Here is a 57,402-nt window from a genome sequence, read left to right as displayed (position 1 = left end):
CGGCGAGCCCGTCCGCGGCGGTCTGCACGGCGTCGACGATCCGGCTCGCGGTGTCGTCGAGGTAGGGCGCGACGAACCGCGAGAGGTGCTCGGAGGCGCCGCGCGAGTCGGCCGGCCTGGCATCGCCCCGGTACTTGCCGGTCAGCACGCCGCGGCCCAGCGGCGAGGACGGCAGCAGGCCGACGCCGAGATCCAGCGCGGCGGGCAGCACCTCGCGCTCGACGCCGCGCTGCAGCAGCGAGTACTCCATCTGCGTACTGGCCAGGCGGGTCCGGGTGCCCGGCGCGGCGAGCTGCCACGTCGCCGCCTTCGCCAGCTGCCAGCCGCAGAAGTTGGAGACACCCGCGTACCGGGCGCGACCGCTGCTGACCGCCAGGTCCAGGGCCTGGAGGGTCTCCTCCAGCGGGGTGCCGGGGTCGAAGGCGTGCACGTGCCAGACGTCGACGTAGTCGGTGCCGAGGCGGGCGAGCGAGGCGTCCAGGGCGGAGAGCAGATGGCCGCGCGAGCCGTCGAAGCGGCGGTCCGGGTCGGGCACGCTGCCCGCCTTCGTGGAGATCACCAGGTCACGGCGCGGGACCAGCCCTTCCACGAGGCGGCCCAGCAGGTACTCGGCCTCCCCGTCGCCGTACACGTCCGCCGTGTCGACGAGGCTGCCGCCGGCCTCCCAGAATGTCTTCAAGAGGTCCGCGGCGTCGTGCTCGTCGGTGTCCCTGCCCCAGGTGAGCGTGCCGAGTCCGATACGGGACACACGAAGGCCGGTGCGGCCGAGATGCCTCTGCTCCATGAACGCCGAGATTACTGGCCGGAACCTGCGGCGTGGGGGCCTGTGGACAACGAGTTTCCACAGGTTAGGGTCTGCGCAACAGGACGACGTTACTGATCGGTAAGGGGAACGGCCATGCAGCTCGGGATCAACCTCGGCTACTGGGGCGCCGGAATGGACGCGGACAACCTGGAGGTCGCCAAGGAGGCCGACCGGCTCGGGTACGCCGTGTGCTGGGCCGCCGAGGCCTACGGGTCCGACGCGGCCACCGTGCTCAGCTGGGTCGCCGCCCACACCGAGCGGATCGACGTCGGCTCGGCCATCTTCCAGATCCCCGCGCGCCAGCCCGCGATGACCGCCATGACCGCCGCCACCCTGGACTCCCTGTCCGGGGGCCGTTTCCGCCTCGGCCTCGGCGTCTCCGGACCGCAGGTCTCCGAGGGCTGGTACGGCGTCAAGTTCGACAAGCCGCTGGCACGCACGCGTGAGTACGTCGAGATCGTGCGCAAGGCCATGAGCCGCGAGCGGCTGTCGTACGAGGGCGCGCACTGGACGCTGCCGCTGCCCGGCGGCCCGGGCAAGCCGATCAAGCTCACCGTGCATCCCACGCGCGAGCACATCCCGCTGTACATCGCCGCGATCGGCCCGAAGAACCTGGAGCAGACCGGCGAGATCGCCGACGGCGCCCTGCTGATCTTCCCCTCCGCCGCGCACCTGGAGGAGACGACCATCAAATACCTGCGCGCCGGGCGCGAGAAGGCCGGGAAGACCATGGACGGCTTCGACGTCCACCCGACCCTGCCGCTGGCCGTCGGTGAGGACAAGGACGTCACCGCGCTCGCCGACGCCTTCCGCCCCTACACCGCGCTGTACGTCGGCGGCATGGGCAGCGCCAAGCAGAACTTCTACAACCAGCTCGCCCAGCGCATGGGCTTCGAGGCGGCCGCCGCCGAGGTCCAGGAGAAGTACCTGGCCGGCGACAAGCAGGGCGCCGCGGCCGCCGTCCCGCACGAGCTGATCGACCAGACCACCCTCCTCGGCTCCGTCGACCGCATCGCGGACCGGATGAAGGAGTACGCGGCGGCCGGGGTGACCACCCTGAGCCTCAACCCGGCGGGCTTCACGCTGGAGGAGCGGCTCGCCTCGCTCCGCGCCGGCACCGAGGCCCTGGAGCGCGCCGGCCTGGCCTGACGCCCGGCCCGGGCACTCGCATCGTTCCGCGGCCGTGGTGGGGGCTCGGGGGTCTTCCCCGCCACGGCCGTCACGGGGAACAACGCGCCGCGGCACCCGCGGTTACGCCCTGGACGTGACCGGCCGGCTCCTCCTTTTGGCGCAGTTGTCCGGCACAGCTGTTGCGGCACCTCGAAGGCCGCACTTGACTCGTTCTTTGCGGAATGCTCCGAACCCGCGACATCTGCGACATCGGCGAGTCCTGCGGAGAGGTGCCCACGATGCTTTCGGCCAAGAGTCTGTTCCAGGAGATCCTCGACGACGACCGGTCCTTCGCGCTCTTCTGCTCCATCGCGGCCAGCGGCGAGTCGCAGGGCGGCTGGGAGAACGGCCGTATCGCGGCCCTCGTGCCGAAGAGCGAGCGTGCGCTCGCGCCCAAGATCACCCGGCACGGCGCCGACGAGGACAAGCACGGACGGATCTTCACCGCCCTGATGAGGAAGCGTGGCCTCGAACCCGTCCCGGTCCCGCCCGAGACCGACTACACGATGCTCCTGGAGCGCCACGGCATCGGCCTGGCCCACGACAAGCTCAAGGGCGACCGGCCGCTGACCGAGCAGGACATCGTCACCTACCTCGCCCACAGCAGGGTCACCGAACAGCGCGCCTCGGAACAGATGGAACTGCTGCGCCGGCACTTCGCCGACCACCCCGACATCGGCCGCGCCGTGCGGATGATCTCCGGTGACGAGGACAACCACCTCGCCTACTGCCACGAGGAGCTGCTGCGCCTCGCGTACGCCGGACACGGCCGCGCCATCCAGCGCATCCTGCGCGAGTGCGCGCTCGCCGAGATCCGCGTCTACCGCGACGTCAGTCTCGCCGTCTTGGACCACATGGGACGCATCCTGCACTGGCCGAGGGCCAAGTCCGCGCTGCTCGCCGCGGGCATCCACGCCGTGTACGCGTACGAGCGGATCGCCGGCTGGCGGCGCATGGTGAGCCTGCGCATGCCCCGGCGGCGCGACGCGCTCGGCGGACCGGCGACCACGGCCGCCGAATTCGCCTGAACCCGCGGGGGCCCGGCCCCGCTACAGCCAGCCCCGGCGCTTGAACAGCCCGTACAGCAGCACCTCCAGGACGGCCATCACCGCGATCACCGCCGGGTACGACCACAACCAGTGCAGCTCGGGCATGTGGTCGAAGTTCATGCCGTAGATCCCGGCGATCATCGTGGGGACCGCGGCCATGGCCGCCCACGCGGAGATCTTCCGCATGTCGTCGTTCTGCCGGACGCCCGTCTGCGCCAGATGGGCCGAGAGCACGTCCGAGACCAGCCGGTCCAGGCCCTCCACGGACTCGTTCACGCGCGTGAGGTGGTCGCTGACGTCCCGGAAGAACGGCTGCGCCTTCTCGTGCACGAAGGGCACCCGCCCGCCGGACAGGCCCCCGCCCGCGAGCCGGGCCAGCGGCTGCGCCAGCGGGCCCGTCGCCCGGCGGAACTCCATGACCTGCCGCTTGAACGCGTAGATGCGGGACGCGGTGTGCCGCGAGCCGCCCAGCGTCGGCGAGAACACCTCCGCCTCCAGCTCCTCCAGGTCGGTGCCGAGTTCGTCGGCGACCTCGACGTAGTGGTCGACCACGGCGTCGGCGATCGAGTACAGCACCGCCGTCGGACCGTGCCGGAGATTCTCGGGCTCCTCCTCCAGCCGGTGCCGGACATCGGCGAGCGGCGCCTCCTCGCCGTGACGCACGGTCACCACGAAGGAGTCGCCGACGAAGACCATGACCTCGCCGGCGGTGACGATGTCGCTCTTCGGCTCGTACCCCACCGGCTTGAGGACCACGAACAGCGAGTCGTCGTAGACCTCCAGCTTGGGCCGCTGATGCGCCTTCAGGGCGTCCTCGACGGCCAGCGGGTGCAGCCCGAACTCCTCCGTGACCTTGTCGAACTCGTCCTCCGTCGGCTCGTACAGGCCGATCCAGACGAAGTCGTAGGGTCCGCGACGGCACTGCGCGAGCGCGTCCGAGAGGTTTGAGGGCCCCTCCGTCCGGCGCCCGTCACGGTAGATGGCACAGTCGACGATCACGGAGCGTATTCCCCCTTCGTAGTACGGCGGGTGCACCCTGCCGGGCGCCTACCCTTGGCCGCATGCCCACGCTGATCCTTGTCAGGCACGGACGTTCCACCGCCAACACCGAGGGAGTGCTCGCCGGGTGGACACCCGGTGTCGCGCTCGACGAGCGCGGGGCGGCACAGGCCGCCGCGCTGCCCGGACGGCTCGAAGGGCTGCCGATCTCCGAGGTCGTCAGCAGCCCGCTGCAGCGCTGCCGGGAGACGATCGAGCCGCTCCTGCGCGCCCGGCCCGAGCTCACCGCGCACACCGAGGAACGGATCGGGGAGGCCCACTACGGCGACTGGTCCGGCCGCAAGCTCGCCGAGCTCAAGGACGAGCCGCTCATGGAGGTCGTGCAGGCGCACCCCTCGGCCGCAGCGTTCCCCGGCGGCGAATCGATGCGCGCGATGCAGTCCCGCGCCGCCGAAGCCGTACGAGAATGGAACGCGCGCGTGGAGCGCGACCACGGCGCCGACGCCGTGTACCTCATGTGCTCGCACGGCGACATCATCAAGTCGCTCGTCGCGGACGCACTCGGACTTCATCTCGACCTCTTCCAGAGGATCTCCGTTGAACCGTGTTCCATCACCGCCATCCGTTACACCCGCCTGAGGCCGTTTCTCGTACGCCTCGGCGACACCGGTGACTTCGCGTCGCTGGCGCCACGCGAAGAACCCCCGGCCGGAGACGCCACGGTCGGGGGCGGCGCGGGCGCACCGTGATCGTCGGGCGCAGTAGGGTGAAGCGGTCGCACTAGCGCCGTTGCCGATCTTCGACTCCAGGAGACAGGACGTGTCCCGTCAGGTGTTCCTCTACGACCCCCCGGACCGCTTCGTGGCCGGTACGGTCGGGCTTCCCGGACGCCGTACGTTCTTCCTCCAGGCCATCGCAGGCTCCCGGGTGACCAGCGTGGCCCTGGAGAAGACCCAGGTCGCCGCACTCGCCGAGCGCATGGACGAGCTGCTCGACGAAGTGGTGCGGCGCAGCGGCGGCAACGCCGCCGTCCCGGCCGTGGCACCTACCGAGATCTCCGACACCGACCCGCTGGACACCCCCGTCGAGGAGGAGTTCCGGGTCGGCACCATGGCCCTCGCCTGGGACGGCGAGGAGCAGCGCATGATCGTCGAGGCGCAGGCCCTCGTCGAACTCGACGCCGAGTCCGACGAGGACCTCGCCGAGGCCGAGGAGCGCCTGCTGCAGGACGAGGAGAACGGACCCCCGATGCTGCGGGTCCGGCTGACCGGCGCGCAGGCGAGAGCCTTCGCCAAGCGTGCCCTGGACGTCGTCAACGCCGGGCGGCCGCCGTGCCCGCTGTGCAGCCTCCCGCTCGACCCGGAAGGACACGTATGTCCGCGCCAGAACGGATACCGCCGCGGAGCGTGACCACGGTCGAGCTGCTCACCCGGGGTGAGCTCACGGTCCGCGGGCAGATCCGGGACGCCTCCAACGCCGTGCTGTACTGCTCCGTCGCCCACGAGGGCGAGGAGGTCCCCTGCGTCTACAAGCCGGTGCGCGGCGAACGCCCGCTGTGGGACTTCCCCGACGGCACCCTCGCCCAGCGCGAGGTCGCCGCGTACGAGGTCTCCGAGGCCACCGGCTGGGGGCTGGTGCCCCCCACCGTGCTGCGCGACGGGCCCTTCGGCGAGGGCATGTGCCAGGAGTGGATCGACGGCGAGCCGGACACCGATCTGCTCGCCCTCGTGGACGGCGAGGAACCCGAGGCCGGCTGGAAGGCCATCGGCTTCGCCCAGGTGGACGATGACCGCACGGCCCTCCTCGTGCACGCCGACGACGAGCGGCTGCGCCGGCTCGCCGTGCTGGACGCGGTCATCAACAACGCCGACCGCAAGGGCGGCCACCTGCTGCCCGGCGGAGGCGGCCGGCTCTACGGCATCGACCACGGAGTGACCTTCAACACCGAGAACAAGCTGCGCACCCTGCTGTGGGGCTGGGCGGGGGAGCCGCTGACCGAGGAGGCGGTGACGGTCCTGAAGGGGCTCAAGGAGTCGCTCGGCCCCGGCGCCGCGCTCGCCGAGCGGCTCGGCACGCTGATCACCCCCGCGGAACTCGACGCCACGCGCGCGCGTGTCGCCGTCCTGCTGGAGACGGGCAGACACCCCGAGCCGAGCGGGGAATGGCCGGCCATTCCCTGGCCGCCCGTCTAGGAGCAGACGGTTCGCTGCGGCGCAAGACGGCCTTACCGGCCATCCGGCCCGGTCCGGTTCGTATACGGAACATCCGTCCGGTTAGGCTCATGACATGCATGCCTGGCCCGCTTCCGAGGTCCCCGCCCTGCCTGGTCAGGGCCGCGACCTGAGGATCCACGACACCGCGACCGGCGGCCTCGTCACCCTCGACCCCGGTCCCGTCGCCCGTATCTACGTCTGCGGCATCACCCCGTACGACGCCACCCACATGGGGCACGCGGCGACCTACAACGCGTTCGACCTCGTTCAGCGCGTGTGGCTCGACACCAAGCGGCAGGTCCACTACGTCCAGAACGTCACCGACGTTGACGATCCGCTGCTGGAGCGCGCGCAGCGGGACGACGTCGACTGGGTGGCCCTCGCCGAGAAGGAGACCGCCCTCTTCCGCGAGGACATGACCGCCTTGCGGATGCTGCCGCCGCAGCACTACATCGGCGCGGTCGAGGCGATACCGGGCATCGTGCCGCTCGTGGAGCGGCTGCGGGAGGCGGGCGCCGCCTACGAACTCGAGGGCGACGTCTACTTCTCCGTCGAGTCGGACCCGAACTTCGGCAAGGTCTCCGGCCTGGACGCGGCCGCCATGCGGCTGCTGTCCGCCGAGCGCGGCGGCGACCCGGACCGTCCGGGCAAGAAGAACCCCCTCGACCCGATGCTGTGGATGGCCGCCCGCGAGGGCGAGCCCAGCTGGGACGGCGGCTCCCTCGGCCGCGGGCGCCCCGGCTGGCACATCGAGTGCGTCGCCATCGCCCTGGACCACCTCGGCATGACCTTCGACGTCCAGGGAGGCGGCTCCGACCTCGCCTTCCCGCACCACGAGATGGGCGCCTCCCACGCCCAGGTGCTCACCGGCGAGTTCCCGATGGCCAAGGCGTACGTCCACGCCGGCATGGTCGCCCTCGACGGCGAGAAGATGTCGAAGTCCAAGGGCAACCTGGTCTTCGTGTCGCAGTTGCGCCGCGACGGCGTCGACCCCGCCGCGATCCGGCTCTCCCTGCTGGCCCACCACTACCGCTCCGACTGGGAGTGGACCGACCAGGTGCTCCAGGACGCGGTGGACCGGCTCGGCCGGTGGCGCGCGGCAGTCTCCCGGCCCGACGGGCCGCCCGCCGAGGCCCTCGTCGAGGAGATCCGCGAGGCCCTCGCGAACGACCTGGACGCCCCGGCCGCGCTCGCCGCGGTCGACCGCTGGGCGGCGCTCCAGGACGAACAGGGCGGCACGGACATCGGCTCCCCCGGCGTGGTGTCCCGGGCCGTCGACGCGCTGCTGGGCGTGGCCCTGTAGGCAGTCGTACGAGAGGGGCGCCTCCCCCGCAGGGGAGGCGCCCCTCGTGCGCTGTGCGGGCCGCGTCAGATCCGCTGGATCCGTACGCTGCGCAGGATGTTCGGGGACTGCGTGTCCCAAACGCCGATCACCTGGTGACCGAGGGCGAAGGCCTCCTGGATCTGCTGGTGCAGCTGCGGAACGGGGTTGTTCAGGACCCGGAACTGACCGTTGATGCGCAGGTAGACCTGCTGCGGCTGGCCCTGCAGCGGCTGCGGGATGTCGACGAAGCCGTTCGCCACGCCGGAGGCGAGCGCCTGCGCCTGGACCTGCTGGACCACCGACTGCGCGAGCTGCGCCAGCTGCTGCTGGGTCTGCTGCTCCTGCTGCCGCGCCTGCTGGTCCTGCTGCTGCATCTGCTGCATGTGCTGGCCCTGTTGCTGTCCGAACGGCTGCTGTTGCTGCTGCCCGAGCTGCTCCAGCAGCTGGTGGAAGGGCGGCTGCTGGCCCAGCTGCTGCAGCTGCGGCATCATGCCGGCGCCCGGCCAGCCGGCGGACTGCTGCTGCCCGAACGGCTGTTGCTGTGCGAACGGCTGCTGCTGGCCGTAGCCCTGCTGCTGACCGAGGTTCTGCTGCTCGAAGTTCTGCTGCTCGTAGGGCGAGGTGCTGGGGAACGCCTGGCCGTGGCGGCCCTGCTGTTCCATGTGGCCCATCTGCGGGGTGATGCTCATACGGATGTCACCTTCCCTTGATGTGAGGCCTTGCCTTGCCGGACCGTCAGCCGGTGACCACCAGGCCGACGATCTCGTCGTCCGAGAACCACACCCGGACGTCGGGCCGTCCCCCCGCGAACGCGGCGTGCACCGCCTGGCGGATCTCGGGGGACGGACGATTGAGGTTGCGCCAGGCGCCGCCCACGAACAGGCGCAGCCTGGGCGGGAGTTCACGCGGGTAGGGCAGCAACTCGTCCCAGTACCGCTCGGCGCGGCCCGAGCCGATCGCCTGCGGCAGCAGATGGGTGACGGCCGCCCTGATGTCGGGCCGGCTGCCGATCCGCTGGGAGGCGGGGCGGCCCGGCGCGTCCTGCTGCGCGGAGCCGGTGGCCCGCAGCACCAGCCGGGCCCGCTCCGGGGACATCGGTGGCTGGCCGGCGGCCTTGAGCATGCCCTGCAGCGCGGCCAGCGCGCCGACCACCACCGGGGAGGCGGAGGAGGTCCCGGAGAACGTGTCCGTGTACCAGGCGATCTCCTCGGGTCCGCCCTGCAGATCGCCGGGCCGGTCCCAGGAGCCGCCGGTCGTCGTCACCTCGCGGCCCCAGCCCTGCGCGTCCAGCCGGGCGCCGTAGTTCGAGAACGCCAGCCGGGAGCGGTCCGGGCCGTGGTCGCGGCCGTGTGAGCCGGGCGGTGGCGCGCCCGCGCCGACGAGGACGGCGCAGGAGGACGGGTGGGAGGAGTTGAACGGGTTGCGCCACCACTCGGGGAATTCGTCCGGGCGGCGCTCGTAGAGAGCCTCGTCGAGCGACTCGCCGCCGTTGCCCGCCGCCTCGACGACGAGGACACCCTTGGCGGTGGCGTACCGGATGGCCGCGAAGTCGTCCGGCCACCATTCGAGGGCGATGTAGCCGCGCTGGTCGTCGCGCTCGGCGTACTCGAACCTCGGCCCCGGGCGGTGCAGTTCGACCAGGACCACGTCACCGGGGCCGAGCCGGTCGGCCGCCGCGTGGATCGCCGCCGCCGTGCCGATGCCCTGGAAGGAGGCGGCCGCGGTCACCGCGTCGGGCACGATGCCGTTCACCCCGAACTCGCCCCGGTCGCCGCCGATCACGCCGATGACCGCGGTGCCGTGGTTGCGCCACGCGAGGTCGGTCAGGGGAGTGCCGACCACGACGCCGGCCAGCTTGGCGGCCAGGTCCTCATGGCCCAACTGCCAAGCGCCCTCGACGTCGATGACCGTCACCCCCTGACCGGTCCCACCGGGGCGCTGCCAGGCCCAGTGGGCGTCTACCCCCTCGGGGGCGGGGCGCAGATAGCCCTGCCGGCCGCTGAAGTCCGGCGTGGCCGGGGCGCCTTCCTTCAACCGGCCGCTGTCGCCGGTGACGGTGGCCGGCACCGCGCCCGGTTTCACGTACGCCGTCTCGATCCCCGGCAGCGCCGCGATCCGTGAGCGCAGCTCCTGGGCGCGGCTCTCGCCGCCGCGCACCCGGTAGAACAGCGCGAGGTCGGGCACGTTCTGCTCACCCGGCGGGGCGGAGGACTGCTGGAGCCGTTCCTCGCTGCCGAACAGCGGCTCCAGCGTGAGCTGTTCGTCGCCGAGGAACATCTCGAGCGCGGAGAGGTCGGCGCCGGCCGCCGAGCGCACGCCCTCGGGCCGGGCACGCAGCCGGGCCTCGGGGCGGGCGACGACGATCAGTTCGTGCTCGGCTCCGTGATAGGTGAATCCCGCTCCGTCGGGGCCCGGCCCGGAGGCTCCCGGGCCCTGCGCCGGCTGTACCTGGTCGCTCATCGCTGCCGCTCCCTTCGGTCCGCGCGGGTGCGCCTTCGCTGCACAACCAAGCACTTCGACGGCGAGGCGTCCAGACCGTTTTCACCAACTTCGTTTGAAACAAGTTGAATTGGGTAACGTGTGCAATCCGTCCGGAAAATGATGTCACGCATCAATCCGGCCAAAGCTCACGGATGGTCCGGGGGAGCCGGAAACGGAGGAGGGGCGGTGCGCCCGGCGCACCGCCCCTCTCGGTCACTCCTCGGAGGAATCGTCGTCCTCCCCGCCGGGTTTCGGCGGAGTCGTCGGCGGTTTCGTGTGCCCGTCCCGCCGCCGCAGATACCGCTCGAACTCCCGGGCGATCGCCTCGCCGGACGCCTCCGGCAGCTCCGCGGTGTCCCGGGCCTCCTCCAGCGACTGCACGTACTCGGCGACCTCGCTGTCCTCCGCGGCCAACTGGTCCACTCCCACCTGCCAGGCGCGCGCGTCCTCGGGCAGCTCGCCCAGCGGGATGCGCACGTCGATCAGGTCCTCCAGCCGGTTCAGCAGCGCCAACGTCGCCTTGGGGTTGGGCGGCTGCGACACGTAGTGCGGCACGGCCGCCCACAGGCTGACCGCCGGCACGCCCGCGTGTGTGCAGGCCTCCTGGAGGACGCCGACGATGCCCGTGGGGCCCTCGTACTTGGTCTCCTCCAGGTCCATCCGCCGAGCCAGGTCGGCGTCGGACGTCGTTCCGCTGATCGGGACCGGCCGGGTGTGCGGGGTGTCGCCCAGCAGGGCGCCGAGGACGACGACCAGCTCCACGCCCAGCTCGTGCGCGAAGCCCAGCAGTTCGTTGCAGAACGAACGCCACCGCATCGACGGCTCGATGCCCCGCACCAGCACGAGGTCGCGCGGCTTGTCGCCGCCCACCCGCACCACCGACAACCTTGTCGTCGGCCATGTGATCTTGCGTACTCCCGCGTCCATCCACACCGTGGGGCGGTTCACCTGGAAGTCGTAGTAGTCCTCGGCGTCGAGCGCCGCGAACACCTCGCCCTTCCACTCCCTGTCCAGATGCGCGACCGCGGCGGAGGCGGCGTCACCGGCATCGTTCCAGCCCTCGAACGCGGCCACCATGACCGGGTCGATCAGCTCGGGAACCCCCTCGAGCTCGATCACCCAGTGCCTCCTTCCGACGTGCCCTCGCTTGACCCACCAACCTTACGGCGTTCCGCGGGGGCGCCCGCAGCCCCCTTGCACGGGGGAGTGAACGGATCACTGCCCCGTACGGACCCCCCGGACACCCAAGATCGCCACCCCGGGCCACTCCTCGGCGGCAGGCCGCTCACAGCGACGACCGCAGCCACTGCTCCACGCTCGCGATGTGCACCGTCGCCCAGGACCGCGCCGCCTCCGCGTCCCGGTCCCGCAGGGCCGACAGGATCGCCCGGTGCTCGCGCAGGGTGCGGCTGACGGCGTCCTCCTGGGTCAGACCGCGCCAGATCCGGGCCCGGGTGGTGGGGCCCGACAGGCCGTCCAGCAGGGAGCACAGCACCGAGTTGCCCGAGCTCTGCACGATGCCCCGGTGGAAGTCGAGGTCGCAGGCGACCAGTTCCTCCACCGACGGGGCGTCCCCGAGCCGGTCCAACTGGGCCGAGAGCGCGTCCAGTTGCTGCTCGCTGATCCGGGAGGCCGCCATCGCCGTCGCGGCCGGTTCCAGGATGCGGCGCACCGCCAGGAACTCCAGGACGGTGTCGTCGCGGTGGAAGTCCACGACGAAGCTCAGCGCCTCCAGCAGCAGTTGGGGGTCCAGGCTCGTCACATAGGTGCCGTCGCCCTGCCGCACGTCCAGGATCCGGATCAGCGACAGGGCGCGGACGGCCTCGCGCAGGGAGTTGCGGGACAGGCCCAGCTCGGAGGCGAGTTCGCTCTCCTTGGGCAGCCGGTCGCCCGGGCCCAGCGCCCCGGAGACGATCATGCCCTTGATCTTCTCGATCGCCTCGTCGGTGACTGCCATGACCGGCCTCCCTCTCGCCCCATCCCTGTCGCCGCACCCTGCCGAGACGTCGGATGTCCAGGCTCATTATGGTGCCGGACCGGACACCGGCCTCCAGATCGGCGATCAGGGCCCCGGGGCGCGTGGCCCGCACGCGAAAGGGGCGGCTCCGTCGGCAGGGAGCCGCCCCTCTCACCGGGTTCCGGCGCCCCGGGGAGAGGGCCCGTTCCCGTCCGTGCCGGCCCCCGGTCGGGTGGAGGGCCGGTGCGCGGTCACTTCCCGTCGAGCAGGTCCTGGACCTTGGCGCGCACCTCGTCCGTGGCCAGGCCCCGGATCGTCAGCGTCGTCCGGCGGCGCAGCACGTCGTCGGGCGTCTCTGCCCACTCGTTGTCCCGGGCGTAGACGACCTGCGCCCAGATCTCCGGGGCGTCCGGGTGGACCCGCCGGCCCAGCTCCGGGTTCTCGTTCGCCAGCCGCGCGATGTCGAAGGCCAGCGAACCGTAGTGCGTGGCCAGGTGCTTGGCGGTGTCGGCGGCCATACGCGGCCCGGGCGCCGGGTTGTCCACCAGCAGCCGGTGCGCGACCGCGCGCGGGTTGGCGACACCGGGCAGCGGCAGCTTCCTGGGCAGGGAGGCGATCGGCTCGAAGTCGTCACCGAGCGGAGCGCCCGGCAGCGCCTCCAGCTTCTGCATGACCGTACGGCCGATGTGCCGGAAGGTCGTCCACTTGCCGCCCGCGACGGACAGCATCCCGCCCCGGCCCTCGGTGACGACCGTCTCGCGCTTGGCCTTGGCGGTGTCGCCGGGGCCGCCCGGCAGCACGCGCAGACCCGCGAACGAGTACGTGATCAGATCTCGGGACAGCTGCTGGTCGCGGACCGAGAACGCGGCCTCGTCGAGGATCTGGGCTATGTCCTTCTCGGTGACCGCGACGTCCGCCGGGTCGCCCTCGAACTCCTCGTCGGTCGTGCCGAGCAGCAGCATGTCCTCCCAGGGGAGGGCGAAGGTGATGCGGTACTTGTCGATGGGGGTCGCCAGCGCGGCCTTCCACGGAGAGGTCCGCTTCAGGACCAGGTGCGCGCCCTTCGACAGCCGGATCGACGGCGCCGCGTTCGGGTCCTCCATCCGGCGCAGGTGGTCGACCCACGGGCCGGTCGCGTTCAGCACCAGACGGGCGTTCACGCCGAACTCGTCGCCCGTCGTACGGTCCTTCAGGTCCGCGCCCGTCACCCGGCCCCGGGTGAACCGCAGCCCGGTCACCTCGGCGTGGTTCAGGACGACGGCGCCCGCCTCGACGGCCGCGCGGACCGTCATCAGCGCCATGCGCGCGTCGTTCATCTGGTCGTCGCCGTAGACGGCGACGGCCTTGAGGTTGTCGGTGCGCAGCTCCGGCACGTCCTGCGCGGCCCGCGCGGGGGACAGCAGGTGGCCTACGCCGTCACCGAACGCGGAGAGCGCGGAGTAGGCGAAGACGCCCGCCCCGAGCTTCGCCGCGCCGTGCGGCCCGCCCTTGTACACGGGGAGGTAGAACGTGAGCGGGTTCGCCAGGTGGGGAGCCACCTGGCGGGAGACCGCACGGCGCTCGAAGTGGTTCTCCGCCACCAGCTTCACCGCGCCGGTCTGCAGGTAGCGCAGACCGCCGTGGAGCAGCTTGGAGGAGGCGGAGGAGGTGGCGCCGGCGAAGTCGCCGGCGTCGACCAGAGCCACCCTGAGGCCGGACTGCGCGGCGTGCCAGGCGGTGGAGATGCCCAGGATGCCGCCGCCGATCACGAGAAGGTCGTACGACGCCTTGGAGAGCTGCTCCCGGGTCTCGGCGCGGCTCGGGTTGGAGCCGGAGGCCGGGTGCGTACCGAGGGCAGGCACGGACTGCAGGGTGGTCTGACTGGTCATGTCGGGTTCTTACTCCTCATCGGAGCCGCGAGCCTTGCGGGGTGCTCGTCAGCTCTCGTCCTCGATCCAGCCCATGGTCCGCTCGACGGCCTTGAGCCAGGTCTTGTACTCACGGTCGCGGGTGTCCGCGTCCATGCGGGGGGTCCACTCGGCGGCCCGGCGCCAGTTGGCGCGCAGGTCGTCGGTGCTGGTCCAGAAGCCGACGGCGAGACCGGCGGCGTAGGCGGCGCCGAGGCAGGTGGTCTCGGCGACCATCGGGCGCACCACGGGGGCGTCCAGGAAGTCCGAGAGGGTCTGCATCAGCAGGTTGTTGGAGGTCATGCCGCCGTCGACCTTGAGCGCGGTGAGCTCCACGCCCGAGTCCTTGGTCATGGCGTCCGTGATCTCACGGGTCTGCCAGGCGGTGGCCTCCAGGACGGCGCGGGCCAGGTGCGCCTTGGTGACGTACCGGGTCAGGCCGGCGATCACACCGCGGGCGTCGGAGCGCCAGTGCGGGGCGAACAGACCGGAGAAGGCCGGCACGAAGTAGGCGCCGCCGTTGTCCTCGACGGAGAGCGCGAGCGTCTCGATCTCGGCGGCGGTGGAGATCAGGCCCATCTGGTCGCGCATCCACTGCACCAGCGAACCGGTGACGGCGATCGAGCCCTCTAGGGCGTAGACCGGGGCGTCGTCGCCGATGCGGTAGCCGACGGTGGTGAGCAGACCGGAGTACGAGTTGATGATCTTCTCACCGGTGTTCATGAGCATGAACGTGCCGGTGCCGTACGTCGACTTGGCCTCGCCCTCGGAGAAGCAGGTCTGGCCGAACAGGGCCGCCTGCTGGTCGCCGAGCGCCGAGGCGACCGGGATGCCGCCGAGCAGCTCGCCCAGCTTGCCGCCCGTGATCTCGCCGTAGACCTCGGCGGAGGAGCGGATCTCGGGCAGCATCGCCAGCGGCACGCCGATGGACTCGGCGATCTTCTCGTCCCACTCCAGCGTGTGCAGGTTCATCAGCATGGTGCGGGAGGCGTTGGTGACGTCGGTGTAGTGCTTGCCGCCGTCGACACCACCGGTCAGGTTCCAGATGACCCAGGTGTCCATGGTGCCGAACAGGATGTCGCCGCGCTCGGCGCGCTCGCGCAGGCCCTCGACGTTGTCGAGCAGCCAGCGGGCCTTCGGGCCGGCGAAGTAGGAGGCGAGGGGGAGACCCGTCTCGCGGCGGAAGCGGTCCTGGCCGACGTTGCGGCCGAGCTCCTTGCACAGGGCGTCGGTGCGGGTGTCCTGCCAGACGATGGCGTTGTGGACGGGCTCACCGGTGTTCTTGTCCCACAGCAGCGTCGTCTCGCGCTGGTTGGTGATGCCGATGGCCTTGATGTCGTCGCGGGTGATGCCGGCCTTCTGGACGGCTCCGGCGACGACCTCCTGGACGTTGGTCCAGATCTCGTTGGCGTCGTGCTCGACCCAGCCCGGCTTCGGGAAGATCTGCTCGTGCTCCTTCTGGTCGACGGAGACGATCCGGCCGTCCCGGTCGAAGACGATGCAGCGGCTGGAGGTGGTGCCCTGGTCGATGGCGGCGATGAAGGGGCCGGCGGTGTGCGCGTCGGTCACTGTGTGCTCCTGGGGTTCCGTGAGTTGGGGGAAGGTCTACCGAGTTGCTTTAAGCGAAAGCGACGTTGTAGATGCCTGCAGCGATCGCGCCGCCGATCAGCGGGCCGACCACCGGGATCCAGGCGTAGCCCCAGTCGGAGCCGCCCTTGTTGGGCAGGGGCAGAAGGGCGTGCACGATGCGCGGACCCAGGTCACGGGCCGGGTTGATCGCGTAGCCCGTCGGGCCGCCGAGGGAGAGACCGATCGAGACGACGACGAGCGCGGTGATCAGCGCGCCCAGGGTGCCCAGGCCGTTGCCCTTGTCGTTGAGGCCCTGCGTGAGCACGGCCAGGACCAGCACGATGGTGCCGATGATCTCCGTGGCGAGGTTCTGCCACACGACACGGATCTCCGGACCTGTGGAGAAGACGCCGAGGACCGGGCCCGCGCCCTGCTCCTGCGCCTCCACGGCCTTGGCCGTCGTGGCCTGCGCACCCGGGCCGCCGACGATCTCCTTGTCGGTCAGGTGCGCGTGGAACTGACCGTAGTAGGCGACCCACACCAGGGTCGCGCCGATCGCGGCGCCGAGCAGCTGGCCGGCCCAGTAGACCGGGACGTTGCTCCAGTCGCCGTCCTTGATGGCGAGCGCGAGCGTCACGGCCGGGTTGAGGTGGGCGCCGGACAGCGGCGCCGAGGTGTAGACGGCCGTCAGCACGGCGAAGCCCCACCCGAAGGTGATGGCGAGCCAGCCGGCGTTGCGCGCCTTGGAGGCCTTCAGCGTGACGGCCGCGCAGACGCCGCCGCCGAGCAGGATGAGTATGGCGGTACCGATGGTCTCGCCGATGAAGATGTCGGAGCTGGACACCCGCGACTCCTTTGTCCTTCGTCCAGGGGACCGAACCCCGGGTCCCTCCGGAGGTTCGAGCTGCCCTCGGGGGTGAGAGCGGTGTCGGCCCTTGGCGTTGTCACACTCTAACGCGTATTGCCGGTAGGTGTTCGACAATGCCGACCGATGGACGGGAGTCTCGCCGCGGCGTCACGTGTGCGTCAAGAGTTCTGTTGTCGAAAGCACGATCGTTACTGATTGCCGTGAGTCGTCGATCTTGCTGGTCAGATGCGTACGGCGGAGTAACAAGCACCCTGCGTACCGGCCGGGTGGTACGTCCGTTGTGTCAGGGTACGGGTGAGACCGGGATGCGCCAGAGGCGTCCCGGTCCTCGAACCGCCGGCTCAGAAGCGCCCGGCTCCCAGATCCCGCGACACGGCGCGGGCGCAGTCCCGCACGGCGGCGATCAGCTCGGGGCGCAGCGCGTCCTTCTCCTCGGCCCGGCACAGCCGTTCCACGGCGCCGGTGATGCCGACCGCGCCGACCGGCATGCGCCGCCGGTCGTGGATGGGCGCGGCGACGGACGCCACGCCCTCCCAGGTCTCCTCGACGTCGGCCGCGTACCCACGCGCGCGCGTGATGTCGAGGATGTGCTCGAAGTCCTCCGCCTCGCACACCGTACGGTCGGTGAACGGCTTGCGGTCGGCCTCCATCGCCTCGCTGTGCGCGACCGGGTCGTAGGCCGACAGGACCTTGCCCAGGGCCGTGGAGTGCAGGGGCTGCATGGCCCCTATCTCCAGCACCTGCCGGCTGTCGTCGGGCCGGAAGACGTGGTGCACGATCAGCACGCCCTGCTGGTGCAGCACCCCGAGGTACACGCTCTCGCCGCTGGAGCGGGCCAGGTCGTCCGTCCACACCAGGGCACGCGCGCGCAGCTCGTGGACGTCCAGATAGGTGGTGCCCAGACGCAGCAGCTCCGCCCCCAGCTGATAGCGCCCGGAGGCCTCGTCCTGCTCGACGAAACCCTCCTGCTGGAGGGTGCGCAGTATGCCGTGGGCGGTGCCCTTGGCGAGACTGAGCGACGAGGCGATGTCCGAGAGGCCGAGCCGCCGCTCGCCGCCCGCGAGCAGCCGCAGCATCGCGGCCGCCCGTTCGAGCGACTGGATGTTCCGTGCCATCGCCGTACTGCCTCCGTCCCCTTCGAACGTCGACGTAACGTCGTCGTTGCCACCGTTCGGCAATGCCGAACACTACCGGTCCATGCCGACCCACCGCTAATACTCGTACGGCACCTGTTGTGTCACACGTCTCCCACCAGGTACCTGTCGGCCATCCCGGTCCGCCTCGTGGACGCCCCGAACGCGCAACGGCCCACCCGGTTACTCTGGCCAGGTGCGCCCACCGCGGAGAGTTCCACGGAACGCGCAAAGCCGACAGCCGTCGCACCATAAGGGAGCCCCTTTCATGGCCTCGTCGCCACCGACCCCTTCCGCCGACAGCCGGGCCCGTGTGTCCGCGCTCCGTGAGGCCCTCGCCACCCGAGTGGTGGTGGCCGACGGAGCCATGGGCACGATGCTCCAGGCCCAGGACCCCACCCTCGAGGACTTCCAGAACCTCGAAGGATGCAACGAGATCCTCAACGTCACCCGGCCGGACATCGTCCGCTCCGTCCACGAGGAGTACTTCGCGGCGGGCGTCGACTGCGTCGAGACGAACACCTTCGGCGCCAACCACACGGCGGCCACCGAGTACGACATCGCCGACCGGGTGCACGAGCTGTCCGAGGCCGGCGCCCGCATCGCCCGCGAGACCGCCGACGAGTTCGCCGCCCGCGACGGCCGCACCCGCTGGGTCCTTGGCTCCATCGGTCCCGGCACCAAGTTGCCCACCCTCGGCCACGTCGGCTACACCACGATCCGCGACGGCTACCAGGCCAACGCCGAGGGCCTGCTCGCCGGCGGCGCGGACGCCCTGATCGTGGAGACCACCCAGGACCTGCTGCAGACCAAGGCCTCGGTCGTCGCCGCCCGCCGCGCCATGGAGGCCACCGGCACCGAGGTGCCCCTGCTGGTGTCGATGGCCTTCGAGACCACCGGCACCATGCTGCTCGGCTCGGAGATCGGCGCCGCCCTGACGGCCCTGGAGCCCCTCGGCATCGACATGATCGGCCTGAACTGCTCGACCGGCCCCGCCGAGATGAGCGAGCACCTGCGCTACCTGGCCCGGCACTCCCGCACACCGCTGCTGTGCATGCCGAACGCCGGACTGCCGATCCTCACCAAGGACGGCGCGCACTTCCCGCTCGACCCCGAGGGCCTCGCGGACGCCCAGGAGACCTTCGTCCGCGACTACGGCCTGAACCTGGTCGGCGGCTGCTGCGGCACGACGCCCGAACACCTGCGCCAGCTCGTGGAGCGCGTCCGCGAGGCCGCACCCGTCGAGCGGACCCCCGAGCCCGAGCCCGGCGCCGCCTCCCTCTACCAGACCGTGCCGTTCCGCCAGGACACCTCCTACCTGGCCATCGGCGAGCGCACCAACGCCAACGGCTCGAAGAAGTTCCGCGAGGCCATGCTGGAGGGCCGCTGGGACGACTGTGTGGAGATGGCCCGCGAGCAGATCCGCGAGGGCGCCCACATGCTGGACCTGTGCGTGGACTACGTCGGCCGCGACGGCGTCGCCGACATGGAGGAACTCGCCGGCCGCTTCGCCACCGCTTCCACCCTGCCGATCGTCCTCGACTCCACCGAGGTCCCCGTCATCCGCGCCGGCCTGGAGAAGCTGGGCGGCCGCGCGGTCATCAACTCCGTCAACTACGAGGACGGCGACGGCCCGGAGTCCCGCTTCGCGCGGGTCACTGAGCTGGCCCAGGAGCACGGCGCCGCGCTGATCGCGCTGACCATCGACGAGGAGGGCCAGGCCCGCACCCCGGAGAAGAAGGTCGAGATCGCCGAGCGGCTCATCGACGACCTCACCGGCAACTGGGGCATCCAGGAGTCGGACATCCTCATCGACACCCTGACCTTCACCATCTGTACCGGTCAGGAGGAGTCCCGCAAGGACGGCCTCGCCACCATCGAGGCGATCCGCGAGCTCAAGCGCCGCCACCCGGACGTGCAGACCACGCTGGGCCTGTCCAACATCTCCTTCGGCCTCAACCCGGCCGCCCGCATCCTGCTGAACTCCGTCTTCCTCGACGAGTGCGTCAAGGCGGGCCTGGACTCGGCGATCGTGCACGCCTCCAAGATCCTGCCCATCGCCCGGTTCAGCGAGGAAGAGGTCACCACCGCCCTCGACCTCATCTACGACCGCCGCAGCGAGGGCTACGACCCGCTGCAGAAGCTCATGCAGCTCTTCGAGGGCGCCACCGCCAAGTCGCTGAAGGCCGGCAAGGCCGAGGAACTGGCCGCCCTGCCGCTGGAGGAGCGCCTCAAGCGCCGCATCATCGACGGCGAGCGCAACGGCCTGGAGGCCGACCTCGACGAGGCCCTCCAGGACCGCCCCGCCCTCGACATCGTCAACGAGACCCTCCTGGACGGCATGAAGGTCGTCGGCGAGCTGTTCGGCTCCGGCCAGATGCAGCTGCCCTTCGTGCTGCAGTCCGCCGAGGTCATGAAGGCCGCCGTCGCCCACCTCGAACCGCACATGGAGAAGTCCGACGCCGAGGGCAAGGGCACCATCGTGCTGGCCACCGTGCGCGGCGACGTGCACGACATCGGCAAGAACCTCGTCGACATCATCCTGTCCAACAACGGCTACAACGTCGTCAACCTCGGCATCAAGCAACCGGTCTCCGCGATCCTGGAGGCCGCCGAGGAACACCGGGCCGACGTCATCGGCATGTCCGGCCTGCTGGTGAAGTCCACGGTGATCATGAAGGAGAACCTGGAGGAGCTCAACCAGCGCGGACTCGCCGCCGACTACCCCGTCATCCTCGGCGGCGCCGCTCTCACCCGCGCCTACGTCGAGCAGGACCTGCACGAGATCTACGAGGGCGAAGTCCGCTACGCCCGCGACGCGTTCGAGGGCCTGCGCCTCATGGACGCCCTCATCGGCGTCAAGCGGGGCGTCCCCGGCGCGGTCCTGCCCGAGCTCAAGCAGCGCCGGGTGCGGGCCACTTCGGCCGTCGAGGTCGAGGAGCGCCCGGAGGAGGGCCACGTCCGCTCCGACGTCGCCACCGACAACCCGATCCCCACCCCGCCGTTCTGGGGCACCCGCGTCATCAAGGGCATCCAGCTCAAGGAGTACGCGTCCTGGCTCGACGAGGGCGCCCTGTTCAAGGGCCAGTGGGGCCTGAAGCAGGCCCGCACCGGCGAGGGGCCGACGTACGAGGAACTCGTCGAGACCGACGGCCGCCCCCGCCTGCGCGGGCTGCTGGACCGGCTGCAGACCGAGAACCTGCTCGAAGCGGCCGTCGTCTACGGCTACTTCCCCTGCGTCTCCAAGGACGACGACCTGATCATCCTGGACGAGCAGGGCAACGAACGCACCCGCTTCACCTTCCCGCGCCAGCGCCGCGGCCGCCGCCTGTGCCTGGCCGACTTCTTCCGCCCGGAGGAAGCCGGGGAGACCGACGTGGTCGGCCTCCAGGTCGTCACCGTCGGCTCCAGGATCGGCGAGCGGACCGCGAAGCTCTTCGAGGCCAACGCCTACCGCGACTACCTCGAACTGCACGGCCTGTCCGTGCAGTTGGCCGAGGCCCTCGCCGAGTACTGGCACGCGCGCGTGCGGTCGGAGCTCGGCTACGCCGGGGAGGACCCCGGCGACATCGAGGACATGTTCGCCCTGAAGTACCGCGGCGCCCGCTTCTCGCTCGGCTACGGAGCGTGCCCGAACCTGGAGGACCGGGCCAAGATCGCCGACCTCCTCGAACCCGAGCGCATCGGAGTCCAGCTGTCCGAGGAGTTCCAGCTGCACCCCGAGCAGTCCACGGACGCCATCGTGATCCACCACCCGGAGGCGAAGTACTTCAACGCCCGCTGAGGAACCGCCCGCGCCGCGAGCGGAAAACCGCCCGTGCCGAGCACGGAGAACCGCCCGTGCCGGGCGCGGAAACGCAGCTCACAGCGCCCCCCGGCGTACAGACGATGTGCCCCGGAGCGCGCCGGATAAACGAGGCGCTTCGGCGCCGGGCGACGTACACTGGTCGGTCCACTGCAGGCCGGTTCCCCGCGCGGGAACCGGCCTGCTCGTCCCCCAAGGAGGTGCGCCCGGATGACAAGCACGGTCCCCGCGCTCGGAACCCGTACGGCCGAAGGCTCAGCACTGCAGGCCGTGCTCCTCGACATGGACGGCACCCTGGTGGACACCGAGGGCTTCTGGTGGGACGTCGAGGTCGAGGTCTTCGCCGCCCTCGGCCACACCCTCGACGACTCCTGGCGCCACGTCGTGGTCGGCGGCCCCATGACCCGCAGCGCGGGGTTCCTGATCGAGGCGACCGGCGCCGACATCAGCCTCGCCGAGCTCACGGTGCGGCTCAACCAGGGCTTCGAGGACCGTATCGACCAGGCCCTGCCCCTGATGCCGGGCGCCGCCCGGCTGCTCGCCGAACTCTACGAGTACGAGGTCCCGACCGCCCTGGTCTCCGCCTCCCACCGGCGCATCATCGACCGGGTGCTGACCTCGCTGGGCTCCCAGCACTTCGCCCTGTCGGTCGCCGGCGACGAGGTGCGGCGCACCAAGCCCCACCCCGACCCGTATCTGCTCGCCGCCGCCGGGCTCGGCGTGGACCCCGCCAGATGTGCCGTCGTCGAGGACACCGCGACCGGCGTCGCGGCGGCCGAGGCGGCCGGCTGCCATGTCGTGGCCGTCCCCTCCGTCGCCCCCATCACCCCCGCCGAGCGGCGGACCGTGGTGAACTCGCTCGAACAGGTCGACCTTGCCTTTCTGCGCGGGCTGATCACCGGCCGATGACGGAAATGCGCCGCCCGTTCACACAGCGTGCGGCGCGGATAGCGCGGCGAATTCCGGTGCGGGCGCGCGAGGGAATTCGAACCCACCCGGACGGCCGAATTCCGGTGGCTCACCCCGTTGTTGATGTGTGAGGTTCACCACGCGCACAGGGGTCGACAGGCTCGGTCCGCTGTGCTGCGCACGCCCTTTCCCGGGCCTGTGACGGGACCTTGTGTCCCGATTGATGGAAAGCTGCACGAATCCTTCCGCTGTCGGGTTTTCGGTGTGTCCACGCCCGGTTTCGCTGCGTGATGGCCCCTCAACTCCGGTGACCGCGAACCTCCCTGCAGGTGCGGACTAATCTCGTCGCGAGAACCGTCGCCCTTACCCCCGTGTGCCGCCGCGACACCCCTGCATGCCGGTTACACGGACCTGAACAGCTCTGGAGAAACACGAGCATGAACCGCAAGACTTTGGTGCTGCCGGCCGTCGTCGGCCTGCTCGCGCCCGTGCTCGCCGCCTGCGGCGGCTCCGACAGCGGCAGCGATGGTGGCAGCGCGATCAAAGTCGGCACCACCGACACCTTCACGGCGACGAAGTCCGCCCCGGCACCCCTGGACCCGGCCTACGCCTACGACGTCGGCACCTGGAACATCCTGCGCCAGACCGTGCAGACCCTGATGATCCAGCCCAAGGGCGAAGGCGACCCGGTGCCCGAGGCCGCCCAGAGCTGCGGCTTCACCGACAGCGGCAACGAGCGCTACGCCTGCACCCTGCGCGACGGCCTGAAGTTCGCCAACGGCGACAAGATCACCGCGGCCGACGTGAAGTACTCCATCGACCGCGCGCGTGCCATCAAGGCCGACTCCGGCGTGTCCGCCCTGCTGAACACCATCGACACCGTCGAGACGCAGGGTGACAACGAGGTCATCTTCCACCTCAAGACCGCCGACGCCACCTTCCCGTACAAGCTGTCGACCCCGGTCGCCGGCATCGTCAACCCCGACGACTACGAGAAGAACAAGCTGCGCGACGGCTTCGACGTCGACGGCTCCGGCCCCTACACCCTGTCGACCGACGTCAAGAACGACGCGATCGTCACCGCCACCTTCACCAAGAACCCCAACTACAAGGGGACGCTGAAGGTCAACAACTCCAAGGTCCAGATGGTGTCCTACACGGACGCCTCGGCCATGGGCGCCGCCCTGGACAAGGGTGACATCGACGTCATGACTCGCACGATGTCGCCGGAGCAGATCCAGAAGCTGTCGAACAGCACCAGCGACAACGAGGACCTGGTCGAGCTGTCCGGCCTGGAGATCCGCTACCTCGCCTTCAACACCGACGCCAAGTCCGTCAAGGACAAGGCCGTCCGGCAGGCGATGGCCCAGCTGATCAACCGCGGCGAACTCGTCTCCAAGGTCTACGGCACCCAGGCCGAGCCGCTGTACTCGCTGGTCCCGGCGAGCATCACGGGCCACTCCAACTCGTTCTTCAACAAGTACGGCGACCCCAGCACCGCCAAGGCCAAGGCCCTGCTGGCCGGCGCCAACATCACCACCCCGGTCAAGCTGACGCTGCACTACACGACCGACCACTACGGGTCGGCCACCGCGAAGGAGTTCAAGATCCTTCAGCAGCAGCTCAACAGCAGCGGCCTGTTCGACGTCAGCATCCAGGGCTCGAAGTGGGACGCCTTCGTCCCCGCCGAGCGCAAGGGCAAGTACGACGTCTGGGGCATGGGCTGGTTCCCCGACTTCCCGGACGCCGACAACTACGTGGCGCCGTTCCTCGACACGGACAACTTCCTGAAGCTGCCGTACAGGAACAGCCGGATCATCAACACCCTGATCCCGGACTCCCGGCGCGAGGCCGACCGCCTCGCCGCCGGCTCCGACATCACCACGATCCAGGACATCGTCGCCGAGGACGTCCCGATCATCCCGCTGTGGCAGGGCAAGCAGTACGTCGCCGCCCGCGACAACGTCACCGGCACCGCATATGCTCTCAACTCCTCCGCGACCCTCCAGCTGTGGGAGCTGGGCCGTGGGGTGAGCGGCTAGTCTCCTTGTGCCCGGGGCCCGGGGACGGCGGCCCCGGGGTCCCGATACCGACGACAAGGCACATGCTGTGATCATGCGCAACCAGTGGCCGGTCCTGCCCATAGTGGCGGGGCTGGCCTCCGGCCTGTTGACCGGCTGCGGCGCGGGCGACGGCGATTCCGGGGGAACCGGGCCCTCCGTGGTCATGGGGATGTCGGACGACGTCCTGGCCACCGACCCCGCCTCCGGTTACGACCCCGGCTCCTGGCTGTTGTTCAACAATGTCTTCCAGTCGCTGCTCGCCTTCCCCAACGGGGGCACCGAGCCGGTGCCCGAGGCCGCCAAGTCGTGCGACTTCGCCGACACCGCGACCAAGGTCTACCGGTGCACCCTCAAGGACGGCCTGAAATTCAGCAACGGTGACTCGCTCACCTCCGAGGACGTCAAGTTCTCCTTCGACCGCATGCTGAAGATCAACGACGACGCGGGTCCGGCGATCATGTTCCCCATGCTGGGCAGGATCGAGACACCGGACGCGAAGACGGTCGTGTTCCACCTGAAGGAGCCCGACGCCACCTTCCCCAGCAAGATCGCCTCCGGTGCGGGCTCCATCGTCGACCACAACGCGTACGACGCGGACAAGCTCCGCAAGGACGGCAAGGCCGTCGGCTCAGGCCCTTACAAGCTGGACTCCTTCGACGACGGCAAGGCCGTCTTCTCGGTCAACGGCAACTACAAGGGCACCGCGAAGGTCAAGAACTCCGGCGTCACCCTCAAGTTCTTCCACGGCGACCAGGCCAAGCTGAAGCAGGCCCTCCAGAACGACAAGATCGACATCGCCTACCGGGGCCTGAGCGCCGGCGACATCGCCGACCTGCAGAACGCCGACAACAAGGCCACCACCGAGGTCGTCGAGGGCACCAGCGCCGAGGTGCAGCACCTGGTCTTCAACATGAAGGACCCGGTCGCCGGAAAGCTCGGCGTGCGCAAGGCCATCGCCTACCTGCTCGACCGCGACGCCCTCATCAAGAACGTCTACGAGGGCACGGCCACCCCGCTCTACTCGATCATCCCGGCCGGCATCGTGGGCCACAACACGGCGTTCTTCGACACCTACGGCGCCAGCCCCTCACCGGCCAAGGCCGCCGCCGCCCTGAAGGCCGAAGGCATCACCGGCAAGGTCAAGCTCACCCTCTGGTCCACCCCCTCCCGCTACGGCCCCGCCACCGACCAGGAGCTCAAGGCCATCGCCGGGCAGCTCAACGCCAGCGGCCTGTTCGACGCCGACGTCAAGTCCGTCTCCTTCGACCAGTACGAGAAGGACATCGCCAAGGGCAAGTACGGCGTCTACGTCAAGGGCTGGGTGCCGGACTACCCGGACGCCGACAACTTCACCGCCCCCTTCTTCGGCAAGGGCAACGTGCTGAGCAACAACTACCGCAACGACACCATCACCGGCACGCTCATCCCGCGCACCGCCGCCGAGAGCGACCGCGCCGCGACCGACAACGACTACGGCAGGCTGCAGGACATCGTCGCCCAGCAGCTGCCCGTCCTCCCGGTCTGGCAGGCCAAGCAGTACGCCGTCACCCGCGAGAACGTCTACGGCCTCGAGTACTGCCTCGACGCCTCGACGGTCTTCCGCTTCTGGGAGCTCAGCAAGAGCTGACCGACGGCCCCGGCACGCACGGAGGGCGCCCCTTGGCACAAGGGGCGTCCTCCGCCGTCACAGGCCCTGCTACTGGGCGCCGGGGCGCACCAGCCCGCTCTCGTACGCGTACACCGCGGCCTGCACCCGGTCCCGCAGCCCCAACTTGGTCAGCACATGGCCCACATGCGTCTTCACCGTCGTCTCACTGACGAACAGGTCGGCCGCGATCTCGGCGTTCGACAGACCGCGCGCCACCAGCTTCAGCACCTCCACCTCACGCTCGGTGAGCGTGTGCAGCGTGTCCGGCACCGGCTCGTCACCGGAGGGCAGATGCGTGGCGTACTTGTCCAGCAGCCGCCGGGTGATGCTCGGCGCCAGCATGGCCTCACCCGCCGCCACCACCCGGATCGCCTGCACGAGCTCATTGGCCGGCGCGTCCTTCAGCAGGAACCCGCTCGCCCCCGCCCGCAGCGCCTCCACCACGTACTCGTCGAGGTCGAAGGTGGTCAGCACCAGCACCTTCGCCGGGCCGTCCCGCCCGGGCCCGGTGATCTGCCGGGTCGCCTCCACCCCGTCCATCCGAGGCATCCGGATGTCCATCAGAACCACATCGGGCTGCAGCGCCCGCACCTGGTCGAGGGCCTGGAGGCCGTCTCCGGCCTCGCCGACGACCGCGAGATCCTGCTCCGCCTCCAGGATCATCCGGAAACCGGTACGCAGCAGCGGCTGGTCGTCGACCAGTAGGACGCGGATGGCCACGTGACACTCCTTCGCTAGTCCGGCCCCATTCTGCCCTGCGGGAGGTCCCCCGAGCCGACCGCCCTCACCGGCAGCGGATAGGGCGGGGGAGTGCCCCCGAACTCCGGGCAGTGCGCCTGGTGGTCGCACCAGCCGCACAGCTTCGTCGGCCGGGGCCGCCAGTCGCCCGACTCGGTGGCCTGCCGGATCGCCTCCCACAGCGCGAGCAGCTTGCGCTCGACCCGCTCCAGGTCGGCGAGGACCGGGTCGTACGTCAGAACGTCCCCGCTGCCGAGGTACACCAGCTGCAGCCGCCGCGGGACCACCTGCTTCAGGCGCCACACCACCAGGGCGTAGAACTTCATCTGGAACAGCGCGCCTTCGGCGTACTCCGGCCGGGGCGCCTTGCCCGTCTTGTAGTCGACGATCCGCACCTCGCCCGTCGGCGCCACGTCGACCCGGTCGATGATCCCGCGCAGCGTCAGCCCCGAGTCCAGCTCCGCCTCCACGAACAACTCCCGCTCCGCGGGCTCCAGCCGGGTCGGATCCTCCAGCGTGAACCACCGCTCGACGAGCCGCTCCGCCTCGCCCAGCCAGCGCGCCAGCCGCTCCCCGTCGGGATCGTCCTCGAACAGCTCCACGACCTCCGGCCTGCTCTCCCGCAGCCGGTCCCACTGACCAGGGATCAGGGACTTGGCACGCGGCGCCGTCCGCTCCGCGGCGGGCGCGTCGAAGAGCCGCTCCAGGACCGCGTGCACCAGCGTCCCGCGGGTCGCCGCCTCGCTCGGCTTCTCCGGCAGCCGGTCGATGACACGGAAGCGGTACAGCAGAGGGCACTGCATGAAGTCACCGGCACGCGAGGGCGACAGACTCGCCGGCGCTGTGGCGGCCGGCCGGTCCGCGTCCGGCATCGCCCCCACGACCGCTGCCGCCGCCACCGCGGTCGTCACCGTCGGCACCGCCGTCTGCTCGGCCACCTCAGGAAGATCCACCGGTGCCGGACCCCCGCCGTGGGCCTCAGCCGTGCCCTCCGCGCTGTTCTCCATGCCCACAGACCTTACGGCCCGCCACTGACAGTGACCCACTCACCGGCGCGACGGGCGCCGCCGCCGGGGAAACACCGGGGGTGCCGGGGCGGAACGCACCGCGACGGACGCATACCATCGACCCCAAGACCCTTCCGCCCGGCAGGCGCGGAACGCTTCGAACGAGGGGACATCGTGGACCAGAGCGGCGGGAGCGGGCAGCCGCGGCCCGGCACCGACGAGCCGGCCGAGCCCCACACGGCACCGGCCACCCCCTCACCCGGCCAGGCCGACGCACAGCCCACGGACGCACGACGGACCACCACGACCAGGGACGCCGCCAAGGGGGACCCCTCGATGGGCGACAGCACGCCGACCACCGACACCGGGACCACCCCGGCCGACAGCGACCCGAACGCGCACGACGACGACCACGGGCGCCCACGCCAGGACACCACCCCGGGGCAGGACCCCGCTCCCCAGGAGCACCCCGGCCCGCCCGCCGCCCCGCAGAGCGACGACGCCGCCCCGGCACACCGCCCGGCGCAGCCGGACACCGACCGGCCGACCCCCACGAACGACACCGCGGCCACGAACGCCACGGACGCCGGCCAGGCCGCCCCGGCCGAGCCCGCGGGCCACCCCACCGGCCCCGACGCCGGCCACCGCGCCGCTCACGGCGCAGACACCGCCCCCGGCCACATGTCCCACCCCGACCGCCCCCTCGCCCACTCCGGCGCCAAGAACCCCCCGCCGCAGCGCCGCGAATCGCCCCGGGGCGGACTCCTCATGGGGCGCCCCTTCGGCGTACCCGTGTACGTCGCCCCCAGCTGGTTCCTCGTCGCCGCCCTCATCACCTGGGTCTTCGGCGGCCAGCTCGACCGCGTCCTGCCCGAACTCGGCGCCGCCCGCTACCTGGTCTCCCTCTTCTTCGCGGTCGCCTTCTACGCCTCCGTCCTCGTCCACGAACTCGCCCACACCGTCGCCGCGCTCCGCTTCAAACTCCCGGTCCGCCGCATCCAGCTCCAGTTCTTCGGCGGCGTCTCCGAGATCGAGAAGGAAGCCGAGACCCCCGGCCGGGAGTTCGTCCTGGCCTTCGTCGGCCCCCTGCTCTCCCTCGTCCTCGCCGGGATCTTCTACATCGCCATGCAGCCCGTCGAGCCCGGCACCGTCCCCGGCGTGCTGCTCGCCGGCCTGATGATCTCCAACCTCATCGTCGCCGCCTTCAACCTCCTGCCCGGCCTCCCCCTCGACGGCGGCCGGATGCTCCGTGCCGTCGTCTGGAAGATCACCGGCAAGCCCATGAACGGCACCGTCGCCGCCGCCTGGGTCGGCCGCGCCCTCGCCGTCTCCGTCCTCATCGGCCTGCCGCTGCTCACCCAGTCCGGCGCCCTCGGCTCCACCGCCGAGGACAGCGTCGGCATGGACACCGTCACCGACGCCCTGCTCGCCGCCATCCTCGCCGCGATCATCTGGACCGGCGCCGGCAACAGCCTCCGCATGGCCCGCCTACGCGAACACCTCCCAGAACTGCGCGCCCGCAACCTCACCCGCCGCGCCGTCCCCGTCGAGACCGACACCCCCCTCTCCGAGGCCCTGCGCCGCGCCAACGCCGCCGGCGCCCGCGCCCTCGTCGTCGTCGACGCCGACGGCACCCCGCTCTCCCTGGTCCGCGAGGCCGCCATCGTCGGCGTCCCCGAACACCGCCGGCCCTGGGTCGCCGTCAGCGGCCTCGCCCAGGAACTCACCGACGGCATGCGCGTCTCCGCCGAACTCGCCGGCGAAGACCTCCTCGACGTCCTGCGCGCCACCCCCGCCACCGAGTACCTGGTCGTCGAAGAGACCGGCGAGATCTACGGCGTACTGTCCGCCGCCGACGTCGAGCGGGCCTTCGTCAAGGCCATGGCCCGCCCCTCCTAGTGGTCGGCGGCCCCCACAAACCCCGGTAGGCTGTTCACATGTCCGAACCGACCGGTGCCGCCCGCAGGCGCGGGCCCTTCAAGGTCGGGGACCAGGTTCAGCTGACCGACCCCAAGGGCCGCCACTACACGTTCACGCTCGAAGCCGGAAAGAACTTCCACACCCACAAGGGTTCCTTCCCGCACGACGAGCTGATCGGCGCACCCGAGGGCAGCGTTGTCCGCACCACCGGTAACGTCGCCTACCTCGCGCTGCGCCCCCTGCTCCCCGACTACGTCCTGTCCATGCCCCGCGGGGCAGCCGTCGTCTACCCCAAGGACGCGGGGCAGATCCTCGCCTTCGCCGACATCTTCCCCGGCGCCCGCGTCGTGGAGGCCGGAGTCGGCTCCGGCTCGCTCAGCAGCTTCCTGCTGCGCGCCATCGGCGACCAGGGCATGCTCCACAGCTACGAGCGCCGCGAGGACTTCGCCGAGATCGCCCAGCAGAACGTCGAGCGCTACTTCGGCGGCCCGCACCCCGCCTGGCAGCTCACCGTCGGCGACCTCCAGGACAACCTCTCCGACACCGACGTCGACCGCGTCATCCTCGACATGCTCGCCCCCTGGGAGTGCCTGGAGGCCGTTTCCAAGGCGCTCGTCCCCGGCGGCATCCTGTGCTGCTACGTCGCCACCACCACCCAGCTCGCCCGGACCGTCGAGTCCATCCGCGAGATCGGCTCCTTCAATGAGCCGACCGCCTGGGAGACGATGATCCGCAACTGGCACATCGAGGGCCTGGCCGTCCGCCCCGACCACCGGATGATCGGCCACACCGGCTTCCTCCTCACCGCCCGCCGTCTCGCCGACGGCGTCGAGCCCCCCATGCGCCGCCGCCGCCCCGCCAAGGGCGCCTACGGCGAGGACTACGCCGGCCCCAACGCCGACGGCGGCGGCCGCTGACCCGGCCGCACCCCGCAGCAACGCATGGGCGCCGCGGTCGAGTTCCCGGACAACCCACCGGAACTCGACCGCGGCGCCTTTCTCCTGACAGCGCGCCACAAACCGCGCAAACCCGACGGGCTCCGTTCGTCATCCCGCACCCCGCCGTTCCCCCGCACTGTGACGTGTGGCACGATGCGAGCCACCCCCACCGGCACAGCCCTCACAGGAGACGCTCCTAGTGCAGCAACCCGCCGTCCCGGAACTGGCACACACGCACACCCGGCCCATCCACTGGGTCGCCACCGCCACGGCGGTCGCCGGCGTCATGGCCCTCTCCTCGGTCCTGCAGCCCAACTCGGCGACGGCCGCCCAGACCACCGCCCCGCACACGAAGACCGTCCACGCCGCCGCCGCACCCGGCACGGCCGGAGTCGACTTCCCGATCACCTGCGGCCCGGTGAAAGCGGTCGTGCACAAGAAGACCACCGGAGACCTCGACGGCGACGGCAACCCCGAGACGGTCGCGATCGTCCACTGTGACGCCCCCATGGGCACCCCGCCCGACGGCGTCTACGTCCTCACCCGCGCCTCGAACGGCACACCCCGCTTGGTCGCCACCCTCCTCGACCCCAAGGCCGGCGACACGGTGAGCGACCTCGCGATACGCGACGGCGCCGTCACCGCCACCCTGCTCGGCTACTCCACCGACAACGTGCCCCGCTGCTGCCCCGACGTCACCGACCACGTGAAGTGGCAGTGGAAGAACGGCACGTTCGTCCGCTCGACACCCGCCGCCACCCACAGCGTCTGAGTCACGCCCCCCGGCCCATGTGAGAAATCAGACAACCGTAACGGCCCGCACCCGTTACCTCACTCAGCGTCCGGACCGAAGACCTCGACCCTGTCCGAAACACGACGCACATGGATGCACTCGCCCGGACACTCCTTCGCCGAGTCCACCACGTCCGTCAGCAGCGGCAGCGGAACACGCGTCGTAGCGCCCTTCTCCTGCAACAGCTCGTCCGCCGGGCCCTTGACGTACGCCAGGCCGTCGATGTCCAGCTCGAACACCTCAGGCGCGTACTGCGCGCAGATCCCGTCGCCGGTACACAGGTCCTGATCGATCCAGACCTCCAGCTGATCGCCGCCGGCCACGGCCTCCTGCTGCACGCTCATCTCTCCTGCCGTTTGAAAGTCGAGCCGGCGGGAATCGGGCCAGCTCTGACGGGTGTTGAACACTGTGACCCTACCTCCGGCAGCTTTCCAATCATGTTCGGTGGGTATTCCCCTGGCGTGAGGGAGAGCGCAAGGGTGAAGATCGGACACACCCCGACCGTCTTTGTGATCTAGGGGTTTCAATCGACACCCACCCAGGTAGGGTCTGGAAGCGTCCAGCTCCCCTTGGAGGAGGTGAGGACCGTGGCAGCCCACGACGACGACATGAACCGCGGCATCCGCCCGGGACGCGGGTCCGACGACCCGGCCGGGCAGATTGCCTACCTTGAGCAGGAGATCGCCGTCCTGCGACGCAAGCTCGCCGACTCTCCGCGACACACGAGGATTCTCGAAGAGCGGATCGTCGAGCTGCAGACCAACCTGGCCGGCGTGTCCGCCCAGAACGAGCGACTCGCCAACACACTCCGCGAGGCCCGCGACCAGATCGTGGCCCTCAAGGAGGAGGTCGACCGGCTCGCACAGCCACCGGCCGGCTTCGGCGTCTTCCTCGAAGCCAACGAGGACGGCACCGCCGACATCTTCACCGGGGGCCGCAAGCTCCGGGTGAACGTCAGCCCCAGCGTCGAACTCGAAGAGCTCCGGCGCGGCCAGGAAGTAATGCTCAACGAAGCGCTCAACGTGGTCGAAGCCATGGAGTTCGAGCGCGTCGGGGACATCGTCACCCTCAAGGAGATCCTCGAGGACGGCGAACGCGCCCTGGTGCTCGGGCACACCGATGAGGAGCGGGTGGTACGGCTCGCCGAGCCACTGCTGGACGTGAACATCCGCCCCGGTGACGCCCTGCTGCTCGAACCCCGCTCCGGCTACGTCTACGAGATCGTCCCCAAGAGCGAGGTCGAAGAACTCGTCCTCGAAGAAGTACCGGACATCGGCTACGAGCAGATCGGCGGCCTCGGAGGCCAGATCGAGGCCATCCGCGACGCCGTCGAGCTCCCGTACCTCTACCCGGACCTCTTCAAGGAGCACGAGCTGCGCCCGCCCAAGGGCGTCCTGCTCTACGGCCCCCCCGGATGCGGCAAGACACTCATCGCCAAGGCCGTCGCCAACTCGCTGGCCAAGAAGGTCGCCGAGGTCACCGGCCAGGCCCAGGGCAAGAGCTTCTTCCTCAACATCAAGGGCCCCGAGCTCCTCAACAAGTACGTCGGCGAGACCGAGCGGCAGATCCGCCTCGTCTTCCAGCGCGCCAGGGAGAAGGCCAGCGAGGGCACCCCCGTCATCGTCTTCTTCGACGAGATGGAATCCCTCTTCCGCACCCGCGGCTCCGGCGTCAGCTCCGACGTCGAGAACACGATCGTCCCCCAGCTGCTCGCCGAGATCGACGGTGTCGAAGGCCTGCAGAACGTGGTCGTCATCGGCGCCTCCAACCGCGAGGACATGATCGACCCCGCCATCCTGCGCCCCGGCCGCCTCGACGTGAAGATCAAGATCGAGCGCCCCGACGCCGAGGCCGCCAAGGACATCTTCGGCAAGTACCTCACCGAACGCCTCCCGCTCCACGCCGACGACCTCGGCGAACACGGCGGCAGCAAGTCGACCACCGTCGAAAGCATGATCCAGACCGCGGTCGAGCACATGTACGCGGAATCCGAGGAGAACCGCTTCCTGGAGGTCACCTACGCCAACGGTGACAAGGAAGTCCTCTACTTCAAGGACTTCAACTCCGGCGCCATGATCGAGAACATCGTCGGCCGCGCCAAGAAGATGGCGATCAAGGACTTCCTCGACCACAGCCAGAAGGGCCTCCGCGTCTCCCACCTCCTCCAGGCATGCGTGGACGAGTTCAAGGAGAACGAGGACCTGCCCAACACCACCAACCCGGACGACTGGGCCCGAATCTCCGGAAAGAAGGGCGAACGGATCGTCTACATCCGTACCCTCATCACCGGAAAGCAGGGCGCCGACACCGGACGCTCCATCGACACGGTGGCGAACACCGGTCAGTACCTGTAAAGACAGGGCGGCTGCGGGTGCCCTCACCGGGGTACCCGCAGCCGACTGTTTTTCCGGCAACCAACCGGAACCAAGGCGAGCAAGGCAATGACGCAAATGATCTCCCCACCAGCGCAAAGCCGTTCTAGGCTCTTCGGTACCGCCGAGTCGCGCAGTGCGGGGACGGGCACCGCACACGCACCGGAGCGCCAGCGGTACTTGAGCGGCGTCCCCGACCGAGGGCGCCGCCGGGCAAGGAGGGCCGCATGACCGTACGGCGAGTAATGGGCATCGAGACGGAGTACGGAATCTCCGTCCCCGGCCACCCCAACGCCAATGCCATGCTCACCTCGTCCCAGATCGTCAACGCCTACGCGGCGGCGATGCACCGGGCCCGCCGGGCCCGCTGGGACTTCGAGGAGGAGAACCCGCTGCGGGACGCGCGCGGCTTCGACCTCGCACGAGAGGCCGCCGACGCCAGCCAGCTCACCGACGAGGACATCGGCCTCGCCAACGTGATCCTCACCAACGGCGCACGGCTCTACGTCGACCACGCACACCCCGAATACAGCGCACCCGAAGTCACCAACCCCCGCGACGCCGTCCTCTGGGACAAGGCCGGCGAGCGCATCATGGCCGAGGCCGCCGAACGCGCGGCCCAGCTGCCCGGGGCGCAGCCGATCCACCTCTACAAGAACAACACCGACAACAAGGGCGCCTCCTACGGCACGCACGAGAACTACCTGATGAAGCGGGAGACCCCCTTCTCGGACATCGTGCGCCACCTCACGCCCTTCTTCGTCTCCCGCCAGGTCGTCACCGGCGCCGGCCGCGTCGGCATCGGCCAGGACGGCCACGAACACGGCTTCCAGCTCAGCCAGCGCGCGGACTACTTCGAGGTCGAGGTCGGCCTCGAGACCACTCTCAAGCGCCCCATCATCAACACCCGCGACGAACCGCACGCCGACGCCGAGAAGTACCGCCGCCTGCACGTGATCATCGGCGACGCCAACCTCTCCGAGATCTCCACCTACCTCAAGCTCGGCACGACCGCCCTGGTCCTGTCCATGATCGAGGACGGATTCATCGCGGTGGACCTGGCCGTGGACCAGCCGGTCCGCACCCTCCACCAGGTCTCCCACGACCCGACCCTCAAGCGCCTGGTCACCCTCCGCAGCGGCCGCACACTCACCGCGGTCCAGCTCCAGATGGAGTACTACGAGCTCTCCCGCAAGTACGTCGAGGAACGCTACGGCGCCGACGCGGACGAGCAGACCAAGGACGTCCTGACCCGCTGGGAGGACACCCTCAACCGCCTGGAACACGACCCGATGAGCCTGGCCGGCGAGCTGGACTGGGTCGCCAAGCGCGAACTCATGGAGGGCTACCGACGGCGCGACGGCCTCGACTGGGACGCCGCCAAGCTGCACCTCCTCGACCTCCAGTACGCGGACGTACGGGCCGAGAAGGGCCTGTACAACCGTCTGGAGGCCCGCGGCCGCATGAAGCGGCTGCTGACCGAGGACGAGGTCGAGCGGGCCCGCACGAAGCCCCCGGAGGACACCCGCGCCTACTTCCGCGGCCGCTGCCTCGAGCAGTACGCCGACGACGTGGCCGCGGCCTCCTGGGACTCCGTGATCTTCGACCTCCCGGGCCGGGACTCGCTCCAGCGTGTTCCAACCCTCGAACCGCTTCGCGGAACGCGAAATCACGTCAAGGAGCTCCTCGACCGCTGCCGCACGGCGGAAGACCTGGTCAGGGTGCTGTCGGGCGGCTGAGCGGGTACCCGGGCGGCGTCCGCCGGGCAGGGTGGAAAGCCCGCCGTCCGGGAATCATCGAGGTGGTCCTCGTACGTTGGAGAAACGCAGGGCCATTGTCAGACCCGGCTTGTAGGGTCTGATCATCACCGATCGGCAGGAATGCCGACCTGTCGACCATGTCGGGCGAACTGAGCGGGGTGAGGGTCATGGCAACCAAGGACACCGGCGGCGGCCAGCAGAAGGCGACGCACTCGACCGAACAGGCCGAGGAGCAGACGACCGAAGCGCAGGGCTCCGAAGACCTGAAGGAACGACACGAGAAGCTGAGCGACGACGTCGACTCGGTTCTGGACGAAATCGATGATGTCCTCGAAGAGAATGCCGAGGATTTCGTGAGGTCCTTCGTTCAGAAGGGTGGACAGTGACTTTCGCCTTCGAATCGAAGGTGGAGTCGGGGGAAGTTCGCTGTGAACGAAGAGCTGGGCTCAAGGCGCTGTTCGCGGTGCAAGCGGCACCGGCCGCGTTCGATGTTCGCGAGTAACAAGTCCGCACCCGATGGCCTCCAGGCGTACTGCCGGGGGTGCGCGGCCGAGTACTACCGGCAGCGCCAGGAGGCCAAGGGGAAGAAAGTTCGGGAGAAGGTTCCGGTCCCGACGGGACACAAGCGGTGTCCGCAGTGCGAAGAGGTGAAGCCTCACTCCGAATGGGAGCGCAACAAGACTTCCTCGGACGGGTGGTCGAGCTATTGCCGCGCGTGCCGGGCGGAGCGGAACCGGGCCGCCTACTTCAAGAGGAAGTACGGCCTTACACCGGCGGAGTTGGATGCGCTGGTTGCAGAGCAGCAGGGTGTCTGCTGCATATGTCTGTCCGGGCCGGCCGAACATGTGGATCACTGCCACAAGACGGGTAGGGTCCGTGGCGTACTGTGCTTCAGCTGCAATGCCGCGCTGGGGCAGTTCAAGGATCGGCCCGATGCCATAAGGCGGGCTGCTGCTTACGTGGAAGGAATCGCGTGGAAGCCAACACTCGTAGCACCGGGCGTCTACCAGCTGCCTTCCTGACGCCTGGGTCCTCGTCCTTCATGGACTTCCTGTCGGAGCACCAGCCCGAGATGCTGCCCGGCAACCGTCAACTGCCGCCCACGCAGGGTGTGATCGAGGCGCCGCACGGCACCACGATCGTGGCGGTGACGTTCCCGGGCGGTGTCGTGCTGGCCGGTGACCGCCGCGCCACCATGGGCAACATGATCGCCCAGCGCGACATCGAGAAGGTCTTCCCCGCCGACGAGTACTCGGCCGTCGGTATCGCCGGCACCGCCGGTCTGGCCGTGGAGATGGTGAAGCTGTTCCAGTTGGAGCTGGAGCACTTCGAGAAGGTCGAGGGCGCCCAGTTGTCGCTGGAGGGCAAGGCGAACCGCCTGTCGACCATGATCCGTTCGAATCTGGGCATGGCGATGCAGGGTCTGGCCGTGGTGCCTCTGTTCGCCGGGTACGACGTGGATCGGGAGAGGGGCCGGATCTTCTCCTACGACGTCACGGGCGGCCGCAGCGAGGAGCACGGCTACGCGGCCACGGGCTCCGGTTCGATCTTCGCGCGCGGTGCCATGAAGAAGCTCTTCCGTGAGGATCTGACCGAGGAGCAGGCCACCACGCTGGTGGTGCAGGCCCTGTACGACGCGGCAGACGACGACTCGGCGACCGGTGGTCCCGATGTCGCCCGCCGGATCTATCCGATCGTCACCGTGATCACCGAGGACGGTTTCCGCCGGCTGACGGAGGAGGAGTCCTCCGAGATCGCCCGTTCGATCTTGGCGCGGCGGCTGGAGCAGCCCGACGGCCCGCGGGCCGCGCTGCTGTAGCGGCGGCCGGTCTTATCAAGGTGATCCAGTTGACCTCGACAGAAAGGGACGGGTAACCGGTGTCGACGCCGTTCTATGTCTCCCCCCAGCAGGCCATGGCCGACCGGGCGGAGTACGCCCGCAAGGGCATCGCCCGTGGTCGCAGCCTGGTCGTGCTCCAGTACGCCGACGGCATCGTGTTCGTCGGTGAGAACCCGTCCCGTGCGCTGCACAAGTTCAGTGAGATCTACGACCGGATCGGTTTCGCGGCCGCCGGCAAGTACAACGAGTACGAGAATCTGCGGATCGGTGGTGTGCGCTACGCGGACCTGCGCGGTTACACCTATGACCGGGACGACGTGACCGCGCGCGGTCTGGCGAACGTCTACGCGCAGACGCTGGGCACGATCTTCTCCTCGGCGGGTGAGAAGCCGTACGAGGTGGAGCTGGTCGTGGCCGAGGTCGGTGAGACCCCGGACGGCGATCAGATCTACCGGCTGCCGCACGACGGTTCGATCGTGGACGAGCACGGTTCGGTCGCGGTGGGCGGCAACGCGGAGCTGATCAGCAACTACCTCGATCAACAGCATCGGGAGGGTATGACTCTCGCGGAGGGGCTGAAGCTGGCCGTGCAGGCTCTGTCGCGGGAGTCGAACGGCACGCAGCGGGAGATTCCCGCGGAGCGCCTTGAGGTCGCGGTGCTGGACCGTACGCGTCCGCAGGCGCGGAAGTTCAAGCGGATCGTGGGTCGGCAGCTCGCGCGGCTGCTGGAGGCCGACGGGGCGTCGACCGAGGCGGAGAGCAGCACGGAGGGTGAGGGTCCGGACGAGGAGTAGTCCGTCACCGTCTTGTCCTGCGTGTGCCCCGGCCGCTGGTGCGGCCGGGGCACACGGCGTTCAGGAGGCGTTGGGCGGGGCTGTGGAGCCTCGTACGACCAGGGTGACGGGGATGTCGCCCGCATCCGGTGTGCGGCCGTCCAGGACGGCCAGGAGGGCTTGCATGCCGCGTTCGCCGACGGTCTCGGCGTCCAGGCGGACGGTGGTCAGTTCGGGTTCGAGGGCGGTGGCGAGGGCGAGGTCGTCGAGTCCGGTGACGGAGATGTCGTCGGGGATGCGCAGGCCGAGGCGGCGGATGGCCTTGTAGGCGCCGGCGGCGAGTTTGTCGTCGTCGCAGACGAGAGCGGTGGGGTGGGGGCCCGGGGCGGTGAGGGCGGTGGTCGTGGCGGTGAGGGCCGCTTCGATGGAGAGGGCGGAGTGGGCCGTGCGCACGGAGGTGCCGGGGGTGGTGGCGACGCGGTCGGCGAGTTCGCGTGCGCGGACCTCGAAGGTCCAGGAGGGCACGTCGGCGGCGAGGTGGAGGAAGCTGCGGTGTCCTTGGCCGAGGAGGTGGTCGGCGACCTGGCGGACGCCGTCGGTGATGTCGAGGTTGACGGTCGCGGCGCCGAGGCTGCCTGCGGGGTCGCTGTCGAGCATGACGAGGGGCAGTTGGTCGCCGCGGATCTCGGTGAGGGCGTCGGCGGCCATGGAGGAGGCGATGACGCCGTCGAGGGCGGCCTGGGCGGAGGCGAAGGGGTCGCGGGCGGGGCCGATGCCGGCGGGGGAGGGGTAGAGGACGACGCCGAAGCCGTGGCGGGCGGCGACGCGGGCGGCGCCGGTGTAGACGCCGGCGAAGAACTCGTTGGTGAGGGCGGGGACGACGAGGAGGACGGTGCGGGTGCGGCCGAGGCGGAGGTTGCGGGCGGCGAGGTTGGGCCGGTAGCCGAGGTCGCGGGCGGCTGCGCGGACGCGTTCGGCGGTGGCGGCGGAGACGCGGCCGCGCCATTTGTCGCCGAGGACCAGGGAGACGGCGGCCTGGGAGACGCCGGCGGCCTGGGCGACGTCTCGGCTCGTGGGGCGGGTGCTGCCTCGTGCCACCGTCGGCCTGCTCCTTCGTGTGGACTGGTGAACAGCGCACATGGTACGTATGGGAGTCGACGTTATACGTAAAACTTGGAGGCGGGGCATGGCCGCGGGATACCTGGAGATCCTCAGGGCGCGGCATGCCGCGCGTCTGCTGGCGGGCACGCTGGTGGGCCGGCTGCCCAATGCCACGGCGGCCATCGCGATCGTGCTGTTCGTCCGCGCGGAGGGCGGCACGTACAGCCTCGCCGGCGCGCTGGCGGCGGTGTACGGGGTCGCCAACGCGGTCGGGCAGCCGGTGCTCGGGCGGCTGGTGGATCTGCACGGGCAGCCGCGTGTGCAGCTGCCCGCCGCGCTCGCCTCGGCGCTCGCCATGGCCTGCTTCGCCGTCACGGGCACCGATCCGCTCGCGCTCGCCTATGTGTGTGTGGCGGCCGCCGGGCTGTTCACGCCGCCTCTGGAGGGCGGTCTGCGGGCGCTGTGGCCGAATGTGCTGGGCCGGGAGGAGCAGGTGCACACGGCGTACGCGATGGACGCCGTGGCGCAGGAGGTGATGTTCGCGGCCGGTCCGCTGCTGGTGACGCTGTGCGTGTCGCTGTGGTCGGCGGGGGCGGCGCTGGTGGTGGTGAACGTCCTCGGGGTCCTCGGGGCGCTGTCGGTGGTGGTGTCGCCGCCTTCGCGTGGGTGGCGGTCGGCGCCGCGCGAGGCGCACTGGTTGGGCGCGCTGCGCTCTCCGGGGCTGCTGGCGCTGCTGGGGGCGTTCCTGTTCATCGGGATGGCGCTGGGGTCGATCACGGTGGCGTCGGTGCCGTATGCCGACGAGCACGGCGGGGATGCGGTGTACGGATGGATCATGGCGGCGATCGGGTTGGGCGCGCTGGTCGGCGGGACGGTGTACGGGGCGCGGCGGTGGACGGGGGAGCCGGCGCGGCGACTGCAGGTGCTGGTCGCGCTTCTGGCGGTGTGTTACCTGCCGCTGATGCTGATGCCGGGTGCGGTGGCGATGGTGTTGCTGACGGTGGTCGCCGGGTTGTTCCTGGCGCCGGTCATCGCGTGTGCGTTCGTCCTGGTGGACCGGCATGCGCCGAGGGGGACGGTCACCGAGGCGTTCTCGTGGATCGTGACGACGTTCACGGTCGGGGCATCGGTCGGAACGGGCCTGGCGGGTCCGGTCGTCGAGGCGGGCGGGGCCGTGTGGGGGTACGCCGTCCCGGGTGCGGCGGGCGGTGTGTCGCTGCTGGTCCTGCTGGCCACCGGGCGGGTCCTCGCAGCTCCCGGCGGGCCGCGGGTAGTTGCCGCTTGTTCGGAAAATGATCCAAACCGTGCCGTCGAACCCCGTTTCAGCTCAGGGGATCGGGCGTAATGTTCAGTCATGGACCGCCGCATTTTCGGGCTGGAGAACGAGTACGGCGTCACATGTACGTTCAGGGGACAGCGCCGCCTGTCTCCCGACGAGGTGGCGCGGTACCTCTTCCGCCGTGTCGTGTCATGGGGCCGCAGCAGCAATGTCTTTCTGCGAAACGGCGCCCGCCTCTATCTCGACGTGGGCTCACATCCGGAATACGCGACACCCGAATGTGACAACGTGACCGAACTGGTCACCCACGACAAGGCCGGCGAGCGCATTCTGGAAGGGCTTCTGGTAGACGCCGAACGACGCCTGCACGAGGAGGGAATCGCGGGCGACGTCTACCTCTTCAAGAACAACACCGACTCGGCGGGGAACTCCTACGGTTGTCATGAGAACTATCTCGTGGCCCGGCACGGGGAGTTCTCGCGGCTGGCGGACATCCTCATCCCGTTCCTGGTCACGCGCCAGTTGTTGTGCGGGGCGGGGAAGGTGCTGCAGACGCCGCGCGGTGCGGTGTACTGCGTCAGCCAGCGGGCCGAGCACATCTGGGAGGGCGTCTCCTCGGCGACGACCCGCTCCCGGCCGATCATCAACACCCGCGACGAACCGCACGCGGACGCCGAGCGCTATCGCCGGCTGCATGTGATCGTGGGCGACTCGAACATGTCCGAGACGACCATGTTGCTGAAGGTCGGGGCGACCGACCTGGTGCTGCGCATGATCGAGGCGGGCACCGTGATGCGTGACCTGACCCTGGAGAACCCGATCCGGGCGATCCGTGAGGTCAGTCACGACATCACCGGCCGGCGCAAGGTGCGCCTGGCCAGCGGCCGGGAGGCCTCCGCGCTGGAGGTGCAGCGCGAGTACTACGAGAAGGCCGTGGACTTCTGCGAGCGCCGCGGTATCCGCACCGGCACCGTCGAGCAGGTCCTGGAGCTGTGGGGCCGCACGCTGGACTCGATCGAGTCCGAGGACCTGGACCGTATCGGCACCGAGATCGACTGGGTGATGAAGTACAAGCTCATCGAGCGGTACCGGGCCAAGCACAACATGACCATGTCCCACCCGAGGGTCGCGCAGATAGACCTCGCCTACCACGACATCCACCGCCGTCGTGGCCTGTACTACCTGCTCGAGAAGAAGGGCCAAGCGGCCCGTATCTGCAACGACTTGAAGATCTTCGAGGGCAAGTCCGTGCCTCCGCAGACCACTCGGGCCCGGCTGCGCGGCGACTTCATCCGCAGGGCCCAGGAGCAGCGCCGGGACTTCACGGTCGACTGGGTGCATCTCAAGCTCAACGACCAGGCGCAGCGCACGGTGTTGTGCAAGGACCCGTTCCGTTCGGTGGACGACCGGGTGGAGAAGCTGATCGCGGGAATGTGAGCGATGTGAGGTACCTGTTCCGGTGAAAGACCGGAACGCAACGCGGGCGCCGTACGTTTTCAGTGCGGCGCCCTTCTCACGCCGTAGAGTTGCGCGCACGCCAGTCCACAAGATCGACCGATTGAGGCCCCCACCGTGCGCCGACGCTCCCTACTCATCGCCGTGCCCGCCGGATTCGCCACGCTCGCCGCGTGCGGCGACGGCGGCAAGTCCGACTCGGCCAAGGCCAGCGACAGCGCGTCGCCCTCCGCCTCGGCCACGTCCGCCGCGCCGCCGCCGAAGATCGTCGACGGTCCGCTGCCGGCGGTCACCGCGGGCACGAAGTTCGGCGAGAAGCCGACCGTGGCGAAGGGCAGCGGCGATCCGTCGAAGCAGCTCGCGGTGAAGACGCTCATCGCGGGCAGCGGCAAGACCGTCGCGGAGAACGACTTCATCCAGGCCCACTACCTCGGCCAGATCTGGAACACGGCGAAGGTCTTCGACAACTCCTACGACCGCAAGTCCCCGCTGCTCATCCAGCTGGCGCAGGGCAGCATCATCGACGGCTGGCGCTATGCCCTGGCCGGTAAGAAGGTCGGCAGCCGCGTCATGTTCTCGGTCCCGCCGACCTGGGGGTACGGCACGTCGGGCAATGCGCAGGCGGGCATCAAGGGCACCGACACGCTGGTGTTCGTCGCCGACATCCAGAACACGTTCAACGCGTCGAGCTCGGCGAAGGGCACGAACGTCGCGCAGAGCGACGCGAAACTGCCCAAGGTCGGCACCAACACCGACGGCAAGGCGCCCTCGATCGATGTGCCCAAGGGTGCCGCGCCGACCACGCTGGTGTCGAAGTACGTCATCGAGGGCGACGGCGAGGAGGTAAAGGCCGACAGCAGCGTCCTGGTGCAGTACAAGGGCGTGCTGTGGGACGGCGGCAAGGAGTTCGACTCGACGTACGGCCGCAAGGCGCTGATGTCGTTCTCGCTGCAGCAGGTCGTCAAGGGCTGGGCGCAGGGCCTGACCGGCAAGAAGGTGGGCAGCCGTGTCCTGATCGTGGTGCCGCCGAAGCTGGGTTACGGCGACAACCCGCCGCCCAACAGCGGCATCAAGAAGGACTCGGTGCTGGTCTTCTCGGTCGACATCCTCGCGAAGATGTAGCGCCTTGAGGTGTAAGACTGTGCGTGTTGCCTTTCCGACAAGCAGGAGCTGAAAGACGTGAGCATCGAGAAGCCCGAGATCGACTTCCCGGGCGGCGAGCCCCCGGCGGACCTCGAGATCAAGGACATCTGGGAGGGCGACGGCGCCGTTGCGCAGGCCGGGCAGACCGTCACCGTCCACTACGTGGGCGTGGCCTTCAGCACCGGTGAGGAGTTCGACGCCAGCTGGAACCGCGGCACCCCGTTCCGCTTCCCGCTGGGCGGCGGCCGCGTCATCAAGGGCTGGGACCAGGGTGTGCAGGGCATGAAGGTCGGCGGCCGCCGCCAGCTGACCATCCCGGCCCACCTCGCCTACGGCAACCAGAGCCCGACCCCGGCGATCAAGCCGGGCGAGACGCTGATCTTCGTGGTCGACCTGCTCGGCGTCTGATCGTCGTACCGCGTTCGGTCGCGGGCGTACGGGATCGGTTCACGGTCCGGTCGTCGTGCGGCGACCGACCGGACCCGATCACCTGGGGTCCATGCCTGCCCGGGCATGGGCCCTCGGCTTTTGCCGCGCCACTTCGGGGCGGTACGGTCAACGTCGTCAAGGACCATAGGGAGGCGAAGGGCGTCGATGGCCATTGCCAAGGCCGAGCGGCTGATGAACCTGGCGCTGTGTCTGCTCGGGACGCGGCGGCCGCTCAGCAAGCGCGAGCTGCGTGAGTCCATCGAGGCGTACCTGGAGGCCAGCTCGGAGGACGCCTTCAGCCGGATGTTCGAGCGCGACAAGGACGATCTGCGCGAACTGGGCCTGGTCATCGAGACGGTGGAGAACCTCGACGGCGAGGTCGGCTACCTGGCCCGCCGTGACAGCAACCGCCTGCCCCCCGTCACCCTGGACGCCGAGGAGGCCGCCGCGCTGGGCCTGGCCGCCAAGGTCTGGCAGCAGGCCCGGCTCGCCGGTGCGGCCAGCGGCGCCCTGCAGAAGCTGCGCGCGGCCGGGCTGCCCGAGGACTTCGACCCGTACGAGGCCCATGGCGCCCTGGAGCCGCGCATCCCGGTGCACGAGGCCGCGTTCGAGCCGTTGATGCTGGCCTGCCGCGACCGCCGTCCCGTCGTCTTCGACTACCGCAAGGCCAACGCCGCCCGCCCCGAGCCCCGGCATGTGGAGCCGTGGGCGCTGGAGTGCTGGCGCGGCCACTGGTACCTGGCCGGTTTCGACCGCGACCGGGGTGCCGAGCGGGTGTTCAGGCTGTCGCGGATCACCGGCAAGGTCCGCAGCCGTGGCGGCCGGTTCACCGCCGAGATCCCCGACGTCGTCACCGTCCGTGAGACGGTCGCGAGCTGGGCGGGGGAGACCGCCGACCGTTCCGCGCTGATCCGGCTGCGCTCGGGCGCGGGGTACCCCCTTCGGGCGAAAGCCACCTCGGTGCGGGAACTCGGCGACGGGTGGGACGAGTTGGAGATTCCGTACGGGCACGGGCTGGATGCCTGGCTGGTGGAGTTCGGGCCGGACGTGGTGGTGCTGGAGCCGGCGGAGCTGCGCGCGGACGTGGTGGACCGGCTGCGCGCCGTGGCCAAGGGCTGAGGGGGAGCGGAGCGAAGCAGTGGCAGGCAAACCGGTCAGGCCCGTGAACGCCATCGACCAGACCCGGCGGATGCTCTCCCTGGTGACGTACCTCAAGGAGCGCCCCGGAGCCCGGGTCGAGGACGTCGCGCGCGCCTTCGGCATCAGCGAGGACGAGCTGGTGTCCGACCTCGACGTGCTGCCCATGTGCGGCACCAGCTTCCGGGGCGGCGATCTGCTCGACATCGACACCGACGGCGAGCGCATCTGGTGGCACAACCCCGACGACGTCGCCGAGCCGCTGCGGCTGGCCGCCGACGAGGCGACCGCGCTGCTGGTGGCGGCCCGTGCGGTGGCCACACTGCCCGGGCTGCGCGAGGGCGACCGGCAGGCCCTGCTGCGGGCCACCGCCAAGGTGGAGACGGCGGCGGGCGAGGCGGCCGGCGCCAGCTCCCGGCTGTCGGTGACCTTCGAGTCGGAGGGCGGGGTCTTCGCCGACGTCGACCGGGCCATCTCCGAGCGGCGCCGGCTGTGGATCCGCTACTACTCGCCGGCCCGCGACGAGGTCACCGAGCGGGAGATCGACCCGATCCGCCTGGTCAGCGTCGGGCACACCTACGTCGAGGCGTGGTGTCGGCGCTCCGAGGCGCGCCGCACCTTCCGGCTGGACCGGGTCGCCGAGATCAAGATCCTCGACGAGCCGTCCGCGCCGCCCGAGATGGAGCTGCGGGACCTGTCCGAGGCGCTGGTGCAGCCGGCCGCCGAGGACCCGGAGGTCGTCATCGAGGTCGGTCCGGGCGGCCGCTGGGTCGCCGAGTACTACCCGCACGACAGCGCGGATGAGCTTGCGGACGGCGGGCTGCGTATCACTCTGCGGACCCCCGATCCGACTTCGCTGCGGCGGCTGGCCCTGCGGCTCGGGCGCGACGGCCGGATCGTGTCGCCGCCCGACCTCGCGGACAGCGCCCGTCACGCGGCCCGCGAGGCGCTGCTGGCGTACGACGGTGTGGGGGCGGCGCACGACAGCCGGGAGTGACCCCGAGGGGACGCGCCGGTGTCCGGGGGACGCGGGCGCGCGGGGGGCCGACGGGTGAGCCCGGCCGCCGTTGCGGCAGCGGCCGTATCGCCCCGGAGGCGTTCGACCACAGGAAGGGGAGCAGGAGCTTTGAGCGAGTCGTCGGTGTCTGAGGTGCGGGGCATGTCGGTGGCAGCGGCCTTCGCCGGGATGAGAAGCGTGTCGGCGGTGACGTTCAGGGCGGGCTGCCCGGACTGCCGGAGCAGCTTCGAGCTCGCCGCGGGCGCCCTGCGGCTCGCCATCGGCGCCACCAGCCGCAGCACCTTCTACTCCTTCACCTGCCCCGACTGCGGCGCCTCGGTCCGCAAGCCGGCCGGGGAGCGGATCGTGGAGCTGCTGACCGGCGGCGGCGTGCGGACCCTGCGGCTGCACACCCCTTAGGAAGGTCTAGGCTCGACGTCATGTTCTGGCCGATGTTCGCGGTAGCTGTGGGTTTCCTGGGTCTCGCGGTGCTCGGGGTGTTCGCCGTGCGGGTGTTCCTGGAGGCGCAGCGGCTGGGGCGGCAGGTCAGTGACTCCGCGCGCCGTATCAACCGGGCCGCGGAGGACCTGGAGCGGGCCGCCGTGAGCACCGCCCGCGCTGTGGATTCCCTGTGAGTGGGGCTATGGCGAAGGTGTGAGTCCTGCGCCGCAGGCGTTTTGGGTCACTTCGGCCTGTCACCCGGCCCGCGCCGGCGGGTACGCTCATGGTCGCGGACCGGAGAACGAGGCCCGGGCCGCGGACGGGAGTACGCACGGGGATTGCCTGACGTTCACCCCTGAGCGTTACGATCGCTGCCAGCACGATCGATCGGACAGGTGTCCGACCGGTCGGACAGCATCCCACCCCCAGCCGCCTCGGTGAGAAGGTAAAGACTTATGTTCGGAAGGCTCGGCGCCCCCGAGATCATTCTCATCCTCGTCGTCGTCATCCTGCTGTTCGGCGCGAAGAAGCTTCCCGACATGGCGCGCTCGCTCGGCAAGTCCGCCCGCATCCTCAAGAGCGAGGCGAAGGCGATGAAGGAAGAGGGCAGCGGCACGGCCACGCCGGCCGGCCCGCCGAACAACGGTGAGCAGCCCCCCGCCCAGCGCACCATCCAGGCCGCCCCCGGCGACGTGACCAGCTCGCGTCCGGTCACCGAGCCGACGGACACCACCAAGGCCTGATGCAGGGCCGGACGCCTCCGGCCTGCCGCACGAGATGAGGACGTGGGTTGCCCAAGTCTGCCCGCAAGCAGGAGAAGGATCCCGAGGGGCGGATGCCCCTTGCGGACCACCTTCGTGAGCTCCGCAACCGGCTCGCGAAGGCCATGCTGGCCATCGTCGTCGTGACGATCGTCGCCGCCTTCTTCTACAACGACATCATCAACTTCCTCACCAAGCCGGTCCTCGACTCGGTCGGGTGCGGGGAGACTTTCGAGCAGCTGGCGAAGTCGAAGTCCAGCTCTCACCCGTGCGCACAGATCACGATCAACGGTCTGCTCGCGCCGTTCACGCTGGCCCTTCAGGTCTCCCTGATGGCCGGCGTGGTGTTCGCCTCGCCGGTCTGGCTGTACCAGCTCTGGGCCTTCGTCGCGCCTGGTCTGCACCGGCACGAGAGGAAGTACGCCTACGCGTTCGTGGGCACCGGCGCCCCGCTCTTCTTCGCGGGCGCGTTCTTCGCGTACAAGGTCCTGCCGACCACCGCGAAGGTACTCATCGACTTCACCCCGCACGGCGTGAGCAACCTGCTGCCGCTCGACGACCTTTTGCAGCTCGTCACGCGCATGGTGATCGTCTTCGGCCTCTCCTTCGAGCTGCCGCTGCTGCTGATCATGTTGAACCTCACCGGGGTGCTCAGCGGCACGCGGATGCTCGGCTGGTGGCGCGGCATGATCATGGGCATCACGGTCTTCGCGGCCGTCGCCACGCCCAGCACGGACCCCCTGTCGATGCTGGCGCTGGCCGGGCCGATCTGGGTGCTGTACTTCGGTGCGGTCGCGTTCTCGCTCTTCAACGACCGCCGCAAGCGCCGCCGTGAGGAGGCCGGGCCCGCCGACGACGAGGCCTCCGACCTCGACCTCACCCCCGAGGACATCGGCGAGGTGGAGGTCGTCTCCGCCACCCGCGCCCTGCCCGAGCAGGCGAGCACGGACCGGGTCAACGGCTACGACGACGTGACCTGAGCGAAGCGTCCGCACGGCACAAGAGGTGTTCGAGTCCTCCAGGACCCGGGCACCTCTCGGTGTTTGACGGCCGGGGTTCCGGATAATGATCGTCCTGTTGTCAGTGGGGCCCGGTACGCTCGAAAGCACGATGACAGAGGACCTCTCACCGGCCGAGCGGTATGCGGCTGCCCGTAGGCGCGCTGCCGAGCAGGCCACCGCGCTCGCCTCCTTCCGCGAGATGTACGACTTCGGCCTGGACCCCTTCCAGATCGAGGCCTGCCAGGCACTCGAATCGGGCAAGGGGGTGCTGGTCGCCGCGCCCACCGGCTCGGGCAAGACGATCGTGGGCGAGTTCGCCGTCCACCTGGCCCTGCTGCAGGGCAAGAAGTGCTTCTACACGACGCCCATCAAGGCGCTGTCGAACCAGAAGTACGCCGATCTCTGCCGCCGCTACGGAGCGGCGAAGGTCGGCCTGCTCACCGGCGACAACAGCGTCAACTCCGAGGCGCCGGTGGTCGTGATGACCACCGAGGTGCTGCGGAACATGCTGTACGCGGGCTCGCAGACCCTCCTGGGGCTCGGATACGTGGTCATGGACGAGGTGCACTACCTCTCCGACCGCTTCCGGGGAGCGGTGTGGGAAGAGGTGATCATCCACCTTCCCGAGTCCGTGACCCTGGTGTCCCTGTCGGCGACCGTCTCCAACGCGGAGGAGTTCGGCGACTGGCTCGACACCGTCCGCGGCGACACCGAGGTGATCGTCTCCGAGCACCGGCCCGTGCCGCTGTTCCAGCACGTGCTCGCCGGGCGGCGGATGTACGACCTGTTCGAGGAGGGCGAGGGCAGCAAGAAGGCCGTCAACCCCGACCTCACCCGGCTCGCCCGGATGGAGGCCAGCAGGCCATCCTACCAGGACCGCAGGCGCGGGCGCGCCATGCGCGAGGCCGACCGGGAGCGGGAGCGGCGGCAGCGGTCCCGGGTGTGGACACCGGGGCGGCCCGAGGTCATCGAGCGGCTCGACGCCGAGGGCCTGTTGCCCGCCATCACCTTCATCTTCAGCCGCGCCGCCTGCGAGGCGGCCGTCCAGCAGTGCCTGTACGCCGGACTGCGGCTCAACGACGACGAGGCCCGGGAACGGGTGCGGGCGCTCGTGGAGGAGCGCACGGCGTCCATTCCCTCCGAGGACCTCCACGTCCTGGGCTACTACGAGTGGCTGGAAGGCCTCGAGCGCGGCATCGCGGCCCATCACGCGGGCATGCTGCCGACGTTCAAGGAGGTCGTCGAGGAGCTGTTCGTACGCGGCCTGGTGAAGGCCGTGTTCGCGACCGAGACGCTCGCGCTCGGCATCAACATGCCCGCCCGCTCGGTGGTGTTGGAGAAGCTCGTCAAGTGGAACGGCGAGCAGCACGCCGACATCACGCCCGGTGAGTACACCCAGTTGACGGGGCGGGCCGGCCGGCGCGGCATCGACGTCGAGGGACATGCCGTCGTGCTGTGGCAGCGCGGTATGAGCCCCGAGCACCTGGCGGGGCTCGCGGGCACGCGTACGTATCCGCTGCGCTCCAGCTTCAAGCCGTCGTACAACATGGCGGTCAACCTCGTCGAGCAGTTCGGGCGGCACCGCTCGCGCGAGCTGCTGGAGACGTCCTTCGCGCAGTTCCAGGCCGACAAGTCGGTCGTCGGGATCTCGCGGCAGGTGCAGCGCAACGAGGAGGGGCTGGAGGGCTACAAGGCCTCCATGACCTGCCACCTCGGCGACTTCGACGAGTACGCGCGGCTGCGCCGCGAGCTCAAGGACCGGGAGACGGAGCTGTCCCGGCAGGGGGCGGCACAGCGGCGCGCGGATGCCGCGGTGGCGCTGGAGAAGCTCAAGCCGGGCGACGTCATCCACGTGCCGACGGGCAAGTACGCGGGACTGGCCCTGGTGCTGGACCCGGGGCTGCCCGCCGGGCGGTCCAACGGGCACCGCGGCTTCGAGCACCACGACGGGCCGCGGCCGCTGGTGCTGACCGCCGAGCGGCAGGTCAAGCGACTGGCGTCGATCGACTTCCCGGTGCCCGTCGAGGCGTTGGAGCGGATGCGGATCCCCAAGTCCTTCAACCCCCGCTCGCCGCAGTCGCGTCGGGACCTGGCGTCCGCGCTGCGCACCAAGGCCGGGCACATCCCGCCGGAGCGGGCCCGCAAGAAGCGGTCGCAGGCCGCCGACGACCGGGAGATCGCACGCCTGCGGACCGCGATCCGGGCGCATCCGTGCCACGGGTGCAGCGACCGTGAGGACCACGCCCGTTGGGCGGAGCGGTACCACCGGCTGCTGCGGGACACCTCGCAGCTGGAGCGGCGCATCGAGGGACGCACGAACACCATCGCCCGGACCTTCGACCGGATCGTCGCCCTGCTGACCGAGCTGGACTACCTGCGGGCCGACGAGGTCACCGAGCACGGCAAGCGACTCGCCCGGCTCTACGGCGAACTGGACCTGCTGGCCAGCGAATGTCTGCGCGCCGGGGTCTGGGAGGGCCTCGACCCCGCCGAACTGGCCGCCTGCGTCTCGGCGTTGGTGTACGAGGCGCGGGTCGGCGACGACGCGATGGCGCCGAAGCTGCCGTCTGGCAAGGCCAAGGCCGCGCTGGGTGAGATGGTGCGGATCTGGGGGCGGCTGGACGCCCTGGAGGAGGAGTTCCGGATCACGCAGACCGAGGGCGTCGGGCAGCGGGAGCCGGACCTCGGGTTCGCCTGGGCCGCGTACATGTGGGCCTCGGGCAAGGGGCTGGACGAGGTGCTGCGGGAGGCGGAGATGCCCGCCGGCGACTTCGTACGGTGGTGCAAGCAGGTGATCGACGTGCTCGGGCAGATCTCGGCGGCCGCTCCCGTCTCCGGCGGGGAGGCGTCCTCCACGGTCGCGAAGAACGCCCGCAAGGCCGTCGACCTGCTGCTGCGCGGGGTCGTCGCCTACTCGTCGGTGGGGTGACCGGCACGGCCGCCTGAGGGATCACGGCCCTGGCGCGGGCCGGGCCGTGGTCTCACCTGCTGAGGGTGAGGCGCGCCCGGGCCCGGGTGGGGCTTGATGAACCCCGGGAGGGGAAGGGAGCGACGCCATGACGACACTCGGGCCGGTTCAGCTGGTGACCTTCGGGTTCGGTCCCGACGCCACGTTCGAGGGCCGTGTGCTCGAGGAGCTGGCGACGCTGGAGCGCAGTGGGCAGATCCGTGTCCTGGACGTGCTGTTCCTGCGGAAGACGACCGACGGCGACGTCGAGACGCTCGACTACCGGTCCGAGGGCATGGGCGAGACGCTCGCGGCCCTGCTGGGCCTGGGCCCGGGCCCCGCGCAGGCGGCCGGTGCGCAGGAGAGCGCCCTGTCGGGGGCGGACGGTCCCGGGACCCAGCAGTTCGGGTTCACTCCGGACGATCTCAAGACGCTGTCGGAGGAGCTGCTGCCGGGCACCGCGGCGGGCTTCCTGCTCCTGGAGCACCTGTGGGCGAAGAAGCTCCTCGAAGCCGTCCGGGAGACCGGCGGCCGCCCCCTCGCGGAGGGATTCCTGACGGCCGAGGCCCTCGCCCCCGTGGAGGCCGAGCTCCGGGCGGCCACGGGGGGCACCGGCGGACCGGCCGACCCGCGGTAGCCGTCAGGCAGCCGCCGTCCGCTGTCCGTGGTGGGGGGCGAAGCGGCCCAGGGCGAGCCTCGTCACGCGGGGCCAGTCGGCCGGGCCGCCGCCGGAGGGGACGCCCGGGCGGTGGCGGGGGAGTACGACCCGCAGTGCGCCCGGCGCGGAGCGGCACACCACGGGCGCAGGCAGCGTCACGTACTCTCCGTCGATGCCGACCGCGACGGTGTCGGTGTCCGCCTCGACGACGACTTCCTCGGCGTTCAACCGCAGCACCGCCCCGGACTGCGGGCCGCGTACCAGCCGTGCCGCCTGGATCGTGTTGTCCACGCGGACGCACAGTACCCCGAGGCGTCCCGAGTCCAGCCGCTGCCGGCGTCCCGGGTGCGCGGCGTCGACCGCCCGCTGGTAGGGGTTGTTGCTGACCAGCAGCGCCTGCAGGCCGTCGGCCCGGGCGGAGCCGGCCCGCATCCGCAGCGTGGCGGCGTCCTTGCCGGTGAGCAGACCGGGAAGGGTCTGCAGAGCGGTGTGCACCTTGGCGTCCCGGTAGGCGGGGTCGGCGACCACGGACGCGTACGTCCCGAAGGACGCGTTGTTGACGAACACGCGGTCGGCGGCGAATCCGAGGTCCACCCGGATCTCGACACCGTCGGTCAGGGCTTCCAGGGCCGCCGAGGGATCCTCCCGGTCCAGGCCCAGGTCGAGGGCGAAGTGGTTGCGGGTGCCCGCCGGGATCACGGCGAACGGCACGTCGTGCCGGGCCGCCACCTCGGCGACCAGGGCCTGGGTGCCGTCGCCGCCCGCCACCGCGAGCAGGTCGGCGCCCTCGGCCACCGCCCGGCGCGCGAGGTCCACGACGTCCTGGCCCCCATCGAGCAGGACCACCTCGGCGCCCGCCTCCCGCGCCTTCTCCACGAGGTGGAAGCGGCACACCTTGCCGCCGCCGGAGCGGGGGTTCATCACGATCCAGGGACGGCGGGGCGGCGCGGCCGGCTCCGCCTCGCGGACGCCGGGCGACGGGGCCGCCGCGGTGTGCGCCGCCGCGACGGCCACCATCCACAGGGCCAGCGACAGACACGCGGGCCACAGCATGCCGTAGGCCGCGTACAGGGCGAGCACCGTCAGCGGCGCGGCCACCGACAGCAGCACCCCCAGGGCACGCAGGACGCCGGTGTGGGCCAGCGTCCACCACACGCCGATGGCGGCGAGGGCCAGGCCGACCACCCCGACCAGCACCCACAGCACGCTGCGCAGTCCGGCGACGATCAGCGGCACGAGAACGCTGCCCAGCAGGGCGAGCAGGGCGACACGTGCCCGCACGACGCGACCCGCGGGCGCCTCGCCGGGCGCGCCCGCGGGCCGCGTCGTGCGCGTGTCAAGGTCGTGGTGCCGTCCCATGTCCTGCCACCACCTCCGGCGGGCACGGACGGGGGCCGCCCGTCACGTGCCCTGCCGATCTGTGCCGTCACCTCAGATGTCGTGCCCCGGGTGGTCGAACATCGCCTCGGGGGACTCACGCTTGACCACGCACAGCGCCCAGATGACGAAGCCCGAGAAGGCGATCATCACGACCGACCAGACCGGGTAGTACGGCAGCGAGAGGAAGTTGCCGATGATGACGAGCCCCGCGATGGCCACACCGGCGACACGCGCCCAGGTGGCCGTCCCGAACAGGCCCAGGCTGACGATCACGGCGACCGCGCCCAGGGCGAGGTGGATCCAGCCCCAGCTGGTCAGGTCGAACTGGAAGACGTAGTTGGGCGTGTTGACGAAGACGTCGTCCTTGGCGATCGCCATGATGCCCCGGAAGACGTCGAGGATTCCGACGAGCATCAGCATGACGGCGGCGAAGGCCATCAGTCCCTGAGCCCAGTTCTGCTTCGTCGCATGAGTGCTCGTGGGCTGTGTGGCGGTCATCGTGGACACCTCGTTTCGATCGGTCCGGTGCGCTCAGTGGTGGGATCCGACGCCGCCACCGGGACCCGACGTGGCTCCGTGGCCGCTGAGCACCATGTCCTTGGCCCTGGCGAATTCCTGGTCGGTGATGTCACCGCGGGCGCGGATCTCGGACAGCCGGGCGAGTTCGTCCACGCTGCTGGACCCGCCGCCTCCGGCGGTCTTGCGGATGTAGGAGTCGAACTCCTGCTGCTGCGCCCTTGCCTGCGCCACCTCACGGCGGCCCATGTTCTTGCCGCGGGCGATCACGTAGACGAACACGCCGAGGAAGGGCAGGAGGATGACGAACGCCAGCCAGCCGGCCTTGCCCCAGCCGCTCATGTCGTCGTCACGGAAGATGTCGACGACGATCCGGAACAGCAGGACGAACCACATGATCCACAGGAAGAACCACAGCATGGACCAGAAGACGCTCAGCAGCGGATAGTCGTACGCGAGGTACGTGCTCATGACTCTCCTCCGTTCCGGGCGGGCGCCCGGCCGCATGTGTCTGCGTGTCTCAGCGTGCCCACGGCAAGCCCCCGGCGGCTTCACCCGGTAGGGGTGAGACCCGCGGGCTCCGGCGCACGCCCGGCTCAGGCCGCCGTGCTGGGCTGCCGGCCGCCGGTGACGCCCGACCTGCGCAGCGCCGCCCGCCAGGCGAGGGCCAGCACCAGTTCGACCAGGCCGAGCAGGACCAGCCACAGGCCGAGCAGCCGGGTCAGGGCGCGCGCCGACTCGGCGGGCAGGGCCAGGACCACGACACCGGCGAGGATGCCGATCACCGCGGCGCCCACGACGAAGGCCCGGTGCGGCAGGTCCTCGGCGGTGATCGCCGTGAAGAGGGTGAGGATCCCGGACACCAGCCAGACGACTCCGACGACCAGCGAGAGAGCGGCGACGGTCTGCAGCGGGTTGCGCAGGCACAGCACTCCGGCGAGCACGTACAGCACGGCCATGAGCAGCCCGGCGAGCCGTTCGCCCGCCCCCTGCCCGGCGAACAGCCCCACGAACCGGAACGCCCCGTGCACCAGCAGGTACAGGCCGATGAGGACGGCCAGGACGTGCAGCGTCTCGTCCGGCCAGACCAGCACCAGCACACCCGGCACGAGCGTCGCGATCGCGGAGGCCAGGATCCAGGTCCAGGAACGGCCCAGCTCCACCAGCGCCCGCTCGGCCCCGTCCCCCTTGCCGGGGAACGCCCCGTCCGGGCTGCGCGCTTGTCCGGTACGCGGGTTCGGACCGAGCGGAACGGTCATGGCTCCTCCTCGCGCGATCGAGCGGAGCGTCGCCGGACCGCCGGCGGGGCGGTGCGCGGGGACCTCACCGGGCAAGGGTCCTGCGCCCCGGCGGCCGCCGGTTCACCCGCCCCGGGTGATCCGCCGGCACCGCCGTGCCGATGGGCTTGAAGTCGCGCACATCACCAGGTGCCAGACGGGCGGGGCGCACCGGACCAGGAGGACGAGCCATGACCGTACCCAACTCCTTCACCGCGTCCCTCTCGGCGGCCGAGCGGGCGGAGGTCGGCCGCCGGGCCCGGGCCCGTGCCTCGCGCTCGTGCCACGGGTGGTACGACGGCGGCCCGGACCGCTTCGACCCGATCGAGGTGATCGAGCGCCAGTCCGTGACCCGCGTGCCGGAGCTGGTGCCCGTGCGCTACGGCCGCATGCTGGAGTCGCCGTTCCGCTTCTACCGCGGCGCGGCGGCGATCATGGCCGCGGATCTGGGGCCCACACCGAACTCGGGACTGCAGGTGCAGCTGTGCGGTGACGCCCATCTGCTGAACTTCCGGCTGCTCGCCTCACCGGAGCGGCACCTGGTCTTCGACATCAACGACTTCGACGAGACCTTCCCCGGCCCCTTCGAATGGGACGTCAAACGGCTGACGACCAGCTTCGTCACGGCGAGCCGGGAGAACGGCTTCTCCGTCAAGGAGCAGAACCGCGCCGTGCTGACCTGCGTGGCGGCCTACCGCCGCCGGATGCGGGAGTTCGCCGGCATGCGCACCCTGGACGTCTGGTACGCCCAGGACGACGTGGAGAGCCTGCGCAGGCTGCTGGCGTCGTCGATGGACAAGGACGTCAGGCGCCGTACCGAACGCGCCGCGGCGCAGGCCCGCACCCGCACCCACATGCAGGCGTTCGAGAAGCTGACCCGGGACACGGCCGAGGGCCGCCGGATCACCCCCGACCCGCCGCTGATCACCCCCCTCAGGGACCTGCTGGCCGGATCGGCCGGGGACGAGGAGGAGAAGGTGCTGCGGGGCGTGGTGGAGGACTACGCGCGCACCCTCCCGTCGGAGCGCAGGCATCTGCTGCGCCACTACCACCTCGTCGACATGGCCCGGAAGGTGGTGGGCGTCGGCAGCGTCGGCACCCGCTGCTGGATCCTGCTGATGCTCGGCCGGGACGACGACGACCCGCTGCTGCTGCAGGCCAAGGAGGCCCAGGAGTCGGTGCTGGCGGCCCACACCGGCGGGACCGGCTTCGACAACCAGGGCCGCCGGGTGGTGACCGGGCAGCGCCTCATCCAGACGACCAGCGACATCTTCCTGGGCTGGACGCACGTGGTGGGCCTGGACGGCCGGGACCGCGACTTCTACGTACGGCAGCTGCGCGACTGGAAGGGCATCGCGCGCCCCGAGACCATGGGGCCGGATGCGCTGAACCTCTTCGCCCAGGTGTGCGGCGCCAGTCTGGCCCGGGCCCACGCCCGCTCCGGTGATCCGATCGCCATCGCCGCCTACCTGGGCGGCAGCGACCGGTTCGACCGCGCGCTCACCGAGTTCGCCCAGGCCTACGCCGACCGCAACGAGAAGGACTTCGAGGCGCTCGGGGCCGCGGTCCGCTCCGGCCGGGTCAGCGCCCAGAACCTGTGAGCGGACGTCCGGCTCACTCCGGCACCTGGCGCATCTCCAGCACGTGCAGGCCCAGCGACTGGCAGCGTGCCAGCAGCCCGAACAGCTGGGCCTCGTCGATGACCGATCCGAACAGGACCGTCTGCCCCGACATCACCACGTGGTCCAGCTCAGGGAAGGCCTTGGCCAGCGTCTCCGACATGTGTCCGTCGACTCGGATCTCGTAGCGCATGGGCTTTGCTCCCGCGAGCGGCCTGGTAAGGCGGTCTGCGCCCCGTACCGCGATGGTCCGTCCCTGCGGCGTGCGGGACCTCACCCGGCAGAGGTGATCCGTGGCCGCTTCGGCGGATCGATGCGCCGGGCCCCCGGAGATGCTTCGGGACGGTCAATGCGTCACGACGAACTTGAAGGAGACGATCAGCAGGCCGAGGAGGAGGTTGACCGCCGCCGTGGCCACCACCAGGCGCCACGAGGCGCCGGACCTCCGCGCCGCGGCCATCGACCACCCCACCTGACCGGCGACGGCGACGCACAGCGCGAACCATAGGGTTCCCGGCACGTCCAGCCCCAGCAGGGGACTGACGGCCACGGCGGCGGCCGGGGGGACGGCGGCCTTGACGATCGGCCACTCGTCGCGGCAGGCGTGCAGCACCGCGTGCCGGTCGAGGGGGCGCTGCGCCAGCCGTGCCCCGAACAGCTGGGCGTGCACGTGCGCGATCCAGAAGACCAGGCCGGTGAGCAGCAACAGCAGGACGAGTTCCAGCCGCGGGGAGGAGCCGAGCGCGCCGGCGCCGATGACCACGGAGGTGGCGAGCATGGAGCCGTAGACGCCCCCGGTGTAGTCCGTGTGGGCGGTCTGCCGGGCGGCGTCCGCGCGGGCCGCGCCGCGATCGGTTCGGGTCATCGCAGTCCACTTCCGGGTCGGCGGGGCGGGTGGTGCACGTGCGGCTCAGCGAGGTGAGCCGACGGCCCCGGTCGGTGTGCCGGTCTCCCGTCGTCTGGTCCGGCCCGTGCCGGCCGGCAGGTTCGAGGTGACGAGGAAGGTCGCCACCGTGACCCCGCCGGTGGCGAGGATCGCCGCCTTCAGGCCGTTGAGCTGCGCCGACGCATAGGAGTCGGCGACGGCCTCGACCTCGGACGGCGGGAGCCCGGCGTTTTCGGCCGCCGAGCGCACCTGGTCCGTGGTGACGAAGGAGATCCCCGACTCCAGGGCGATGCCGGTCTGTTTGCGGGCCTGGTCCGACAGCCGCGGATCGTCCTCCACCTGCGCGGTGAAGGCG

General features: G+C 70.4%; 53 protein-coding genes (2 of these 53 cut by a window edge). 32 read left to right on the top strand and 21 right to left on the bottom strand.

The features are described 5' to 3' along the window. Positions 1 to 784 carry the 5' portion of an aldo/keto reductase gene (locus LN251_RS02130; RefSeq protein ID WP_458242822.1) on the bottom strand. 203 nt of this gene lie to the left of the window's left edge, so the window shows 784 of its 987 coding nt (coding positions 1-784); its start codon is at positions 782 to 784; its stop codon lies beyond the left edge, outside the window. Between the two features lie 114 nt (positions 785 to 898). On the opposite strand from LN251_RS02130, the gene LN251_RS02125 reads away from it, so the two are divergent. Both LN251_RS02125 and LN251_RS02120 read left to right on the top strand, forming a co-directional pair. Further along, entirely contained in the window at positions 899 to 1,954 is a 1,056-nt protein-coding gene (locus LN251_RS02125; RefSeq protein ID WP_058926308.1) for an LLM class F420-dependent oxidoreductase, read from the top strand. 260 nt (positions 1,955 to 2,214) lie between these two features. After that, entirely contained in the window at positions 2,215 to 3,003 is a 789-nt protein-coding gene (locus LN251_RS02120) for a ferritin-like domain-containing protein (RefSeq protein WP_458243246.1), read from the top strand. A 21-nt stretch (positions 3,004 to 3,024) separates the two neighbouring features. Here the strand turns inward: LN251_RS02120 and corA are convergent, their stop codons facing one another. Then, positions 3,025 to 4,023 carry a magnesium/cobalt transporter CorA gene (gene corA, locus LN251_RS02115; protein ID WP_458242821.1) on the bottom strand — a complete coding sequence of 333 codons (999 nt, stop codon included), beginning with the start codon at positions 4,021 to 4,023 and terminating at the stop codon, positions 3,025 to 3,027. Between the two features lie 62 nt (positions 4,024 to 4,085). Here corA and LN251_RS02110 point away from each other — a divergent pair, with 62 nt between their 5' ends. The 4 genes from LN251_RS02110 (at position 4,086) to mshC (ending at position 7,539) form a co-directional block, all read left to right on the top strand. After that, positions 4,086 to 4,772 (top strand): histidine phosphatase family protein, encoded by a 687-nt coding sequence (locus tag LN251_RS02110; RefSeq protein WP_249836571.1) that lies wholly within the window; start codon positions 4,086 to 4,088, stop codon positions 4,770 to 4,772. A 70-nt stretch (positions 4,773 to 4,842) separates the two neighbouring features. Further along, complete coding sequence (locus tag LN251_RS02105; RefSeq protein WP_458242820.1) at positions 4,843 to 5,433, top strand: DUF3090 domain-containing protein; 591 nt, start codon at positions 4,843 to 4,845, stop codon at positions 5,431 to 5,433. Further along, positions 5,397 to 6,215 (top strand): SCO1664 family protein, encoded by an 819-nt coding sequence (locus LN251_RS02100; protein ID WP_458242819.1) that lies wholly within the window; start codon positions 5,397 to 5,399, stop codon positions 6,213 to 6,215. Before LN251_RS02105 ends, LN251_RS02100 begins: the two co-directional genes overlap by 37 nt. A 94-nt stretch (positions 6,216 to 6,309) precedes the next feature. Continuing rightward, complete coding sequence (mshC, locus tag LN251_RS02095) at positions 6,310 to 7,539, top strand: cysteine--1-D-myo-inosityl 2-amino-2-deoxy-alpha-D-glucopyranoside ligase (protein WP_458242818.1); 1,230 nt, start codon at positions 6,310 to 6,312, stop codon at positions 7,537 to 7,539. A 65-nt stretch (positions 7,540 to 7,604) separates the two neighbouring features. Here the strand turns inward: mshC and LN251_RS02090 are convergent, their stop codons facing one another. The 8 genes from LN251_RS02090 to LN251_RS02055 form a co-directional block, all read right to left on the bottom strand. Next, entirely contained in the window at positions 7,605 to 8,249 is a 645-nt protein-coding gene (locus LN251_RS02090) for a hypothetical protein (RefSeq protein ID WP_458242817.1), read from the bottom strand. Between the two features lie 46 nt (positions 8,250 to 8,295). Beyond that, positions 8,296 to 10,020, bottom strand: a complete 1,725-nt coding sequence (locus LN251_RS02085) for a S8 family peptidase (protein ID WP_458242816.1) — start codon at positions 10,018 to 10,020, stop codon at positions 8,296 to 8,298. Positions 10,021 to 10,254: 234 nt separating this feature from the next. Further along, positions 10,255 to 11,160, bottom strand: a complete 906-nt coding sequence (locus LN251_RS02080) for a PAC2 family protein (RefSeq protein WP_458242815.1) — start codon at positions 11,158 to 11,160, stop codon at positions 10,255 to 10,257. A 166-nt stretch (positions 11,161 to 11,326) separates the two neighbouring features. Beyond that, entirely contained in the window at positions 11,327 to 11,998 is a 672-nt protein-coding gene (locus LN251_RS02075; RefSeq protein WP_458242814.1) for a FadR/GntR family transcriptional regulator, read from the bottom strand. Positions 11,999 to 12,249: 251 nt separating this feature from the next. Further along, positions 12,250 to 13,866, bottom strand: a complete 1,617-nt coding sequence (locus LN251_RS02070) for an FAD-dependent oxidoreductase (RefSeq protein ID WP_458242813.1) — start codon at positions 13,864 to 13,866, stop codon at positions 12,250 to 12,252. A gap of 48 nt (positions 13,867 to 13,914) precedes the next feature. Next, complete coding sequence (glpK, locus tag LN251_RS02065; protein ID WP_058926319.1) at positions 13,915 to 15,453, bottom strand: glycerol kinase GlpK; 1,539 nt, start codon at positions 15,451 to 15,453, stop codon at positions 13,915 to 13,917. Between the two features lie 49 nt (positions 15,454 to 15,502). After that, entirely contained in the window at positions 15,503 to 16,297 is a 795-nt protein-coding gene (locus tag LN251_RS02060; RefSeq protein WP_399899615.1) for an MIP/aquaporin family protein, read from the bottom strand. A gap of 365 nt (positions 16,298 to 16,662) precedes the next feature. Next, positions 16,663 to 17,436: an IclR family transcriptional regulator gene (locus tag LN251_RS02055; protein WP_058926321.1), complete on the bottom strand. Its 774-nt coding sequence runs from the start codon at positions 17,434 to 17,436 to the stop codon at positions 16,663 to 16,665. Between the two features lie 286 nt (positions 17,437 to 17,722). On the opposite strand from LN251_RS02055, the gene metH reads away from it, so the two are divergent. The 4 genes from metH (at position 17,723) to LN251_RS02035 (ending at position 25,858) form a co-directional block, all read left to right on the top strand. Next, a complete protein-coding gene (metH, locus tag LN251_RS02050; RefSeq protein ID WP_458242812.1) occupies positions 17,723 to 21,238 on the top strand; it encodes a methionine synthase in 3,516 nt (1,171 codons plus the stop codon). Between the two features lie 231 nt (positions 21,239 to 21,469). Next, positions 21,470 to 22,168 carry an HAD family hydrolase gene (locus LN251_RS02045; protein WP_458242811.1) on the top strand — a complete coding sequence of 233 codons (699 nt, stop codon included), beginning with the start codon at positions 21,470 to 21,472 and terminating at the stop codon, positions 22,166 to 22,168. A gap of 437 nt (positions 22,169 to 22,605) precedes the next feature. Then, on the top strand, positions 22,606 to 24,210 hold the full coding sequence (locus tag LN251_RS02040) for an ABC transporter substrate-binding protein (protein WP_458242810.1): 1,605 nt from the start codon (positions 22,606 to 22,608) through the stop codon (positions 24,208 to 24,210). A 67-nt stretch (positions 24,211 to 24,277) separates the two neighbouring features. Continuing rightward, the gene (locus LN251_RS02035; protein ID WP_458242809.1) at positions 24,278 to 25,858 is read left to right on the top strand and encodes an ABC transporter substrate-binding protein; all 1,581 of its coding nucleotides are present in this window, start codon (positions 24,278 to 24,280) and stop codon (positions 25,856 to 25,858) included. A 69-nt stretch (positions 25,859 to 25,927) separates the two neighbouring features. Here LN251_RS02035 and LN251_RS02030 read toward each other — a convergent pair whose 3' ends face one another. Together LN251_RS02030 and LN251_RS02025 are read right to left on the bottom strand one after the other, a co-directional pair. Then, positions 25,928 to 26,599: a response regulator gene (locus LN251_RS02030; protein ID WP_058926326.1), complete on the bottom strand. Its 672-nt coding sequence runs from the start codon at positions 26,597 to 26,599 to the stop codon at positions 25,928 to 25,930. A gap of 14 nt (positions 26,600 to 26,613) precedes the next feature. After that, positions 26,614 to 27,624: a RecB family exonuclease gene (locus tag LN251_RS02025; RefSeq protein WP_458242808.1), complete on the bottom strand. Its 1,011-nt coding sequence runs from the start codon at positions 27,622 to 27,624 to the stop codon at positions 26,614 to 26,616. 174 nt (positions 27,625 to 27,798) lie between these two features. On the opposite strand from LN251_RS02025, the gene LN251_RS02020 reads away from it, so the two are divergent. The 3 genes from LN251_RS02020 (at position 27,799) to LN251_RS02010 (ending at position 31,254) form a co-directional block, all read left to right on the top strand. Further along, positions 27,799 to 29,523, top strand: a complete 1,725-nt coding sequence (locus LN251_RS02020; RefSeq protein ID WP_458242807.1) for a site-2 protease family protein — start codon at positions 27,799 to 27,801, stop codon at positions 29,521 to 29,523. Positions 29,524 to 29,561: 38 nt separating this feature from the next. After that, positions 29,562 to 30,461: a tRNA (adenine-N1)-methyltransferase gene (locus tag LN251_RS02015; RefSeq protein WP_020939007.1), complete on the top strand. Its 900-nt coding sequence runs from the start codon at positions 29,562 to 29,564 to the stop codon at positions 30,459 to 30,461. 220 nt (positions 30,462 to 30,681) lie between these two features. Next, complete coding sequence (locus tag LN251_RS02010; RefSeq protein WP_458242806.1) at positions 30,682 to 31,254, top strand: hypothetical protein; 573 nt, start codon at positions 30,682 to 30,684, stop codon at positions 31,252 to 31,254. 59 nt (positions 31,255 to 31,313) lie between these two features. Here LN251_RS02010 and LN251_RS02005 read toward each other — a convergent pair whose 3' ends face one another. Next, a complete protein-coding gene (locus LN251_RS02005; RefSeq protein WP_058926330.1) occupies positions 31,314 to 31,619 on the bottom strand; it encodes a ferredoxin in 306 nt (101 codons plus the stop codon). Positions 31,620 to 31,862: 243 nt separating this feature from the next. On the opposite strand from LN251_RS02005, the gene arc reads away from it, so the two are divergent. The 6 genes from arc (at position 31,863) to prcA (ending at position 38,041) form a co-directional block, all read left to right on the top strand. Beyond that, positions 31,863 to 33,629, top strand: a complete 1,767-nt coding sequence (gene arc, locus LN251_RS02000; protein ID WP_458242805.1) for a proteasome ATPase — start codon at positions 31,863 to 31,865, stop codon at positions 33,627 to 33,629. A gap of 245 nt (positions 33,630 to 33,874) precedes the next feature. Further along, on the top strand, positions 33,875 to 35,386 hold the full coding sequence (dop, locus tag LN251_RS01995) for a depupylase/deamidase Dop (protein ID WP_343234024.1): 1,512 nt from the start codon (positions 33,875 to 33,877) through the stop codon (positions 35,384 to 35,386). A gap of 188 nt (positions 35,387 to 35,574) precedes the next feature. Beyond that, positions 35,575 to 35,793 (top strand): ubiquitin-like protein Pup, encoded by a 219-nt coding sequence (locus LN251_RS01990; RefSeq protein WP_058928511.1) that lies wholly within the window; start codon positions 35,575 to 35,577, stop codon positions 35,791 to 35,793. 102 nt (positions 35,794 to 35,895) lie between these two features. Further along, entirely contained in the window at positions 35,896 to 36,429 is a 534-nt protein-coding gene (locus tag LN251_RS01985) for an endonuclease VII domain-containing protein (protein WP_458243245.1), read from the top strand. Beyond that, positions 36,381 to 37,226, top strand: coding sequence for a proteasome subunit beta (gene prcB / locus LN251_RS01980; protein WP_458242804.1), 846 nt, complete (start codon positions 36,381 to 36,383; stop codon positions 37,224 to 37,226). The genes LN251_RS01985 and prcB overlap by 49 nt, the downstream gene beginning before the upstream one ends. A 59-nt stretch (positions 37,227 to 37,285) precedes the next feature. Beyond that, positions 37,286 to 38,041, top strand: a complete 756-nt coding sequence (prcA, locus tag LN251_RS01975) for a proteasome subunit alpha (protein ID WP_458242803.1) — start codon at positions 37,286 to 37,288, stop codon at positions 38,039 to 38,041. Positions 38,042 to 38,101: 60 nt separating this feature from the next. Here prcA and LN251_RS01970 read toward each other — a convergent pair whose 3' ends face one another. Then, entirely contained in the window at positions 38,102 to 39,118 is a 1,017-nt protein-coding gene (locus tag LN251_RS01970; RefSeq protein WP_458242802.1) for a LacI family DNA-binding transcriptional regulator, read from the bottom strand. Between the two features lie 88 nt (positions 39,119 to 39,206). Here LN251_RS01970 and LN251_RS01965 point away from each other — a divergent pair, with 88 nt between their 5' ends. The 12 genes from LN251_RS01965 to LN251_RS01910 all read left to right on the top strand — a co-directional run bounded on the left by LN251_RS01965 (position 39,207) and on the right by LN251_RS01910 (position 51,348). Further along, positions 39,207 to 40,466 carry an MFS transporter gene (locus LN251_RS01965; RefSeq protein ID WP_458242801.1) on the top strand — a complete coding sequence of 420 codons (1,260 nt, stop codon included), beginning with the start codon at positions 39,207 to 39,209 and terminating at the stop codon, positions 40,464 to 40,466. Positions 40,467 to 40,475: 9 nt separating this feature from the next. Then, positions 40,476 to 41,837: a Pup--protein ligase gene (gene pafA / locus LN251_RS01960; protein WP_030955459.1), complete on the top strand. Its 1,362-nt coding sequence runs from the start codon at positions 40,476 to 40,478 to the stop codon at positions 41,835 to 41,837. A gap of 135 nt (positions 41,838 to 41,972) precedes the next feature. Next, the gene (locus LN251_RS01955) at positions 41,973 to 42,977 is read left to right on the top strand and encodes an FKBP-type peptidyl-prolyl cis-trans isomerase (RefSeq protein ID WP_458242800.1); all 1,005 of its coding nucleotides are present in this window, start codon (positions 41,973 to 41,975) and stop codon (positions 42,975 to 42,977) included. Between the two features lie 57 nt (positions 42,978 to 43,034). Beyond that, positions 43,035 to 43,406, top strand: a complete 372-nt coding sequence (locus tag LN251_RS01950) for an FKBP-type peptidyl-prolyl cis-trans isomerase (protein WP_142150777.1) — start codon at positions 43,035 to 43,037, stop codon at positions 43,404 to 43,406. Positions 43,407 to 43,592: 186 nt separating this feature from the next. After that, on the top strand, positions 43,593 to 44,546 hold the full coding sequence (locus tag LN251_RS01945) for a helix-turn-helix transcriptional regulator (protein WP_362987355.1): 954 nt from the start codon (positions 43,593 to 43,595) through the stop codon (positions 44,544 to 44,546). Between the two features lie 19 nt (positions 44,547 to 44,565). Further along, positions 44,566 to 45,561: a helix-turn-helix transcriptional regulator gene (locus tag LN251_RS01940; RefSeq protein ID WP_458242799.1), complete on the top strand. Its 996-nt coding sequence runs from the start codon at positions 44,566 to 44,568 to the stop codon at positions 45,559 to 45,561. Between the two features lie 129 nt (positions 45,562 to 45,690). Continuing rightward, positions 45,691 to 45,981, top strand: coding sequence for a hypothetical protein (locus tag LN251_RS01935; RefSeq protein ID WP_383667795.1), 291 nt, complete (start codon positions 45,691 to 45,693; stop codon positions 45,979 to 45,981). A gap of 20 nt (positions 45,982 to 46,001) precedes the next feature. After that, on the top strand, positions 46,002 to 46,196 hold the full coding sequence (locus LN251_RS01930) for a hypothetical protein (protein WP_142150771.1): 195 nt from the start codon (positions 46,002 to 46,004) through the stop codon (positions 46,194 to 46,196). A gap of 261 nt (positions 46,197 to 46,457) precedes the next feature. Continuing rightward, positions 46,458 to 46,745, top strand: coding sequence for a Sec-independent protein translocase subunit TatA (gene tatA / locus LN251_RS01925; protein ID WP_142150769.1), 288 nt, complete (start codon positions 46,458 to 46,460; stop codon positions 46,743 to 46,745). Between the two features lie 47 nt (positions 46,746 to 46,792). Then, complete coding sequence (tatC, locus tag LN251_RS01920) at positions 46,793 to 47,743, top strand: twin-arginine translocase subunit TatC (protein ID WP_249836595.1); 951 nt, start codon at positions 46,793 to 46,795, stop codon at positions 47,741 to 47,743. A gap of 85 nt (positions 47,744 to 47,828) precedes the next feature. Next, entirely contained in the window at positions 47,829 to 50,693 is a 2,865-nt protein-coding gene (locus LN251_RS01915) for a DEAD/DEAH box helicase (RefSeq protein ID WP_458242798.1), read from the top strand. A gap of 127 nt (positions 50,694 to 50,820) precedes the next feature. Next, entirely contained in the window at positions 50,821 to 51,348 is a 528-nt protein-coding gene (locus LN251_RS01910; protein WP_458242797.1) for a DUF1269 domain-containing protein, read from the top strand. 3 nt (positions 51,349 to 51,351) lie between these two features. Here the strand turns inward: LN251_RS01910 and LN251_RS01905 are convergent, their stop codons facing one another. From LN251_RS01905 to LN251_RS01890, 4 genes are all read right to left on the bottom strand, one after another. Further along, positions 51,352 to 52,728 (bottom strand): diacylglycerol/lipid kinase family protein, encoded by a 1,377-nt coding sequence (locus LN251_RS01905; protein WP_458242796.1) that lies wholly within the window; start codon positions 52,726 to 52,728, stop codon positions 51,352 to 51,354. A gap of 72 nt (positions 52,729 to 52,800) precedes the next feature. Continuing rightward, entirely contained in the window at positions 52,801 to 53,247 is a 447-nt protein-coding gene (locus LN251_RS01900; protein WP_458242795.1) for a DUF7144 family membrane protein, read from the bottom strand. A gap of 33 nt (positions 53,248 to 53,280) precedes the next feature. Then, positions 53,281 to 53,736 carry an SHOCT domain-containing protein gene (locus tag LN251_RS01895; RefSeq protein ID WP_458242794.1) on the bottom strand — a complete coding sequence of 152 codons (456 nt, stop codon included), beginning with the start codon at positions 53,734 to 53,736 and terminating at the stop codon, positions 53,281 to 53,283. Positions 53,737 to 53,861: 125 nt separating this feature from the next. Continuing rightward, positions 53,862 to 54,524 (bottom strand): HdeD family acid-resistance protein, encoded by a 663-nt coding sequence (locus LN251_RS01890; protein ID WP_458242793.1) that lies wholly within the window; start codon positions 54,522 to 54,524, stop codon positions 53,862 to 53,864. A 209-nt stretch (positions 54,525 to 54,733) separates the two neighbouring features. Here LN251_RS01890 and LN251_RS01885 point away from each other — a divergent pair, with 209 nt between their 5' ends. Beyond that, the gene (locus LN251_RS01885; RefSeq protein ID WP_458242792.1) at positions 54,734 to 56,143 is read left to right on the top strand and encodes a DUF2252 domain-containing protein; all 1,410 of its coding nucleotides are present in this window, start codon (positions 54,734 to 54,736) and stop codon (positions 56,141 to 56,143) included. Positions 56,144 to 56,156: 13 nt separating this feature from the next. On the opposite strand, the gene LN251_RS01880 is transcribed toward LN251_RS01885, so the two are convergent. From LN251_RS01880 to LN251_RS01870, 3 genes are all read right to left on the bottom strand, one after another. Further along, the gene (locus tag LN251_RS01880) at positions 56,157 to 56,354 is read right to left on the bottom strand and encodes a hypothetical protein (RefSeq protein ID WP_458242791.1); all 198 of its coding nucleotides are present in this window, start codon (positions 56,352 to 56,354) and stop codon (positions 56,157 to 56,159) included. 153 nt (positions 56,355 to 56,507) lie between these two features. Next, positions 56,508 to 57,026 carry a hypothetical protein gene (locus tag LN251_RS01875; RefSeq protein ID WP_458242790.1) on the bottom strand — a complete coding sequence of 173 codons (519 nt, stop codon included), beginning with the start codon at positions 57,024 to 57,026 and terminating at the stop codon, positions 56,508 to 56,510. 45 nt (positions 57,027 to 57,071) lie between these two features. Further along, positions 57,072 to 57,402 carry the end of an MFS transporter gene (locus tag LN251_RS01870; protein ID WP_458242789.1) on the bottom strand. The gene runs 1,295 nt beyond the window's last position, so the window shows 331 of its 1,626 coding nt (coding positions 1,296-1,626); its start codon lies beyond the right edge, outside the window; the stop codon is at positions 57,072 to 57,074.

It is taken from the genome of Streptomyces sp. MAI_2237 (assembly GCF_054189285.1).
The sequence above is the reverse complement of the archived record's forward strand: the minus strand, read 5'-3'. Positions and strand labels throughout refer to the sequence as shown.

Excerpts from the sequence above, each read along its gene's own strand:
- LN251_RS01885 (WP_458242792.1), top strand. The coding sequence starts at position 54,734 with ATGACCGTACCCAACTCCTTCACCGCGTCCCTCTCGGCGGCCGAGCGG.
- LN251_RS02005 (WP_058926330.1), bottom strand. The coding sequence starts at position 31,619 with ATGAGCGTGCAGCAGGAGGCCGTGGCCGGCGGCGATCAGCTGGAGGTC.
- LN251_RS01890 (WP_458242793.1), bottom strand. The coding sequence starts at position 54,524 with ATGACCGTTCCGCTCGGTCCGAACCCGCGTACCGGACAAGCGCGCAGC.
- LN251_RS02045 (WP_458242811.1), top strand. The coding sequence starts at position 21,470 with ATGACAAGCACGGTCCCCGCGCTCGGAACCCGTACGGCCGAAGGCTCA.
- LN251_RS01880 (WP_458242791.1), bottom strand. The coding sequence starts at position 56,354 with ATGCGCTACGAGATCCGAGTCGACGGACACATGTCGGAGACGCTGGCC.
- dop (WP_343234024.1), top strand. The coding sequence starts at position 33,875 with ATGACCGTACGGCGAGTAATGGGCATCGAGACGGAGTACGGAATCTCC.
- LN251_RS01985 (WP_458243245.1), top strand. The coding sequence starts at position 35,896 with ATGTTCGCGAGTAACAAGTCCGCACCCGATGGCCTCCAGGCGTACTGC.
- LN251_RS02055 (WP_058926321.1), bottom strand. The coding sequence starts at position 17,436 with ATGGCACGGAACATCCAGTCGCTCGAACGGGCGGCCGCGATGCTGCGG.
- LN251_RS02100 (WP_458242819.1), top strand. The coding sequence starts at position 5,397 with ATGTCCGCGCCAGAACGGATACCGCCGCGGAGCGTGACCACGGTCGAG.
- LN251_RS01910 (WP_458242797.1), top strand. The coding sequence starts at position 50,821 with ATGACGACACTCGGGCCGGTTCAGCTGGTGACCTTCGGGTTCGGTCCC.
- LN251_RS02120 (WP_458243246.1), top strand. The coding sequence starts at position 2,215 with ATGCTTTCGGCCAAGAGTCTGTTCCAGGAGATCCTCGACGACGACCGG.
- tatA (WP_142150769.1), top strand. The coding sequence starts at position 46,458 with ATGTTCGGAAGGCTCGGCGCCCCCGAGATCATTCTCATCCTCGTCGTC.
- LN251_RS01915 (WP_458242798.1), top strand. The coding sequence starts at position 47,829 with ATGATCGTCCTGTTGTCAGTGGGGCCCGGTACGCTCGAAAGCACGATG.
- LN251_RS01895 (WP_458242794.1), bottom strand. The coding sequence starts at position 53,736 with ATGAGCACGTACCTCGCGTACGACTATCCGCTGCTGAGCGTCTTCTGG.
- LN251_RS01875 (WP_458242790.1), bottom strand. The coding sequence starts at position 57,026 with ATGACCCGAACCGATCGCGGCGCGGCCCGCGCGGACGCCGCCCGGCAG.
- LN251_RS01900 (WP_458242795.1), bottom strand. The coding sequence starts at position 53,247 with ATGACCGCCACACAGCCCACGAGCACTCATGCGACGAAGCAGAACTGG.
- metH (WP_458242812.1), top strand. The coding sequence starts at position 17,723 with ATGGCCTCGTCGCCACCGACCCCTTCCGCCGACAGCCGGGCCCGTGTG.
- mshC (WP_458242818.1), top strand. The coding sequence starts at position 6,310 with ATGCATGCCTGGCCCGCTTCCGAGGTCCCCGCCCTGCCTGGTCAGGGC.
- LN251_RS01990 (WP_058928511.1), top strand. The coding sequence starts at position 35,575 with ATGGCAACCAAGGACACCGGCGGCGGCCAGCAGAAGGCGACGCACTCG.
- LN251_RS02025 (WP_458242808.1), bottom strand. The coding sequence starts at position 27,624 with ATGGAGAACAGCGCGGAGGGCACGGCTGAGGCCCACGGCGGGGGTCCG.
- LN251_RS01905 (WP_458242796.1), bottom strand. The coding sequence starts at position 52,728 with ATGGGACGGCACCACGACCTTGACACGCGCACGACGCGGCCCGCGGGC.
- LN251_RS01930 (WP_142150771.1), top strand. The coding sequence starts at position 46,002 with ATGTTCTGGCCGATGTTCGCGGTAGCTGTGGGTTTCCTGGGTCTCGCG.
- pafA (WP_030955459.1), top strand. The coding sequence starts at position 40,476 with ATGGACCGCCGCATTTTCGGGCTGGAGAACGAGTACGGCGTCACATGT.
- LN251_RS02085 (WP_458242816.1), bottom strand. The coding sequence starts at position 10,020 with ATGAGCGACCAGGTACAGCCGGCGCAGGGCCCGGGAGCCTCCGGGCCG.
- LN251_RS02070 (WP_458242813.1), bottom strand. The coding sequence starts at position 13,866 with ATGACCAGTCAGACCACCCTGCAGTCCGTGCCTGCCCTCGGTACGCAC.
- LN251_RS02090 (WP_458242817.1), bottom strand. The coding sequence starts at position 8,249 with ATGAGCATCACCCCGCAGATGGGCCACATGGAACAGCAGGGCCGCCAC.
- LN251_RS01945 (WP_362987355.1), top strand. The coding sequence starts at position 43,593 with ATGGCCATTGCCAAGGCCGAGCGGCTGATGAACCTGGCGCTGTGTCTG.
- LN251_RS02125 (WP_058926308.1), top strand. The coding sequence starts at position 899 with ATGCAGCTCGGGATCAACCTCGGCTACTGGGGCGCCGGAATGGACGCG.
- LN251_RS01965 (WP_458242801.1), top strand. The coding sequence starts at position 39,207 with ATGGCCGCGGGATACCTGGAGATCCTCAGGGCGCGGCATGCCGCGCGT.
- LN251_RS02040 (WP_458242810.1), top strand. The coding sequence starts at position 22,606 with ATGAACCGCAAGACTTTGGTGCTGCCGGCCGTCGTCGGCCTGCTCGCG.
- LN251_RS02110 (WP_249836571.1), top strand. The coding sequence starts at position 4,086 with ATGCCCACGCTGATCCTTGTCAGGCACGGACGTTCCACCGCCAACACC.
- LN251_RS02075 (WP_458242814.1), bottom strand. The coding sequence starts at position 11,998 with ATGGCAGTCACCGACGAGGCGATCGAGAAGATCAAGGGCATGATCGTC.
- LN251_RS02015 (WP_020939007.1), top strand. The coding sequence starts at position 29,562 with ATGTCCGAACCGACCGGTGCCGCCCGCAGGCGCGGGCCCTTCAAGGTC.